Source organism: Bradyrhizobium sp. SZCCHNRI3052, from assembly GCF_032484895.1.
In the GTDB taxonomy this organism is placed as follows: Bacteria; Pseudomonadota; Alphaproteobacteria; order Rhizobiales; family Xanthobacteraceae; genus Bradyrhizobium.
In genome coordinates, this window is the sequence record NZ_JAUETW010000011.1 from 1 (window position 1) to 57,671 (window position 57,671).

The following is a 57,671-nucleotide window of genomic DNA, read 5'->3' on the forward strand; positions in this document are numbered from 1 at the left end:
ATCGCCAGCTGACAGGCCCGGCTCCAGCCGGCGAACGCGGTGGGCCGCCAGCTACACCACGCTTGGGGACACGATCCAATCCCCACGAATCATATGCATCTGCGTGATGTTCGAGAGCTGGTGAATTCCGAATTGTCGAGGCGATAAACATCCGGCCGCCCGAACAACTGACAATTTTGACAGCAAGGTGAAATCCGCACTCAAAACATCGCCGCGCAACGAGCAAGCCTACATAAGGACCCCCGTTGACACCGAAGCTGCGATGTCAGGCGATCATAGGCTCATGGCCAGTAGCTTTTGGACAGCGCAATCCCAGACCGATTCCAAAGGCACATCTCGCGATGCGCTAGAGATCTGTTAAGCATCTCAGCACGGTATCATGTTAAAATACACGTTGAGATTGCTCAGGCTCACGGTTTTTGCGTATGTAGGTACCGACCGAAATAATCTGAAACAGACTGACACGGGAGCGGACATCCATGTTGGAGCCCGCCACAGACACCCTATTGCCCGCATTCTTTCGTCGCCTCCGCTTCCTGATATCCGCAAGGACACAGATCGGGGAGATACACAGACCTAACGGCACGCAATCGCAGGATGGTAATTCGATCACTCCTGCTTCCCAGTCTTCGGGTCGCACGGCTTTCGCTTGGTCTTCGCAGGGAACGCATACGACCGGATATGTGGAAGCGAGCGTATGGGCCATTTGCTTTGTCGCGACCACGTTCGCGGCCTTCCTGACCCAGCGGTCGGCTATCATTGTTGATCTCGGCAGCCTCTTGGTTGCATTGACGATACTGGGCTTCCTCCTCACTGTTCACGTTGTCTATCGACGTTGGCGACCATCGCCGGTGCTCAGCAACTTGTGCGGAGCGCTCCTAGCAATGTTACTATCGGGCGCAGTGGCTGGAATCATCAGCCTTGTTGGGCTTCGGAATAACGCCCCATTCATCGATGCAGATCTTGCAAGATGGGATCGAGCGGCGGGTTTCGACTTGCCTGCTGTCATCGCTTGGGCAGCCGACAACCCCGCCTGGTCCCAGCTCCTGTCGGTCACGTACGACAGCTCATTCCCCCTGCTCTTCGGCCTTTCAGTGCTGCTCGCAATCGTTCGCCGTTTCGATCATTTATGGATACTGACGTTCGTATTCGCCACCACGATTGTCGCATGCGCGAGCATTTCCGTGATCTGGCCAGCGAAAGGTGCCTTCGCGTTCTTTGGGTACCCAGCCAGCTTGCTTGAGCATCTCCCGACAGGCGCGGGAACGTATCACTTGTCGAAGTTGGAATACTTCCGCAATTCGGCCTCGCCGTTGCTGTCATTCGCCAATCTGCAGGGAGTTGTGACATTTCCGTCGTTCCATTGCTGCCTGGCGCTGATGATCATATCCGCGTCCCGGCACCTCAGGTGGCTATTCCCGATTTCATTGATCTGGAATTCCCTCGTGATCGCATCGACCGTGCCGATCGGTGGACATTATGCGATCGATCTTCCATGCGGCGCGGTCGTGTGGCTGGTCGCAACCGGAACTGCTGTCGCCTTGATGTCATTGTCCTCGCGACGGGCGCAGGGATCATCTGGATTGCGAGCCGACGCTTCACACGACCGTCTCACGCACGGAATGTGCCAAATCATGACCAGAGCGCAAGTCAGCGAATCCTGACACCGGCCCTGTATGCCCGGTTCTGCGATTTCTCTTGATGGCGTATAGGCGTTCGTTCTGACACTAAAACGTACGGCCATTTGCGCCCCCACTAGATCACATGCGCTAAAGATATTTACTCTATCTAAAATTGTCTTATTCAGACTCATCTATTATAAGATGCCATAAGGTATCCTTTTGTGGCTTGAAGGTGCGCCGATCTGGCCAACAGCAAAGAGGGTGTAATGCGGGTCAAGATGATGAGGTTCCTGCGTGACGAATCGGGAGCCACTGCAATCGAGTACGGATTGATTGCCGCAGGAATTTCAATTGCGATCATCGCAGCAGTCAACGGTTTGGGCAGCAAGATCAACACCTCGTTCGTAGACATCAATTCCTCCATCAACTAGCTCTGCACAGTCTACACGTTGGCGTTCTCAGGAAGCCCGAACCAATGCGTTCGGGTTTCTTGCTTCAAAAACCGCAGCGCCGCGGAATACTGGCCTTTTAATGTCGTACAGTCTCATGGTGGACATCACCAATCTTCAAGTACCGGTCAGCCTGCTCGAGCATTTCACAAGTCGCGTGAGTTTAATATTTGTGGAGATAGAAGTATTTCCGCAGCCTAAGCGTCTGACGGAAGAGTTCCCTAGCCATTGGTGTTAGGATTGTGGCTGTCGAGTTCTACGTCTCCGATCATTCCCGTCGTGCCGCCCGCGCCCTGGAACGTTCCAGGCGCCGTATTCGCATCGCCGCTGCCGGCCATGCTCGATGGAGTCGATGCAACCGAAAGTGACAGACGGCGACTAACCGAACCGCAATTTCACCAAGCAGCTGTAGCCGAAAGCGCGTGCGGTTCGCGCAGACTTGGGCTCTATCAAAGCTCCCGCTGCTCCCCATCGTAACGCGAGCCGACAGCTCTTTTATCCTCGGGCAGCTCACGTTGTCGAGCGACGGGAGCGCCTCGCCAGATCTGGATTTAGGTGACTGTCAAATATACCCAGTTGTTTCGGGGCGCAGAACTGCACTGGCCGAGGGACTGCATCCTCGATCTCGCGAGCGACCCCTCTGGCGATCAGAGCGTCAGATTGAGCAGCTCGGCAGCCCCAGTTCTCGGTGCGGCGACTCTTGTTCTTGTCATCATTGGCGATCTGGCACCGCACTATCTCGTTCGGCGTTGGCTCCTCTTTTCGTCGGTCCCACGGCCGATTTGAGTCCCCACCACCTCACCGTCGTCGCGCCTCTCACTAAGAGCAAGGTCGAGGCACTGGAGAGAAAACTGCGCGCAATGGTCACCGGGGTCGGGCTCGTAGCCTATGATCCGCAAGATCTTAAGGCAGACCGCGACGATCAGCGTATCGCTCCTTGGAGAAGGCAATCTAGCGCGGCGCCGAGATCGCCTGCGGCGAACGCCTGGGATGCCTCCGGGCGGGGCTCGGCCGAGCGAAAAGAATCCTTCACTTTGCTCCGGCTAGAATTGGCCAGCGCCCTCGTCAGGAGGTCAATGACCCCGATGATCATTCCGAAAGCGTCGACATGGCCTAAGACCCAGAAACTCCTTGGATTGGAAGGGCTGCGCTTCCTCGCTACCGTCGCGGTGCTGCTGTGGCACTATCAGCACTTTGCCTTCGTCGGCGACGAGCCGGTCGGTCTCGTGAGGAGCGAGCTGCCGTTCTACCGCGTTCTGTTCCCGTTTTATGAGAAGGGCAAGAATGGGGTCGAGATATTCTGGTGCATCTCCGGTTTCATCTTCTTCTGGAAGTATAGCGCGGTCATCGCCGACCGCACGATCAGCGGATGGACCTTCTTCGTCTATCGGCTGGCGCGACTTTACCCGCTCCATCTCGCGACGTTGCCGTTGGTCATGATGCTCCAGCTGATGTATTTCGTTCAGCACAACTACTTCTTCGTCTTTCAGCAAAACGACATCCCTCAATTCGTCAAGCAGCTGTTCATGGCCAGCGACTGGCTTCCGCCGCACGGCGTCAGCTTCAACGCACCAATCTGGTCAGTCTCAATCGAGATCGTGGTCTATGCGGCGTTTTTCCTGTCGCTGCGCGTCGTGCGTCCGTCCCCGCTCTTCAATCTAGCGGTGATCGTGATCTCGATCGCGACCGGTACGCTGATGTCAAAATGCTTCGCTTTCTTCTACGCTGGCGGCCTTGCCGCGATGGCAAGACAGGCTGTCGCCGGGGCTCGGCATCGGCCGAAGTTGGAAGCCTTGGCTGCGTGTGCGAGCATCGCGATGCCCGCGGCATTTTGGATGTCCGGCATGGACCTTGAGGCGCTCACTGCACCGCTTCTGCTGATCTATACGCCGATCCTGTTGTTCTGCTGCTCGAAGCCCATAGTCTTGCCGCGGCGCCTGGAGACCCTGGTGGAGACAGCCGGCAATACAACCTATTCCTGCTATCTGCTGCACTTTCCAATTCAACTTGCGATCGCGCTTGCTTTTTCGTCGATGCAGCGGCCCATCCCCTACCTCGATCCTCTGTTCTCGGCGGCTTTCGTGCTGTCCACGCTCGTCACCGCGCGCCTCACCTATTGCTGGTTTGAAGCGCCTGCTCAGCGGCTAGTCCGGACCCTTCTGCTGCGAAGGCAAGAGACTCGGCAGGCGAGTCCGGTCCTGCTTCAATGAAGGCAATCATCATGAAAGCGGAGATCTCGATCTAGTGTGCCTTACCCAACGCCAGTGGCCAATTTGGAAAGTCACAGTGACCGCTTTATCAAGAGCGAACGGCTCGGAGCTGGAGTAAGGCGGCAACCAAATCGCAATTTGTATGCCGATTGATCAATAGGGCTGCTGTCGAAGCGGCAGCTATTGGCCAACGTGCGATTGTCGGACATAAACGACTATGCGTGTTGGCATCCTAGGGTTCATCTCGAACGCTTGTTTTCCCTTTGCGGCCCAAAGCTCACGTGCCCGTTTCGCCCTCACCGCTCTTAAGCTTGTCAACCATCCAAAGTAGCGCACCCAAGATCGCGGAACGGTCATCACCGGTCAGGTCCACGATACCGGATTTGACCACGAGGCCGCCGAGTTCGATGAGGTACCGGGTGCGCTTGCGGTGTTCGACCCGCCACGCGCGCATGTCACGTCGCGCTTTTGCGGCTTGATGCCGGTTGCGCGCCGCTCGGTTGCGTAGGAGCAACGTCAGCGTCGCGGTCAGTTGCTGGCGCAACTCGCCGCGACCGTCCTTGAAAGAACGCGACGCCGCGCTTGGACCATGCCTCCCTCTTTCCGGCCTCTTTCGTCTCGGCCAGCACGATCAGCGCGCCCGCGAGCTCGTCGGCGCTGAGCGCGTCAGCTCCCGTAGCGATAACGAGCTCGCCGAGCTGGCGTACCTTGCGGGTTTTCAGCTCGCGCGCCTTGTCGTCGAGTGCCTTCAGGTCAGCATCAAAGTTCCTGGGTTTGCGCATCGTCGTCTCCATGAGTGACAATGGAGAAATGATAGCTTGGCCACTGGCGCATTGCTGTAAGGTCATCAGGACGAGCTGAGACGGGATAGTCCCTCCCGAGATTTTTTCGAGGGAGGGCGCGCTTATACGTCGTGCCGACGTACGCTTTGCTGTGTAGATGCTCTGCTCGCGATGGCGATCTATCATCTTCACGTCAAGGTCATTGGCCGGAAGGCCGGGAGCAGTGCGGTGGCGTCGGCCGCCTACCGCTCGGCCTCGCGACTGCGTGACGAGCGGCTTGGCCGCGATCAGGATTTTTCCGCCAAGCGCGGCGTCGTCCATTCCGAGGTGATACTGCCGGAGAATGCGCCGGAGGCGTGGGGAGACCGCGAACGGCTTTGGAATAATGTCGAAGCACACGAAATCCGCAAGGACGCGCAGCTGGCCCGAGAGGTCGAGGTCGCCCTTCCGCGAGAACTGACTGAGGCGCAGGGCATCGAACTGGCTCGGGACTTCGTTCGCGGCGAGTTCGTGGGTCTCGGCATGATCGCCGATCTCAATGTGCATTGGGACAGGGCCGAAGACGGCATGCCCAAACCTCATGCCCATGTGATGCTGACAATGCGCGCGGTCGACGAGAACGGGTTCGGCCAAAAGGTGCGGGACTGGAATCGTACCGAGATGGTCGAGCGCTGGCGGAGGCGCTGGGCCGAGCTTGCCAACGAGCGCTTGGCCGAGCTCGACATCGACGCGCGGATCGACCATCGCAGCCTGGAGGCCCAGGGCATTGCTCTGGAGCCGCAAAGCCAGATCGGCGCGCCGGCAAAGCGAATCGAGGTCCGAGACATTGCGGGCGAAGGGTTTGAGGCCGACCGGGCCGAGATGCACCGGGAGATCGCGCGAAATAATGGCGTGCGGATCATCACGGATCCCTCACTTGGGCTGGATGCCATCACCCAGCAGCAATCGACCTTCACGCGGCGCGACATGGCAAAGTTCGCGCACCGGCATAGCGACGGACTCGACCAGTTCAACGAGGTCATGGGCGCGATGCAGGGAGCGCCGAATCTGGTCGAACTCGGCAAGGACGCCCGCGGCGAGGATCGGTTCACCACCCGCGGAATGATCGAAGCGGAACAGCGGCTGCACCGGGCTGCTAAACGGATGGCGGAACAGGCGCGCCATCAGGTACCCGACGCGGATCGCCAGGCCGCTTTGGCGGGAGCGGAAGCGCGCGGTCTGGTCCTCTCGTCCGAGCAGGCCGACGCGGTTGCGCATGCTACGGACGGACGCGATCTCAGCGTCGTGGTCGGCCATGCCGGGACGGGAAAGAGCGCAATGTTGGGGGTGGCGCGCGAGGCCTGGGAAGCGGCGGGCTTCGAGGTCCGGGGTGTTGCGCTGTCCGGTATTGCCGCCGAAAACCTCGAAGGCGGATCGGGCATTGCGTCGCGCACGATCGCCAGCCTGGAGCATGGCTGGAAACAAGGCCGTGATCTGCTCAGATCCAGTGATGTGCTGGTGATCGACGAGGCGGGGATGGTCGGCACGCGCCAGCTCGAGCGCGTGCTGTCGCATGCGGCCGAGGCTGGCGCAAAGGTGGTGCTGGTCGGCGATCCGCAGCAGCTGCAGGCCATCGAAGCGGGCGCCGCGTTCCGCTCCATCCATGAGCGTTACGGCGGCGCGGAGATCGGTGAAGTGCGCCGTCAGCAGGAAGACTGGCAGCGGGACGCCACACGCGATCTGGCAGCCGGCAAAGTGGGCCATGCGCTCGAAGCCTACCGCGCTCACGGCATGGTGCACGAGGCCCAGACCCGCGAGCAGGCGCGCAGCGATCTGATCGAGCGCTGGGACCGCGACCGGCAGGCGTCACCGGACCGGAGCCGGATTATCCTCACCCACACCAATGACGAGGTCCGCATCCTGAACGAGGAAGCGCGCGAACGGATGCGAGCCGCGGGCGATCTGGGCAATGAGGTGGGGGTGACGGTCGAGCGAGGTGCGAGAACCTTCGCCAGCGGGGATCGCGTCATGTTTCTGCAGAACGAGCGCGGCCTTGGCGTCAAGAACGGCACGCTCGGGACCGTTGAACAGGTCAGCGCGCAGGGCATGACGGTACAGGTCGACGATGGCCGATCTGTGCGCTTTGACCTCAAGGATTACAACCGCATCGACCATGGATATGCCGCGACGATCCACAAGGCGCAGGGCATGACGGTTGACCGCGTCCATGTGCTGGCGACGCCGGGCATGGACGCCCACAGCAGCTATGTCGCGCTGTCTCGGCACCGCGACGGGGTAGGCCTGCACTATGGCCGCGATGATTTTGCGGGTCAGGACCGGCTCACCCGTGCCCTGTCACGCGTTCGCGCCAAGGATATGGCCTCGGACTACGAGGCTGCCGATCCAGTACAGAATTACGCCGAACGGCGCGGGATCACCTTCCGCAAGCGCGTGGTCGAGATCGTGCGCAAGATTGTGCCCGAGAAGCTGCGCGACATGTTGGACGGCCTGCGGTCTCCGGCTGATGTGCCCAGACTGGATGGCGGACAGAGGCCGGAACGGGCGACGCCGGAAAGGGAAAGCAACGATCCCGCAGCCGACCGGCGTGGAGCCGAAGTGCCGGCCAGGAACGTGACGCAAGATCCCGAAGTGGAAGCGCGTCGCGTCCGGACCCGTGCTCTCGTGCGCCACGCCCGCGCGGTGGACGCGATCTTCGAGGCGCAGAAGACGGACGACAGGACCAGTCCCGAGCAGGTGAAAGAGCTGCAGAAGGCCCGCCAAGCCTTCAATGCGGTGCGCCCGTTTGGCTCGCACGATGCCGAAGCCGCCTACAAGAAGAACCCGGAGCTCGCCCGCGAAGCGGCGGACGGCCGGGTCAATCGCGCCATCCGCGCGCTCCAGCTCGAAACCGAACTCCGCAGCGATCCGGGCCGCCGCGCCGATCACTTCGTTGAGCGATGGCGGGAGCTCGACCAGACCAGCAGGCGCCTATATCAGGCGGGCGACTTGTCCGGCTACAAGGCCACGCGCTCGGCGATGGGCGACATGGCGAAGAGCCTCCAGCGCGACCCGCAACTGGAATCCATCCTTGCCGGCCGCAAGAACGATCTCGGCATTGCATTCGAATCGGGCCGCCGACTCGGCCAGGATCTGGCCTTCGTCCATGGCATCGATCTCGGCAGAGGCCGAGGCCTTGGAATTTGACCCATCCCGTTTGCCGCCGGCTCTACGCCACAGCTGGCAACGCGCGAACTCCTATTGTCCGCCTGCACCTGTTTGGCCTCTGGTCTCGCCGGACGTCAGGAGCAACCAGCGAGGGGCATCACGGCCATGCGCGAGCCAGACCGTATCATCAGGTTGAAAACCGTCCTTGCCAGGACCGGGCTGTCCCGATCCACCATCTACCGCAAGATCGCCGAAGGTACGTTCCCTACCCCACTCAAGATCAGCAGCAACGGAACTGGTTGGCATGAATCCGACATCAACCGGTGGATCGCAGATCCCGTAAGATGGCGTCCGCGGCGCGACCTCGATGAAATCTTGTAAGCTCTATGGCACAACGATCAGGGACGACGTTTCTGGAGGCGCTCTCCTGAACTATCCGACCCCATCCTTTTCTACGCCACGGCATCCCGCTTCAGGGACGGTCCCGCGAGATGCAGACGACGAGTTCGGACCAAGCTACATTGCAAATGCGCTTACGGCAGAGCGCGATGTCAACCGAAGGCGTTCCATGAGCCGGCGCTCCGCTCGATTTACCCAAGGCGAAGTGGCACGAGCGATCCGCGCTGCAAAAGCGGCCGGTGCTTCATCCATACGAATTAAGCCGGACGGCACGATCATCGTCGACCTGGTCAAATACAAGGAAGAGCGGGGCATCGATGAGACGGTTGAGCCCGAAGAGCATTTCGTGCTTTGATTCGCTTCATGCCCCGTCCTCGCAGGCCCTACCTTCACAAGGAAATCAACCGTCATGGCAGGACGGTCTGGTACGTTCGCAACAAGGACGTAGGCGGCAAACGCACTCGCATTCGCGGCGAGTACGGGTCCATAGAATTCAACCGCAACTACGACATCGCTGTAGCCGACATGTTCAATCGGCCACGCCTCGCAATCGATCCAAGCGAAGCCAGGGCGAAGGTCTTTGATGGTAGCCTCAAATGGCTATGGGAAGAATACAAGGCAAAAGCGCCTGATTGGCGCGAGATGAAGGCGAGCACTCACAAGCAGCGCAACAGCCTCATGATTCATGTTCTGGAGGCCAACGGCAACAAACGAGCCGCCGCCATCCAGAAGCAGCACATCCTGGACGGGCTTGGACGTCGCGCTCAGAACCCCTCCGCGGCCCGGCACTTTCTCACCACCATGAGGCGGATGTTCACCTGGGCGGTCGCGCAAAAGATCCTTGCGGCAGATCCAACCGAAGGGATCAAGACACCCAAGCCAGCGAAAACCGAAGGCTTTGTCACCTGGTCTGATGCCGACGTTCGGCGTTACTACAAGCGCTGGCCGCTCGGCACGCGAGAGCGCGTCATGATAGACGTCTACCTCTTCACCGGCTTTCGGCGGGGTGACGCAGCATCGTTCGGCCCTGCCGATGTGACCGAACAGGTGCAAGAGCGGATTGGGCCTGACGGAAAAATCGAGCAGATCTTCGTGCCGATCATCACGAAGCGCCTGGAAAAGGGGAGCGAGACCATTGAGGTCACCTTCCCGATGCTCGATGTCCTGCGCCGGACGTTGGAGGCAGGTCCGATCGGAACCGAGACCTACATCGCGACCCGGCAGGGCAAGCCGATGACCAAGGAGAGCTTAGGCAACGTGTTCAAGGAGAAGTGCGTCGCAGCTGGGTTGGCGAACCGATCAGCGCACGGCCTTCGCAAGGCGGCTGCAACCGTCGCCGCCGAAAACGGAGCAACGGAAGCCGAGCTGGATGCGATCTTCGGTTGGACCGATCGTCGGATGGCAAGCCATTACACGCGGAACGCCAATCGCAAGAAATTGGCGTATGGCGGCGTCGCCAAGCTCGAGCGAATGATCGGCTCCGTGGATCATAGAGCGAACGTCTATTCCCTCACCGACAAGCTAGGTGCGGGAAATCGAACAAAAAGCTCAATGAATTCAGCCGACGTCCGGAGGGGTGGTGGGCACGACAGGGATCGAACCTGTGACCCCTACCATGTCAAGGTAGTGCTCTCCCGCTGAGCTACGTGCCCTAATCCAATATCCGTTCGGGTGGGCGTCCCTATATCGGCTCCCACGCAGGCAGGCAAGGACGCAAAATGCCGAAATTGGGAATAATCCGCCAGTTCCGGAGTTGTGTCCCTGGCGGCTCAGGCCGCCAGCATCTTGTTGACCTCGCTGACGAGTTCGCGCAGGTGCACCGGCTTGGACAGCACCTTGGCATTCTTGGGCGCCTCCGAATCGGAGTTCAAGGCGACCGCGGCGAAGCCGGTGATGAACATGATCTTGATGTCCGGGTCGAGCTCGGAGGCGCGGCGCGCCAGCTCGATGCCGTCCATCTCCGGCATCACGATGTCGGTCAAGAGCATCTCGAACGGCTCCTCGCGCAGCCGCTGGTAAGCCGACATGCCGTTGTCGTGGGGCGAGACCTGGAACCCGGCATTTTCCAATGCCTTGACCAGGAAGCGGCGCATGTCGTTGTCGTCTTCGGCGAGCAGGATTTTGTGCATGGCGAGGGGTTGTCTGGTCCGGGTGAGAGGCGGAGCGTTGCCGCCACTAAGCCTGACGGGCGGTAAATTTCGGGTGAAAGATTGCGCCTTTTGATCCGACATCGGCAAGGCATTTTGAGGGCTGAAGGTGCGGTCTTCGACCGAAGCAGCACGCCAGCTCAGAGTTGTTCCAAACGCGAGATGAACTTTTTCATTGCTTTTCGCTTGGCAGACCGGCTCGGATTATCGAAGATGCGCGTTGGCAAGAGCAGTGCCTGCGTTGTCCAGAACGAATCGGCCGGAGGATACCGGCGCATCAACGGACGTGACATCGACGCACGTGACCAAGGGGACGGCGCCCAGAGATGACGGACTTTGATGGCGAATTGCCGCCGTTCGAGATCATGGAGCCGACCGAATGGCGCGCGCCCATCATCTTCAATTCCCCTCACTCCGGATCGGCCTACCCCGACGATTTCCTGAGGGCGTCGCGAATCGATCTGCCGGCGCTGCGGCGCTCCGAAGATTCGTTCATGGACGAATTGATCGCCGATCTCCTGTTGCGCGGCTTTCCGGTCGTTCGCGTGCATTTCCCGCGCTGCTATGTCGACGTCAATCGCGAGCCCTATGAGCTCGATCCGCGGATGTTCACCGGGCGGCTGCCGAGCTTTGCCAACACCCGCTCGATGCGGGTGGCCGGCGGCCTCGGCACGATCCCGCGCGTGGTCGGCGACGGCCAGGAGATCTATCGCGACCGGCTGAGCGTCGACGAGGCGCTGCACCGGATCGAGACGCTGTACAAGCCGTATCACCGCGCGCTGCGCCGGCTGATCAACCGCGTGCACCAGCAGTTCGGCACCGTGGTGCTGGTCGACTGCCATTCGATGCCGTCGGTCGGCGTCTCGCGCGACGAGCCGCGCCGGCCCGACATGGTGATCGGCGACCGCTACGGCACGAGCTGCGCGTCGCTGCTGCCGGACCTGGTCGAGGACGTGCTCGGCCGGCTCGGCTATTCGGTCGGCCGCAACAAGCCCTATGCCGGCGGCTTCATCACCGAGCATTACGGCAATCCGGCCACGGGCTTGCATGCGATCCAGATCGAGCTCAACCGCGCGATCTACATGGACGAGCGCCGCAGGGAGCGCGGACCGCGCTTCGCCCAGGTCGCCTCCGATCTCGCCGTGCTCGCCGAGGTGCTGGCGACGGTGCCGCTCGGCGACCTCGGGCCGTTCCAGGCGGCGGCGGAATAGAGGGCTGCGCGTTCGGTCCGGGCGGTTTCGGCCGGTGGCGTCGGCGCAAAAAAAAGGGCCGCTTGAATGACAAGCGGCCCAAGTCTAGGGAGGAAACGCCCAAGGAGGGCAGCGATAACGCGAAGCGCTACCGCACCGCAACAATATGCAATCGCGCTGCACAAAGCGCAAGAGTTTTTCCGCCTTTCTCCATGCAAAAAAACATAGGCCGGGTTGCGTTCAGCGCGAAACAGCCCTTCTTTTCATCATAGAAGTCAATGGCTTGATTGGAGAATCCAAACGATCGGAGAGGGACGCCGGTTTCGCTTTCACTTTCACATCAGGGGCCCGCGACGGCTCAACCGCGCCCGGCCAGCGCGGCCGGACACCAAACGGTATCCATGATGCCACGCTGGTGTGCCATATCCGGATGCGCCCCCGACCGCTTTGAGCTAGGCATAACCGGGCTTAGTGCCACCCGATTCCCTCACCCAAGGACGCGTTGTGACGGTCATTGATTTCTCCGCCTTCATCGGTCGTCTGGCGACCGCGTCGGGCGAAACCATCCTGCCGTTCTTCCGGACCTCGCTGCTGGTCGACAACAAGAGCAGCCGGCACGATTTCGATCCGGTGACCGAGGCCGACCGCGCCGCCGAGGCGGTGATGCGTCGCCTGATCAAGGCGAACTTTCCTCAGCACGGCATCGTCGGCGAGGAGTTCGGCAATGAGCGCGAGGACGCCGACTACGTCTGGGTGCTCGATCCGATCGACGGCACCAAGTCCTTCATTGCCGGTTTCCCGACCTGGGGCACGCTGATCGCGTTGCTGCACAAGGGCACGCCGGTGTTCGGCATGATGCACCAGCCTTTCATCGGCGAGCGCTTTGCCGGCGACAACGGCTCCGCCAATTACAAGAACGGCGGCGGCGAGCGCCGGCTCTCGGTCCGGCGCTGCGAGCGTCTCGGGGATGCGGTGTGCTATACGACGAGCCCGCTGCTGATGAACGAGGCTGATCGCGCCACCTTTGGCCGGGTCGAGGCCGAGACGCGGCTGTCGCGCTATGGCGGTGACTGCTACTCCTATTGCATGCTGGCCGCCGGCCATCTCGATCTCGTCATCGAGACCGAGCTCAAGCCCTATGACATCGCCGCCCTGATCCCGATCATCAACGGCGCCGGTGGCATCGTCACCGACTGGGAAGGCGGCCCGGCGCAGAACGGCGGCCGGATCGTCGCCGCCGGCGACAAGCGCGTCCACGAAGCGGCGCTGAAGCGGCTGGCAGCGGGCTGAGCCCGCCTCCACCGGCTTGGCTCCCCGCCTCTCGCGCGGAACGGAGACATCCGGCCGGTCGTCGGGCGCCTCACGCGGCGGCCTGGCGCAAATGCTCGACGAGCAGTTTCGCCGGACGCGGCAGCGCCTTGAAGCTGCGGGCGCAGATCACGAGCCGCCGATCGGCCCAGGCATCGCGCAGCGCGACGAGGCCGATCGGCATCGACCGCGCGCAACGTCGCGCCGCCGCTTCCGGCACGACGGCAATGCCGATCCCGGCCGCCACCATCTGGCAGATCGCGTCGAAATCGCGCAGCCTGGCCCGCACGTGCTGGCGGATGCCGAGCCGCGCGGCGTGCCGGCCGATATGGACGTTGAGCGCCGTCCCCTGCGTGAGGCCGATGAAATCCTCCCCCGCGGTCTCGCTGAAGTCGATCTGTCGGCGCGCTGCGAACGGGCTGCGCCGTCCGGCCACCAGAATCAGCCGGTCCTTGCCGAAAGCGAAGCGCTCGATCGTCTCGGGCAGCGCGTGCTCCGCCGCAAAACCGAGATCCGCTCTGCCGGACACGATCGCCTCGGCGATCTCGGTGCTCTCGCGCTCCTCGACATCGACGTTGATGTCGGGATGCTCGCGCAGGAAGGCCGCCAGCGCCTTCGGCAGATGCTCGGCGAGGCCGACCGTGTTGGCGAGCAGCTGCACGTTGGCGCGACGGCCGGATGCGAAGCCCGAGAGCTCGCCCTGCATGGCCTCGACATTGGCCATGATGATGCGGGCGTGATCGAGCAGGCTCTCGCCCGCCGCGGTCAGCTCCACGCCGCGCCGGCCGCGCTTGAACAGCTCGACGCCAAACGCGTCCTCCAGGCCCTTGATCCGCGCGCTCGCCGAGGCCAGCGCCAGATGCGCCCGGTCGGCGCCGCCAGTGATGCTGCGGGCCTCGGCCACGACAATGAACAGCCTGAGATCGACCAGATCGAAACGCATGGTCATTCTGCCTCAGTCTTGGACGAAGGCTTGCTCCGTAACCTCCACATTGTGTCGTCGGCGCAGTCTGGTCAATGTGCCGACCATGATCGACCCTATCCTCATCTTCATCGCCTTCGCGCTCACTTTGGCCGGCTTCGTCAAGGGCGCGCTCGGCCTCGGCCTGCCGACCATCTCGGTCGGACTGCTCGCGGTCGCCATGCCGCCGGGCCGGGCGCTCGCCATCGTCATCGTACCGGCCGTGATCACCAACATCTGGCAGACCTTCGCCGGCCCCTATCTGCGCGATATCGCCAGGCGCCTATGGCCGCTGATGCTGGGGACCGCGATCGGCATCTGCCTCAACGCCGGCGCGCTCAGCCATGCCTCGACCCGCTGGGGCAACGTCGCGCTCGGCGTCTTGCTGATGCTCTATGCCCTGCTCGGTCTCACCAAGCTCGCCTTCAAGGTCGCGCCCCCGCACGAGAAATGGGTCGGCGGCATCGTCGGCCTCGTCACCGGGCTGATCTCGGCCGCCACCGGCGTGCAGGTCGTACCTTCTGTGCCGTACATGCAGGCGATCGGGCTCGAGAAGGACGAGTTGGTCCAGGCCCTCGGCGTGTTCTTCACGGTCGCCACCGTCACGCTGGCCTTCAACTTGACGAGCTCCGGTCTGCTCAGCCCGGCCACCGCCCTGCCCGGCGCGGTCGCGATGGCCTGCGCCTTTGTCGGCATGTTCGCGGGCCAAGCGGCGCGATCCCGACTGCCGGCCGAGGCGTTCCGCCGTGTGTTCCTGATCGCCATGATCCTGCTCGGCCTGTATCTCGCCGGCACGGCGGTCGTCGAGCTGCTCCGGTAAGTCAGCGCGCCTCGAGCATCGCGATCCGGACGCCGAGATAGATCAGCAGCCCGCCGATCGTGCGGTTGAGCCAGAGCAGCGCGGCGGACGAGTCGCGCACGCGGCGCGCTGCACGGGCCGCGACGACGGCGACGCCGAGACACCAGATCGTGCTGTTGACGATGAAGATCGTGCCGAGCAGCAGGAAGGCGATCGCCTTGTGCGGCGCCTCGGCTGCGACGAATTGCGGCAGGAAGGCGAGGAAGAACATCGCGACCTTCGGATTGAGGATGTTGGTGAGCGCGCCCTGCCAGAACGCTTGGCGCAGCGTCACCACCGGCATCGACGTCGCATCACTGGCCCTGGCGGCGTCCGGCCGCCGCGCCAGAAGCTGCGTGATGCCGAGATAGACCAGATAGGCCGCACCGGCCCATTTCACCGTCGCGAAGGCCGTCGCGGAGGCCGTGAGCAGCGCCGACAGCCCGATCGCACTTCCGAACACGTGAACCAGGCAGCCCGTGCTGATGCCGAAGGCGGCAGCGGCCCCGCCGCGCCAGCCCATCTGCGCGCTGCGGCCAACGATGTAGGCGGTGTCGGGACCCGGCGTGATGTTGAGCAGCAGCCCGGAGACGAGAAACAAAGGCAGATCGTGAATGCCGAGCATGATTGAACATTTCCTAACAATAACGGTCTAACCATACCTGGCCTCGGCATTGCCGTCTCGCGCCGCAGAGGCCGGCGCGGGGCCGCATGGCGAGGTGCCGCGATGGGTTCTGGAAAAGCGTTGGATTTGGCCGCCTCGGCCGTGGTATGCGCGAGGCGGGAGCACGATGTGATGGAAAGACGCCTCGCTGCCATCCTTTGCGCCGACGTCGCCGGCTATTCACGCATGATGGGGATTGACGAGGACGGCACGCACGCCGCCTTCAAGGCTCATCGCGGCGCCATCCATCCGATCATCCTCAACCACGCCGGCCGCATCGTCAAACACACCGGCGACGGCTTTCTGCTGGAATTCGCCAACGCCGCCAGCGCCATCCAGTTCGGGATCGAGATGCAGTCCCTGATGGCGGAGCGCAACGCCGATCTGCCGTCCGACCGCAACATGCGCTTCCGGCTGGGAATCCATCAGGGTGAGTTTACGGTCGATGACGGCGAGGCCTTCGGCGACGGCATCAATGTCGCCGTCAATCTGGAATCGATCGCCGTCCCGGGCGGTGTTGCCGTCTCGGCCAAGGCTTATGAGGAGGCCGGCCTGCAACTCCCCGTCAAGCTGACCAGCGCCGGAAGCTTTCAGTTCAAGAACCTGCGGGAGCCGGTGCAGGCGTGGACATGGGAGCCGGGTAGCGAGGCGGCGATCCGGGCCGGGACGAGCGTCACCGGCCTGCCGCCGCAATATCGCACCGCGATCGTCGGCGTGCTGCCATTCGTCAACCTCTCCGACGACGCCGACGCCTATCTCGCCGACGGGCTCGCGGACGACCTGATCCATGCGCTGTCGCTGCAATCGTTCTTTCGTGTCCTGAGCCGCACCTCGACGTTTCGCTTCAGGGACCGCGGCCTCAATCCCCGCCTGGTCGCACGCGAGATCGATGCGACCTACCTGATTCAGGGAACGGTGCGGCGCTCTCGTCACAAGCTCCGCGTGACGGCGGAGCTGATCGCGCCCGAGACCGGCGCTCAATTGTGGACCGGTCGCTATGACGGCGATGTCGGTGATCTCTTCGCGATGCAGGACGAGATCACCACCAGCCTATGCGCGGCGCTGATGCCGGAGATCTATCGTGTCGAAGCCTCGATTCCAGTCCGCGCGCCGGCGACCGACCCGACCGGATGGGACCGCTTCCTGCGCGGTCTGTCGCACTACTACCGACCGACCAAGGCCGACTACGAGATCTCCATCTCGCTGTTTCGGCAAGCCATTGCGCTTGATCCCACGCTCGGTCTCGCGCACGCTTATCTCGCGACCATTCTGATGCAGGGCATCAATTTCGGCTGGATCAAGGGCTCGCGCGAGCTCTGGCAGGAGGCGAAGAATCTGGCCTTGGACAGCGTGCGGCTCGACGGGCGCTCCTCGTTCGCCTATGCGATCCTGGCCTTCGTGCAGGCCATGCAGGGCGACCATGACGACGGCATGAAGGCGGCGCGCAAGGCGACCGAGCTCAATGCCTACGACATGGGCGCACGCGGCGTGCTCGGGCTCTGCCATATGGTCAACGGCGAGCACCAGCAGGCGATCGATCTGTTCTCGATCGCGGCCCAGCGCGGCAACAGCGATCCGCGCTACCAATGGCCGGCGCTGAATGCCTACAGCCACTACCTGCTCGGCCGCTATGAGGCGGCGTTGTCCTGGGCCCGCGAGGAGCTGTTTCTCTACCCGAACCATCTGCAGGCGCTGACGATCCGCGCGGCGACCCTGGCGCAGCTTGGTGCGACCGACCAGGCGGGCGACGCCGTCGACGTGCTGCACGCGCAATACCCCTGGCTCACGCTCGACCGCCACATCAAGAACATCCGATGGAAACGCCGGGACGACATCGACCACTACCGCGACGGACTGATCAAGGCCGGGCTGACCTGAGCCAATCGGGTCCAATGTCGCCGGCCCGCCACATGGCCTACACATTGCTTCCGCAAATTGATTGGATTCGACCGCTGTTGCCGTGGTATCGCCCTGAGTAGGAGCAAAGACGGAATGGAGAGACGGCTGGCCGCGATTGTCTGTGCCGATGTGGTCGGTTACTCGCGGATGATGGGCGCCGACGAGGCGGGAACCCATGCCGCGTTCAAGGCCCATCGCGGCGCCATCCACCCGATCATCCTCAATCACGGCGGCCGCATCGTGAAATACACAGGGGACGGGTTTCTCCTGGAATTTCCGAGCGTCGTCGGCGCCATCGCGGCCTCCGTCGAGGTGCAGAAGCTGATGGCCGAGCGCAATGCTCATTTGCCGGCCGACCGGGTGATGCAGTTTCGCCTCGGCCTCAACATGGGCGACGTCATCTTCGATGAGGACGAGGTGTTCGGCGACGGCGTCAACACCGCGGTGCGGCTTGAAGCCGCAGCACCGCCCGGCGGAATTGCCGTCTCCCACAAGGCCTACCAGGAAGCCAGCAAGCACCTCACGGTCACCTTCGTCGACCGCGGGCCGTTCCGCTTCAAGAACATCGAAGACACCATCAACGTCTGGACCTGGGATCCGTCCTCGCCGGAGAAGAGCCGCGAGCAGCGGTCCGCCACGACCCTGCCGGCGCAATACCGCACCGCCATCGTCGGCGTGCTGCCATTCGCCAATCTCAGCGGCGAGACCGACGAATACTTCTCGGACGGCCTGGCCGAAGACCTCATCCATGCGCTGTCGCTGCAGTCGTTCTTCCGGGTGCTCAGCCGCAACTCCACCTTCGCCTTCAAGCATGCCGGCATGAGTGCCCGCCTGATCGCGCGCGAGATCGATGCGACCTATCTCATCCAGGGCTCGGTGCGGCGCTCCGGCGACAAGATCAGGGTTACCGCCGAGCTGGTCGCGCCGGAGAACGGCGAGCAGCTGTGGGCCGGCCGCTACGACCGCGACATCGGCGACCTGTTTGCAGTGCAGGATGACATCACCGCCAACCTCTGCACCGCGCTGATCCCCGAGATCTATCGCGCGGAGGCGGCGGTGCCGGTGCGGTCCAAGACCACGGACCTCACGGCGTGGGATCGCTTCCTGCGCGGGCTGTCGCACTACTACCAGCCGACCAAGGCCGACTACGAGAGCTCGATCGCGCTGTTCCGCGAGGCGATCAGGATCGACCCAGGTCTTGCGATCGCCCACACCTATCTCGGCACCATCCTGCTGCAGGGCATCCATTTCGGCTGGATCAGGAACTCACGGGAGCTGTGGGACGAGGCAATGGCGCTGGCCGAGGCCGGCGTCCGGCTCGATTCCCGCTCGTCCTTCTCCTATTCGCTGCTGGCCTATGTCCATGCCATGCAGGGCCGGGTCGAGGCCGGGATGGAGGCGGCGCGCAAGTCGCTGCAGCTCAATCCCTATGACATGGGCGCGCGCGGCGTGCTCGGCGTCTGCCATCTCGTCGCCGGCGAGCACCGCCAGGCGATCGAGCTGTTCTCGGTGGCGGCCCAGCGCGGCAACAGCGATCCGCGCTATCAATGGTCGGTGCTGAGCGCGTTCAGCCATTACATGCTCGGCCAGTACGACGCCTCGCTGTCCTGGGCGCGAGAGTCGCACTATCAGAACCCGAACCATCTGCAGTGCCTCGCCATCCGCGCCGCCGCGCTGGCGCAGCTCGGACGCTCGGTCGAAGCGGGCGAGGCCGTCGCGGCACTTTTGAGCCAGCATCCATGGATGACGATCGAGCGCCTCCTGAGCAACATCCGCTGGCGCAATCCCGCCGACATCGCGCATTATCGCGACGGCCTCACCAAGGCCGGCATCCCGTTGACCAAGCTCACTCTGGTGGACACCAAGGCCAAGTTCGCGGGCGAATAGCGCGATCGCGACTTGAGGTTGACACTTGGGCGGGTTGCGCCAATCATTCATGATTGCATTGTAGCGTTCAGACGGCGGCCGATCCGCCCGTTCCTCGGCGCAATTCGGCGTCGTCCTCGTTTGTTTGCGTGATTTCGTTTTCATCACTCAGGTGCTTTCCAAGGATGTTCTTCGATGCAAGAAGACAGCGCCCGTGACGCCCTGCCCGGACAGCTTCCGGTCTCGTCCGACAACCCGTGTCCCTTCCTGCGCGCGCTCGTCGCCGGCGGCTTCGTCGACGGCCACAGCGTCCCCCTGAAGACCATCGGCGACCGGGTCGAGGCGGCGAGCGGCGAGACCGGCTTCAAGAAGCGGCTCGTCGGCATCGAGACCTTTGGCGTTGCGCTGATCGCGAACGGCCTGTCGCCACTGCGGCTGCTGAAGAGCCTGTGGTCCGGCGCCGATCTCGACCAGTTGCGCAACGGCCCGCTCGACAAACATGGCGGCGGATCGCGCATTCTCGACGCCGAGGCCAAGGTTCATCCCGAGGAGATCGACCGGTTCGCGAGCTTCGGCAGCGACTATCCCGATCCCAACGGGGGCACCGAGCGCGGCCTCAACGAGGCGCAGATCCAGACTTTCATGAAGGCCAATCTGACGCGCGACGGCGACCGAGCGCGCTGGTACTTCCCCATTCTGATGCAGGGCGAATGGCCGGTGCTGCTCAACATCCTCGGCAAGGGCGAGGGTGACGGCCGCTATCTCTCCGTTGCCGAGGTCCGCACGCTGTTCGTCGACCGCCGCCTGCCGCAGCGTATCGCCGCGCGGCTGACAGCCAAGCCCAAGCCCGCGAACATCGTCTGGCGCATCGGCAAGGCGCTCGTCGGCACGGCAGTGCTGGCCGGCGCCGCCCTGTTGCTCGCCTGGGTGGCCGCGCCCGACGCCGTCAGCGACAAGCTCGGCAAGGTTCTGCCGAAGAAGGTCGCGGCGTTGATCCCGCCCGCTTTGCCCGAGACCGAGCCGACCAGGGCGGCCTATTGGCTCGATCAGGGCTGGACCACGCAGGACCGGCACTGGTTTCACCACGTGACGCAGGGCACCGCGACCTTCCCGATTCCCTACGCCTGGTTCATGGCGATGGAGCAGCCTTATCTGGCGCCGTTCGGCACGCCCGGCCTGATCTCCGACAGCGCCTATCTCGAACGTTTCGGCTTCATCCCGAGCCCGAAGAGCGTCGACGGCGACCCAAGCGTCCTCCGGCCGTTCGGCTACGCCGCGACGGCTGCCAAGACCGAGCCCGCAGCGCCACTGCCCGCCGGCCTCAAGCCGACCCCGGCCGGCAACGAAGGCGGCCTGCCGGTCGGCTTTGCCCGGCTCACCGGCGCGACCGATCCCGCCACCGGCGCCGCGCAGTCCGACAAGATCGGCCTGACCTGCGCGGCCTGTCACTCCGGCAGCATCCACTACAAGGGTGTCAGCGTACGCTTCGACGGCGGCCCCGGCATGGTCGACCTGCGCAAGCTTGAAGAGGCCATGGGCTTTGCGATGATATTCACGCAATACGTGCCCGGCCGCTTCACGCGCTTTGCCGATCGCGTGCTCGGACCGAATGCGTCCGACGCCGATCGCGCGAGCCTGAAGAAGGGCCTGAAGGCCGCGATCGATTTCGCGCTCAACATGCAGGCCAACAACTACAAGACCACGATCGAAGCCAAGGGCCAGACCGAGACGGAGGAAGGCTTCGGCCGGCTCGACGCGCTGAACCGCATCGGCAACCAGGTATTCTACCTCGACATGGCCTCGAGCGGTCTGCCCAACATGCTCGACAACCAGGAGGCCATCGACGCGCCGGTGTCCTACCCTCCGATCTGGACCGTGCCGTGGTTCTCCTGGGCGCAATATGACGGATCGATCGCGCAGCCCCTGATCCGCAATGCCGGCGAGGCGCTCGGCGTCTCCGCACAGATCAACTTCTCACCGAAGACCGCGAGCGACAGACTGTGGCGCTCGTCGATGGCGATCGATAACCTGCTCTACATCGAGAACATGCTGCGCGGTCCCGATCCGTTCGCGACCACGACGCCCGCGTTCGGCGGGCTGACCTCGCCGAAATGGCCGGAGAAGCTGTTCGCCGGCGACGACGCCTGGAAGATCGATCCGGCCCGCGTCGAACGCGGCCGTAAGCTCTATGCGGCTGTCTGTGTCGAGTGCCATCTCGGCCCGGTCGCCGACACCGTGTTCGACAAGACCTATCCGGACAAGAGCTTCTGGAAGATCAAGCCGGCCGATGACTGGGAGAGCAAGGGCTGGAACGCCAAGGGCCCGATCCTCGACCTCGTGCAGAAGCCCGTCGAGGCGATGCAGACCGACCCCGGACAGGCGAGCATTCTCGCCAACCGCAAGGTCAACGTGGCAGGCTTCCTCGAGGTCGATCCGGCCAAGGACCTGAAGGGCTGCAACCTGCCGCAGGGCTCGACCACGGAGATGCCCTATGCGCTGGCGCTGATGGCCGTCGTGCAGAAGGCCAGCGACAAATGGATGGAGGACCGCAAGATCTCCGAGGCGGAGCGGGCCGCATTGTGGGGCGATCGCAGGAACTGCCCCAACCCGGCCGGCAAGAGCTATCGCGCCCGCCCGCTCAACGGCGTGTGGGCGACCGCACCCTATCTGCACAACGGCTCGGTGCCGTCGCTGTACTGGCTGCTGACGCCGGCTGCCGAGCGGCCGACATCGTTCTGCCAGGGCGCGCGCGACTATGACCCGAAGCCGGTCGGCTTCGCCGTGCCGAAGGGCGGCGAGAGCACGTGCAAGGTCGGACAGACGCTGTTCGTGACCAGCGATTCCAGCGGCAAGCCGATCAAGGGCAACAGCACGCTCGGCCATTCCTTCGAAGGGCCGACCAAGCCCAACAAGGACTATCCGAACGGCATCATCGGCGGTGCCTTCTCGGAGGACGAGCGCTGGGACCTGATCGAGTACCTGAAGACGCTGTGAGGTCACGCGACGGTGCGGCCTGCTGATCATGGGGCGCACCGCCGGCTTCACGCCGCGGTCCAGACGCCCGGACGCACGCAACGCCGGATCGCTCCCTGCTCTCCGAGGGAATGCAGGATCACCCAGCCGTTGACGACGAGATCGCGCACGCCCTGGTGACGCTGCAGGACCTCGTCCATGGCGCTCTCCGGCGCGGCGATGAAGACGTTGAGCCTGATGGGTTCGTGGATGAAGCGCGTGCCGTCATGCACCGACTGCCAGGGCAGCCCGACACGCAAGTCGCCGGCGTTGCCCTCGAGCACGCCGAGCTGGCCGACGATGTTGTGCAACACCTTGTTGCCGCTGCCGAAGGCAGCGTTGTTCACGGTCGAGCCGTAATATTGCAGGTTGATCCAGCTCGCGACCACCATCGGCGCCGTCATGATCAGCTCGAGGGTGCGATAGCCGTCGTCACGGGCGGCCTCGTAGGAGTGCAGGAAGGCGCGGCCGCCGAGGTCGAGGCCGCGGGTGAAGGCGCGCGGCGCGGCGATGAAGGCGGCGTTGCCGGCGAGCCCCCATTCGGGCCGCACCTGCGACCAGTCGCGGCTCCGGGCGATCACCGCGTCATCGATGTCGGATACGTCCTTGATGCCGAGCAGCGCGCTGCGCTCCTGCCGCGCCAGCCGTGCAGCGTCCGCCAGCCGTGCCTTCAGCTGGGACAGATCCGGCGCGAGCACGGCCGGAACGTCGTCCTCGTCGAACAAGGTCACGGCATCGGTCGTGGTGTCGTGCAGCGCTCCGATGAACCAGCAATCGGCGGGGATGTCGATGCCCTTGGCGCGCAGACCTTCTCGCACACGCCAGTCGTTGAGAACGGCTGCGGCGACCCGCGCATTGGCCTCGCCGGTATGGCCCCCGCAGGCGCCGCAATCCAACCCCGACGCGTGCGGATTGTTGACGGTGGTGCTGCCGTGACCGGCCAGCAGCACGAGCCGCGCGAACGGCCCGGTCAGCGACATCGCCTTGAGCACCGCCTCGGCCATCGCGACGCGCTGCGGATCGGTGAAGCCGGTGGCCCGCCCGCCGAGCTCGCCCGGTGTCAGCCGCGGCTGGACGCGGGCCGCGATCTCGGGATCGAGACCATCAACGACGGGTGACGGCACGGGACGCGTGACACCTGCGCTGTCGGTTGCGATCTTGGCGGCGAAGCCGAGGCCGGCGGTCTCGACGAAGGAGAACGACGAGACGGCCGAGACCTTGAACGACTTCCACGCCTTGGCCGCCCGCCGCCGCAGCAGCCGCAGACCCAGCACCTCGGCCGCCTCGACGTCATCGGCATGCTTGACGGCCTCGCAAACGACAAAGGCGGGCTTGAGCAGCACCGGGCATTGCGCGCCGCCCCTGGTATGGCCGATCGGGACGTATTCGATCGGGAAGCCGAAGAATCCGGCGAAGCCGATCGTCTCGGCTTCCGGATAAGCGGTCTCCAGCGCGCGCCGGAAGATCTCCGAGCGCACGTCGATGCAGAACGCGGCCTGCAACGCCGGCCGCGCCGGCAGCCGCGGGATCGCCGCCTCTGCGCCATGCGCGGCAAGCTGCCCGACCAGCCGCGCCCGGAAGGCGATCTCATAGGCCTCGTGCAGCACGAGATCGATCGCAAGCTCCGGCGTCTCGTCGAGCCGCTGATCGGCCGGCAGCTTCGCCGCTTCCGCCATGGCCTCCGCCCAGGCCGCCTTGAAGGCGTCGTCGGTGCGCGCCTGATAGAGCGCATAACCCCAGGCGAGCCGGATCGCCAGCAGCTCCAGCAGGGTCTCGTCGCGCCGACCGTCGAGCTGCGCGTTCCAACCGATGTAGCGGGCATAGGCCGACCAGCCGCCGAGATCGAACAGCGCCCGCACCAGATAGTCCTCGACCGCGCGCGCGGGGATGCCGAGCCGGTCGACGATCAGACCGATCGCCTGCACCGGATCGGCCGGCAGCTCCGCGATCGCCTTGCGGAAGCCGGTGAGCCCCATCACCTCGGGATTGCGGTCATAGGCCGCGATCGTCCGCCACGCGGCATAGGGCTTCAGCTTGCGCACCGGGCTGGGCCAGCTCGCCTGGCCTTCGTCGAAATACGTGGCGCAGAACGCCGAGATCTCGTCGATCATGAAGGCGACCAGCGAGACGTACCGATCGCCTTGGGCGAGCCGATCCAGCACTTCCGCGACCGTCGCCACCACGGCGGGCGGCGACGACAGCCCGGCCTCGGCGCGCGCCTTCTGCTTGAGCGCGTCGACATCGAGCCCGGTCGAGGGATGCAGCGCGAGCGCCTGCGCCAGCGCTTCATCGTCGATCCGGCCGTCGTCGAGCGCCTGCCGGTAGTGGCCGCGCGGCATCAGCATCCGCGTCCGCACCACGCGCTCGAACGTCGCGGCGGTCGCGGCGAAGCTCTGCGAGGTGAAGCCGAGGAACGGATTGACGGCGACGAAGTGCTTCAGCGGCCACAACGGCGCGACCCGCTGGCAGGCGCTGTCGATGCGGGCCATCAGCCCGGCATCGGCGGTGGTGTCGATCGGGTCGGTCATGGACATGGCAAGGGCAGCCTGGGTCATCTTCATCTCCGGCTTACGGCTTGGACGGAAGGTGCGAGGTCGCGCTTCGCGGCCAAACCGTCAGCACGAGGCGGTTGGCGAGCGTGTTGAGATAGAGGCCGTTGCGCAGGTGGACGTAGGCCGCGATCCAGAACGGCGCGTCGGCGCGGCGCATCATCTGGTTCTGGAACACGGTCACCGCCGCGAACGAGACCACCACGGCCGCCGCGATCAGCATCGGCACGACACCATCGACCGGCCGCGATGCGGGAATGCTGCCGCCGACCAGCCAGGCCGTGCCGGCCTGCAGCGCGAAGTAGACGATCGCGACGCCCGCTGCGGTCACCGCGGCGCGGGCGATGACAAAGGCGTTCGGCCGCTCGTCGATCGCGTTGGCCATCAGGTGCACCAGCCCCATCAGCAGCACCGAGCCGAGCGCGATCTGCGCCGGGTTGCTGCGGAGCGTCATGCCGAAGGCGAGCCCCGTCAGCAGCGCGAGGCCGATCACCGCGACCAAGGCCAGGATCAGTCGTGCCGCATGCGGCTGGCCGCCGGGGCTCGGCGTCCATGACGCGCGGGCGAGATCGATGATGCTGCCCGACGACAGGAAGGCGTGCGCCTTGTAGAGCGAATGCGCCACGATGTGCAGCAGCGCGGCGGAGAAGGCGCCGAGCCCGCATTGCAGCAGCATGAAGCCCATCTGCGCCACCGTCGAATAAGCGAGCTGAACCTTGACCGAGGTCTGCGTCAGCATCACCAGCGAGCCGAACAGCGCGGTGGCGCCACCGACGACCGCGAGGACGTCGAGCGCGGGCGTGGCCAGCAGCAGCACGTCGCTGAGCCTGAGCACCAGGAAGCCACCGGCATTGATGATGCCGGCATGCAGCAGGGCCGACACCGGGGTCGGCGTCTCCATCACCTCGATAAGCCAGCCATGCAGCGGCAGCTGCGCGGATTTCAGCATCGCGGTCGCGACGATCAGCAGCGCGGCGATCGTGACAATCGCCGATCCCGCCCCTTCTCCGCCGCGGGCCTGCGCAGCGAGGCTGGCGAGCTCCAGCGTGCCGAAGCGGAGGTAGAGAAGCAGCGCCGCGACCGCGAGGAAGGCATCGCCGAGCCGGCTCGCCACGAACTTCTTGCGCGAGGCGCGGACCGCGGCCGGACGGGTGTCGTAGAACAGCAGCAGCTTGCCGAGCGCCAGGCTGGTGCCGATCCAGGCCGCCAGCAGCAGAACCAGGTTTCCGGAGATCAGCAAGGTCAGCACCGCGGCCAGGGTGAGCAGCAGCCAGCGCGTGAACCTGACCTGGCCGGGATCGCCGTCGAGATAGTTGCGGCTGTAGCGCACGACGACGAAGCCGATGAAGCTGACCAGCATGATGAGGATGGCGCCGAGCGTATCGAGCTGCAGCGACAGCCCTAGGCCGTAGCCGCCGAGCAGTGGCGTCCGCCCTGCCCCCATGACCGCTGCGCCGAGGCTCGCGAGAGTGGCAAGGGCGAATGCGAGCGCGGCGGTCGCGATCGCGTTACGTGCGACGGTTCTGGCGCTGCCGCCGGTGCCGGCGAGTGCGACGACCGCGAGCGTGAGCGGCGCAAGCGCCGCAAGACAGGGAAGGAGCTGGTTCATGGCGGCCCGGTCGTTTGATCACAAGGGGACGATCTCTCCCTCTTGCTTTACGGGCTGCAGTTCATTCCTAAAATTTCAATCATTGAACCCAATCGTTATAAAATATAGAATGATTGCGTGCCGCATCTGAATTACCACCACCTGCGCTACTTCTGGATCATCGCCAGCGAAGGCAGCATGAGCCGCGCCGCGCAGCGCCTCAACGTCTCGCCCTCCTCGCTGTCGGTGCAGGTGAAGGCGCTGGAGGAGCAGCTCGGGCAGAAGCTGTTCGAGCGCATTGGACGCACCCTACAGCTCACCGAGGCCGGGCGCATCGCGCTCGACTATGCCGGCAGCGTGTTCAAGTCCGGCCATGAGCTGATCGAGACCTTGTCGGGCCTGCGGCCGGGACGGCAGCTGCTGCGGGTCGGCGCCGCGGCGAACCTGTCGCGCAACTTCCAGATCGCGTTCCTGAAGCCCTTGATCGGGCGCGGCGACGTCGAGCTGATCATCCACACCGGTCAGTTCAGCGACCTGTTGGAGCAGCTCGACGCCCACAAGCTCGATCTCGTGCTCGCCAACCATCCGGCGGCGCCAGACATGCGCAGCAATTTCGACAACACGCTGATCGATGAGCAGCGCGTCAGCCTCGTTAGCCGCAAGCCGGCCAAGCCCGCGCGATTCCGATTCCCGCAGGACCTGGCAACGACGCCGGTGATCCTGCCCGGCCGAGGCAGCGCGCTGCGCTCGGCTTTCGATGCGCTGGTCGGATCCAGCGGGATCCGTCCGGTCATCGCCGCCGAGGTCGACGACATGGCGATGCTGCGCCTGATGGCCCGCGAGAGCGGCACCGTCACGTTGGTGCCGTCGATCGTCGTGATCGACGAGCTGCGTACCGGCGTGCTGGTTGAACGCGCCCGCCTGAGCGCGCTGAAGGAGCAGTTCTTCGCCGTGAGCCAGCAGCGCCGCTATCCCAATCCGCTCGTCGCCGAGCTGATCGGATCACGCGACAGGAAGAGCGGTTCACGGCCTGAATGACCTGTCCGTGGCACTTTGTCTTGAAATAGGTTGCAGGCAGCCCGCAAGACATCGGGACGGACCGGTCTTGCGGACCAACTCCCAGTTCGTTCCGAACTGGGGCAAGGTCAGCAGTCGTGAGCCGTCAGATCAGAACATCGCGGGCGGACTGACATTCACCCCGTGCTGGACCAGCACGAGAGAAGCGACCACGCCCGTCAATGAGAACATGGTCACCAGACCAAATCCGGAATTGAGCGCATGGGGACCAACCAGCTTCCGCACAATCATCATCATCAATGTCTCCTCCTGAATGTCGTTAGTGGACTTAACTAGAGGGACGGTGCGTTACCGGGGCGTTTCCAAATTTGGAGAGATCGGCGCGTGGTGAATGCATCCTTGAATGCACAGCATGCCCGGCATGAAGGCCGCTTAACACTGACGGCGGATTTGCAGTTGCATCGAGACGGGGGGAAGCGCCGACGCTCGAAAAAGTTGAATCTTCGTATTAGCTCGCCCTGAACGGAGCACGATGCCGACGACAAGGATGGACGACGGCCGCACGCGAGGCACGGTGGTTCGCGTCGCGCTGAGCGATCGCATCTATGCGCGGCGCGAGCAATTCGACGCTTCCCGTTTCCCAGCGGAAGTACATCGTCACCCCGAATGAAGGGGCCGCAGCCGTCAAGTGACCCTCGGTCATTCGGCTGGCGACATCCGGCTCGGAACGGATCACGAAGACGTTCGCGGTCTGCGTCCTGATATGATCCTACTTCGCCTCATTCATCGCCGTCGCTGCGAGCAGCGCCGCCTCGATCGTGTCCCGGGTCTTGTCGAGATGCGCCATCATGAGCGTCACCGCGCGCTCGGTGTCGCGCGCCAGCGCGGCCTCCATCAGTTCGCGGTGCTCACGCGCGGCATCGCGGTTGCCACGATCGGTCTGGCGGGCGAGATCGAGATAGCGCTCGTTGTGTGCAAACAGGAGATCACGCACCCGCATCATCCAGGCGCTGCCACAGGCCTGGGCCAAGGCGGCATGGAATTCGGCATGCGCCAGCATCCAGGCCGGCGAGAAGCTGCCGTCATGGGCCGCGATCGGCGTCGCGGCCAGACGGTGATGCGCGGCAACGACCGCGGTCTCCCAGGCGAGATCACCGTTGGCGATGGCGCGGCGCAGGCACTTGGTCTCGATCTCGACGCGCATGTCGGTCAGATCGCGCAGATCGGCCACCGAGACCGGCGCCACGCGGAAGCCGCGCTGCGGCGTCGCCGTCACCAGCCCTTCCGCCGTGAGCCGCGCCAGCGCCTCGCGGATCGCCCCGGTGCTGACCGAGAAGGCTGATCCGAGCTCGCTGATCTTCAGCTTCTCCTCCGGACGATAGAGCCCGGCGAGCAGGCTGGCACGCAACTGCTCGTAGACGGTCTGGGTGGCGCTGCCGGACATCGACTCACTCTCGCGGGACAATCAATTCACACTAGCAAAGCCTAAAAGTATATTTTCATCAAAAAATATATTTTAATTGCACGGCCTCCGCCATCCCCCTATGCTCAACGCCAAAACGCCGCCGGCAGCGCGGCCCATCAGGGAGGTATCCATGCGAAGCACCATCGCAGCGGCAGGATTGCTCGTCGTCGCGTCCGTCCTCGCCGTACCCGCTCGGGCGGAGGATCAGCCGGGCATCACCGCCAGCGAGATCCGCATTGGACAGACCATGCCCTATAGCGGGCCAGTGTCCGCCTTCGGCATCCTCGGCAAGGGCGAGGTGGCCTATTTCAAGATGGTCAACGACCGCGGCGGCATCAACGGCCGCAAGGTCAACCTGATCTCGCTGGACGACAGCTACGTGCCGCCCAAGACCGTGGAGCAGACGCGACGGCTGGTCGAGAGCGACGAGGTGTCGTTCATCTTCTCGACCATGGGCACCGCGCACAACACCGCGATCGCCAAGTATCTCCAGGGCAAGAAGGTGCCGCAGCTGTTCGTGGCCTCGGGCGCCTCGAAGTTCAGCGACCCTGCGCAATTTCCGCTGGCCTTGATGGGCGTGATGGCGCCGTTCCGCAACGAAGCGCGGATGTATGCGCGCTACGCGCTGCAGAAGAAGCCGGATTCGACCTTTGCCATTCTCGCGCAGAACGACGATTTCGGCCGCGACTATCTCGCCGGGCTGAAGGACGTGCTCGGCGAGCGCTTCGACAGCACGGTGACCGTCGCAAGCTACGAGTCGACCGAGCCGACCATCGACTCGCAGATCGTGAAGCTGAAATCGACCGGCGCCGATGCGCTGATCATCGCCGCGACGCCGAAATTCGCCGCGCAGGCGATCCGCAAGACCTTCGAGATCAACTGGCGGCCGCTGACGTTCCTGACCAACGTCTCGGTGTGGATGTCATCGGTCATGGAGCCGGCGGGACTGGAGGCCGGCACCGGCATCATCTCGACAGCCTACGTCAAGGATCCGTTGGATCCCGCCTGGGCCAACGATGCCGGCGTCAAGGGCTGGCGCGACTATATGGCGAAATACGTGCCCGACGGCGACATCCGCGATTCCAACTACGTCAACGGCTACAACAACGGCATGGTAATGGAGCAAGTGCTGAAGGCGGCCGGCAACGATCTGTCGCGCGAGAACATTTTGCGGCAGGCGCTGTCGATCAAGGATCTCGAACTGCCGATGCTGCTGCCGGGCATCAAGGTCAACACGTCAGAGACCGACCACCTCCCGGTCGAGCAGGTGCAGTTCATGCGTTTCACCGGCAAGCAGTGGGAGCGGTTCGGCGAGGTGCTGTCGACCAAGTAGCGGCGGCTGCTCCGTGGATCGTCGGCGCGGCTCCGCGCTGACGACAGGCGCACGCATGGGCTGGCACGGTATTGGAGGACGGCGCCTCTCTCTCGCCACGTAAACAAAATCGCAACAGTCGCCTGCGATGTTTCGTCGCAGGTCAACCGAAGTCGCAATCGGCGTCCGCATACATCCACATGTGGTCCCGCGCGCGACGGCGTGACCCTCTGCTCACGGCCGGGGGAGCGGGCGGAGGCGGGCTCCTGCCCGGTTCTCACCGCAGGTCTCCTTGAAGCAGTCGCGGAGATGATCGCCGCGGGGGAACCGCCAACAAGGAAACGAATACAGGTCCTCACCGCCCCAACGGGATCTTTTGAGGAAGAGCATGACGGATATCAGCCGACCAGCGAGCCGGGCGAGCGCCGCCATCGCGCGCTTCTCCCGCGACAGCAAGGCCAATATCGCGGTCACATTCGCGCTGGCGCTGTTGCCGATTCTCACGGCGATCGGATGCGCGACCGACTACTCCATGGCCATGCGCATGAAGATCAGGCTCCAGTCTGCGGCGGATGCCGCGAGCATCGCCTCGATCTCGGTCAACTCGGCAGGCTATACAGCGGCGATGGCGATGACGTCGGACGGAACCGTTACCGCCGGAGTCGCGGAGGCGGACAACATCTTCAAGGGCAACGCCTCTACCTTTCAAGGCTACACATTGACGTCCGAGACCAGCACCGTCACCAAGAGCGGGTCCACACTGACGTCGCAGGTGCAATTCACCGCCAACGTGCCGGCCACGTTCCTGACGGTGATCGGCTATCAGAATCTGACGGTCAGCGGCCAATCGTCCTCTTCCGTCACGTTGCCACTCTATCTCGACTTCTATTTGACGCTGGACGTCTCGGGCTCGATGGGCCTCCCGTCGACATCGTCCGAAGCACAGCGCATGCAGGCCATCAGCCCGGACAACTACAGGCAATACCCCACGGGATGCACGCTGGCGTGCCATTTTTCGCCGCAGAATAGCGCTTGCACCGATTCAGGGACCCAGGGATATCCCACAAACAACTATTGCCTGGGCTATGCGATCTCGCGCGTCAGCCAGAGCGGTTACAAGAACCTGCTGACCACCAACAAGAACTACCCCATGGGCGTTCAACTGCCGTCGTCGATCGTGTCCGGCCTGCCGAACTCACTGTACAAGAACCTGGCGACCGTTGCGAACTGCCCGACCGATGGGACAGATGCGTGCATCCAGCTGCGGCTGGATGCCGTGGGCTATGCCGTGAACCAGCTGTTTGTCACGGCGAACAACACCAAGAAGGTCAACAACCAGTTCCGGATCGGCCTCTACCCCTTCATCCGATATCTCTATTCCTACTTTCCGCTCACCAGCAGCATCAACGGCTCGACGACGGATTCGACCACCATCAACTATGCGGCGGCCAACCTTGCGACGCTGCTCGACACCAACACCAACGCATCTCTCGGCTCGGGCGGAACGCATATCGACACGGCCCTGTCCAGCGTCAACAACCTGATCGTCAATGTCGGAAACGGCAGCGCCTCGACCAATACCCTGCCCTACGTGTTCCTGGTCACCGACGGCGCGCAAGACCCGCAAGTGAAGGGCGTGCCCAATGGCTCATGGTCCGGCAGCAATCATGCCACCGTGATCGATCCGAACACCTCCTGCACACCGCTGAAGAACCGCGGCATCATCATCTCAGTTCTCTACATTCCCTATCAGGTGATCAATCCGGTGAACGCATCCTTCGCCGGTGACGAAGACGACTATGCCAACAGCAACATTCCTTCGATTCCGCCGAGCCTGAAGGCCTGCGCCTCGCCGGGATTCTTCTATACGGCGAACACGCCCGCCGACATCACGTCGGCGCTGAACGCGATGTTCAATCATGCGGTGTCCGAGGCGCATCTGACGAGATAGAGCAGAGACAAGCCCAGGCTCGGCCGTTGGACTTTCGGCGCCGAAGGCGTAGACCTCTACCGTCGACCACGAAAGAGCCGCGGCGCCCATGTCCGAGACTGATCCGCTCACGCTGAAATTTCGCTGTCCGAAGGAGCTGGAAGGCCTCATTCCGCAGCCGGTGCCGGCGCCGATGGGCGTTCCCGACTGGGTCAAGACGATGCCGGCCACCGCGTTCAGCGCGCTCAACCAGGCCGAGGAGCAGACCGTCAAGCGCTGCCCGCCCTTCATCGACGCGATGACGACGGGCTTCCTCATTCCGCTGATCTGCGATCTCACGGTCGAGGATGGCGGGATCAGCTGGGACAACGAGCTGCCGCCGGGCGGCGCGATCGATTTTCCGCGCTCGCCGATCAGCTTCCACGACGCCGCGCAGGTCACGGGCTCGCCGCTGTTCGAGGCCGACCGCTTCCTGCTCAAGTTTCACAATCTCTGGACGATCGAGGCGCCGGAGGGCTGGGCATTGCTGTTCACGCATCCCGTCAACCGCTTCGACCTGCCCTTCACCACCGTGACCGGCCTCGTCGACAGCGACCGCTTTCACGATAGCTTCGTGCATTTTCCGGCGCATTGGCACGACACGTCGTTCCGCGGCGTGCTGCCAAAGGGTACGCCGGTCGCGCAATGCATTCCGGTGAAGCGGCAGGCCTGGACGATGCAGATCTCGGCCTTCACCGAAGAGGAAATCGCGGAGATTCACGAGGTGCGCGAGGCGCTGAAGCGCGAGACCGGCGTCTATCGCAAGCGGTTCAGGGCTTGAGGGCGGCCGCGCCGTCGACCTGAAGGAACTTCGCCGCATCGCTCGGCCGGAAAAAGAAGCGGCCATGCGAGCTGACGACCATCGTATAGGCCGCGCGGCTCAACAGATGCGGCCGGCCGCGCACCACCGTGCGCAGCGCCGCCTCGGCCCCGGCGCGGTCGCCCATCTCCATCAGGCACATCGCGAGGTTGGCGCGGGTCTGGGTGTCCTCGGGCCGCAGGCCGAGCGCATGGCGGTAGGTGCCTGCGGCCTCGGCATAGTCGCCGTCGAGGAACTGCACCCAGGCGAGCTCGATCAGGATGTCGGGCCGTCCCGGCGCGGCCTCGCGCGCCGCCAACAGGTGCGTGCGGGCACGAACGCGGTCATTGGCCTGGAGAGAGAGGCGTCCGAGATCGAGCTGGAGGTCGACGCTGTCGGGTGACAGCGTCAGCGCCTCCTCGATCACGGCGATGGCGTCACCGAGCTGTCCCGACTTGGCAAGCCGCCCCGCCAGCTCCTGGAACGCCGGCAGAAAAGGCGGCCGCCGCGCCGCGGTCTTGCGCAGTAGGGCGATGCCATCAGCGGCGCGTCTGGACTCGCACAAAGCGGCGCCGAGCAGCGTCTGGAGTTCCGGATCGCTGCCGCGCAACGCCGCCTTCTCGAGCGGCGCGATCGCTTCGTTCGCGCGCTGCTGGCCGAGCAGTGCATGGGCCTGGACGAGCAGCGCGGCGCGGTCGGTCCTGGCCGTGCGCAGAATCGAGGCGGCGATCTGCTCGGCGCGCGCGAACTGCCGCGCGCGCAGCGCGTGGATCGCTTCCTGCAGCGCCTGCGCCTGCTGATTTTTCCGCCGTTCACTCACGTCTGCAGCCAAGCTCCGAGGAAGAGGTCGAGTCTAGCTAGCTCGCCGTCCCCGGGAGTGTCCAGCAGCACACTCACCCGAACAGCGGCGTGCCCGGCACGAAGGCATCGAACGCGGCCCAGAACTGCGAGCGGTAGCGGTCCTGCTCCTGCAGGATCTCGTGCTTGGCACCGGCGATGACGAGATGCGAGCCGGCGCGCAGATGATAGGCGAACTCCTCGATCGCAGCCGTCGACACCACGGTGTCGCTGGAGGCCGCCAGCATCAGGATCGGCTGGCGGATCTGGGAGGGATAGGTCATGCCGCGGAAGGTCATCATCGCCGAGAACGCCGCGTCGGCCCAGGCGACCGTGGGCGAGGCGATGCCGAGCGTCGGATCTTCTTCGAGGATCGCGGCGTTGCGGGCATAGCGGACCGGATCGGACGTCAGAGGATTGTTGACGAACGGCGCCAGCCCGCTGATCTCGTCGTTGCCGCCCGGCACGTAGCGGCCGCCCTGTCCGGCGATGCGCATCGCCCGCAGCAACAGCCGCGCCGGCAGCGCGGTGCGGCTGTCCGGAAGGTCGATCATCGGCGCCGACAGCACGACGCGATCGAACCAGCGCTTGCCGGCATGCGCGAGCCGCAGCAGCACCGTGCCGCCCATCGAATGCGCCAGCGCGAAATAAGGCGGCGGACAATCCGGCAGCACGACTTGCGTGACGAAGGTCTCCACGTCGGTCTCGTAGTCGGAGAACGAGCGCACATAGCCCTTGCGGGAATCGCGCAGGCGCCGCGACGAATGGCCCTGGCCGCGCCAGTCGATGATGGCGACCGCAAAGCCGCGATCGCGCAGATCGCGCACCGTCTCGAAATACTTCTCGATCATCTCGCTGCGGCCGGTGAACACGCACACCGTGCCCTTGCGCCCGGCCGGCGGCGCCCAGCGCGCAAAGCGCAGCTCGGCGCCATCAGGGGTCTTGATGGTGCCGGCAGTGACGTTTTCGGGAACGGGATTGGCGGGAATCGAGACGAGCGTCATGAGGCGCCCATCGAATAGGTGAAAGGCAGCGGGAATCAAGGGGTGGAACGGCAAAAAGAGCAGGTCTTGGGCGCCCTTGAAGGTCGAAACGTCCGGCCCATATCGAGATCGTGCAGGCCGCGTCAGGCTGCACGACAGCCCGGCCCGATGGCGGGCGGGTTAGCCAACAGTCGCTCAATGGAGGACTTTGACCATGCGTACCTACGACCTCACCCCCTTCTATCGTTCCACCGTCGGTTTCGACCGTCTGTTCTCGCTGCTCGACCAGGCCACCGCCGAGCCCACCCCCGGCTATCCGCCCTACAACATCGAGCGCACCGGTGAGAACGCTTACCGCATCACCGTCGCCGTCTCCGGCTTTGGCAAGGATGAGCTCTCCCTCGTCGCGAAGGAAAACACGCTGACGATCAAGGGCGAGAAGGCCGCCAACGAGAACGGCAAAAAGGCCGAGGTGCTGTATCGCGGCATCGCCGCCCGGGCCTTCGAGCGCTCGTTCCAGCTCGCTGACCACGTGGTGGTGAAGAACGCCAGCCTCGAAAACGGCCTGCTCCACGTCGACCTCGTACGCGAGATTCCGGAAGCGAAGAAGCCCCGCTCGATTCCGATCTCGACCGGCGCGCAGGCCGCCGAGCAGCCGGTGATCGAAGGCTCGGCCGAGAAGGCCGCCGCCTAACAGCACATCCTCATTCTGGAATAGGAGCGCCCCGGGCAACCGGGGCGTTTTTTCATGCCTTGCTGCAGTGCAGTCAAACGATCGTGACCACTGGTAACGGCCTGCTCTCAGCTCGCGAAGACGCCAATGATCGTCGTCAACCGGGCTTGGAGCCGTGACATGAACCTTCTTCGGACCCTCACCTGCGCCGCCGCGCTGCTGATCTCCGCAGGCGCCGCCCTCGCCGAGCCCGCGCAGCCGCCCAAGGTCCACAACGTCGTGCTGGTGCACGGCGCCTGGGCCGATGGCTCGAGCTGGGCCAAGGTCATCCCCTATCTGCAGGCGGCCGGCCTCAAGGTCACGGCCGTGCAGAATCCGCTGACCTCGCTGGCGGATTCTGCGGCCGCCACCCGCCGCGCCCTGGCCGAGCAGGATGGGCCGGCCGTGCTGGTCGGCCATTCCTGGGGTGGCACGGTCGTGAGCGAGGTCGGCACCGATCCAAAGGTCAGCGCGCTGGTCTATGTCGCGGCCCGGGCCCCCGATGCGGGCGAGGATTTCGTCAAGCTCGCCGGGCAATATCCGACACCGCCGGCACGCGCCGGCATCGTCGACCACGACGGCGAGACCAAGCTCAACGAGGACGCCTTCCTGAAGGACTTCGCCAATGGTGTCGATGCAACGACGGCGAAGGAGCTCTATGCGGTGCAATGGCCGACCGCGGCGACGATCTTCGGCAACCGCACCTCCCAGGCGGCGTGGCACGACAAGCCGTCATTCTATGCGGTGTCGAAGCAGGACAAGACGATCGATCCGGATTTCGAGCGCTTCCTGGCCCACCGCATGAAGGCGACCACGATCGAGCTCGACGCCGGGCACCTGTCGCTGGTGTCGCATCCGAAGGAGATCGCTGATCTGATCCTGAAGGCCGCCGGTCAGCACGAGTAGTGCGACCGATCGCGCTGGGATCTCATCGGCTGCTCCAAACGACCTGTCGTGCCCGCGAAAGCGGGCATCCAGGTCGCCGCGGCAGTCGTGACTGACCGAGATGCCGGTGTTTACGAAATCGCCCGGTCGAGGCCGGGCGATGACAGCTTTGGTGGTGGCAAGCGGCCGGGCAGACCGTCTGACTGCCTCTATTCCAAACCCTGTACAGCCGGCATCTTTGCCGTCGGCAGGATCTGGGGCACCGGCTTCGCCGTGGGCGCTGCGACGGAGCCCGTCGTCTGCGGCGCGGCCGCGGCCGATTGCACCGGCTTCGGCTCAGAGGGTTTTGCGTCTGAAGCCTTTGCGTCTGAAGCCTTGGCTTCTGAAGCCTTGGCTTCTGAAGGCTTGGCCTCTGAAGCCTTGGCCTCGGCCGGCTTGATGTCCGCGGGGCTGGGCGCGACCGGCTTGACCGCCTCGGCCGGCTTCGGATTGAGCGCGGCGGTCTGCGGTGCCGGAGCACTCGGCCGTGCGGCAGGCGTCGGCACCTTCGGCTGGACCGGCACCGCGGTGGCAACGCGCGGCGCAGCCGGCATCGGCGGCACCAGGCGCGGATCGGCCCGGATCACGCTCGGCGGCGACAGGCGGTCGAGGCCGCCGCGCGGGCTCGGCTCATAGCGCATCCGCTCGTACTCCTCGCCCCATTGGAACGCCGGCACGAAGCGGAGGATGCGGCCGGAGCGCGCATCGACCACGAGCTTGCCGTCCTCGCCCTGCCGATCGAGCACCGCCACGACCCAGACATTGCCGCGCTGGCGCGGTGCGCCGAGCGGCGAGAAACCGTTGTCGCGCAGAATCGCATAGACCTCATGCACCGGCAGGAACGCCGGTGCATAGCCATACTCCTGCTGGTAACCGTCCTGACGGTAGACCGGCGCCGGCGGCACATAGCGCTCGTCGCGGTAGCCGTAGTCAGGGCCCGGCCGATAGCCGTAACGCGGCGGCGGTGCGGGCACGACGGCCGGCGGCGGCAGGTCCGAATAAGGCGTATCGAAATCGGAGACCACCGTGTAGGGCGCACGGACGCCCTGTGGCGGCAACGGCTCGGCCTGCGCGGCAAACGGCGCGATCAACGCGGCCGAGACGACTCCAACTAGCAACTTCATGGCTCAAAGCTCCTGCATGCCCCCGCACGTGAAGCTGTTCGCTTCTTCTCAAGTGCCGCGGAAGTTCTGCCGTGATTCCGGCGGTCCTGGGTCGGCGAGAGGGCGGGATCGGGGCGTTAGGTTTCAAAATCGAGCGCGGCGCGTGATCGCCGGCCCGGCCGGATCGATCGGTCAGTGGCAGAAGCGGAAGATTTGCCGGGGAATGAGCGTGTGCGGCGCCCGGACCTCAGGACTCCGCAGTGCTTGTGTGATAGGTTAAAGTTTGGCATCTTGCGGTTTAGGACAGAAATGCTGTCTAAAATTTCGTTGCAAAGGTGACCGAGACTTTGCAATGATGTTACGGCGCCTGAGGGCGCTGCGACATGAACAGGCCGCGGTCGTCCAGCGGGGACATGGTCCCCCGGACACTGGCCTGAATTCTGCAAATGCGGCTCGCTGAGAAGGACGAGCGTTGGCTCCGGAGAGGGGCCCGCGCAGCGCCCGGGGTGCGCCGGACGGACTGTACCGGACTGTGGTGAAGGCCCTGACCAATAATTTATGGGGACGGATATGAGCGGATCGAAGGTCGAGCACGGAATTTTGGGCGGCGCGGTGCTGGCTGTGGATTCGCATGAGAAACCGGCCGAAATCACCCGCGAGCTGCATACGTGGCGTCCTGAAGCCGAAGGTCTGTACGACCCGAGCCAGGAGAAGGATTCCTGCGGCGTCGGCTTCATCGCCAACATCAAGGGCCAGAAGTCGCATCAGATCGTCGCGGACGCGCTCAGCATCCTCTGCAATCTGGAGCACCGCGGCGCCGTCGGCGCCGACCCGCGCTTCGGCGACGGCGCCGGCATCCTGGTGCAGATCCCGCACGCCTTCTTCTCGCGCAAGGCGAAGGAGCTCGGCTTCACGCTGCCGGCTCCGGGCGAATACGCCATCGGCGCGCTGTTCATGCCGCGCGACGAAGCGTGGCGGAACGTCATCAAGAGCATCATCGCCGACCAGATCGAGGACGAAGGCCTGGTGCTGCTCGGCTGGCGCGACGTGCCGACCGACAACTCCTCGCTGGGGGTGACCGTCAAGCCGACCGAGCCGCGCAGCATGCAGGTGTTCATCGGCCGCAACGGCGCCGCCAAGACCGAGGACGAGTTCGAGCGCAAGCTCTACATCCTCCGCAAGTCGATCTCGCAGGCGATCTATCAGCGCCGTGACCGCGGCATGTCGGGCTATTACCCCTGCTCGATGTCGTGCCGGACCGTGATCTACAAGGGCATGTTCCTGGCCGACCAGCTCGGCAAGTACTACGCCGACCTGCACGAGCCGGACTTCGAGAGCGCGCTGGCGCTGGTGCATCAGCGCTTCTCGACCAACACCTTCCCGACCTGGTCGCTGGCTCACCCGTACCGGATGATCGCGCATAATGGCGAGATCAACACGCTGCGCGGCAACGTCAACTGGATGGCGGCGCGGCAGGCGTCGGTGTCTTCGGAGCTGTTCGGCAAGGACATCAGCCGGCTCTGGCCGATCTCCTATGAAGGCCAGTCCGACACCGCCTGCTTCGACAACGCGCTGGAGTTCCTGGTGCAGGGCGGCTACTCGCTGCCGCACGCGGTCATGATGATGATCCCGGAAGCCTGGGCCGGCAATCCGTTGATGAGCGAGGAGCGCCGCTCGTTCTACGAATATCACGCCGCGCTGATGGAGCCGTGGGACGGCCCGGCCGCGATCGCCTTCACCGACGGCCGCCAGATCGGCGCCACGCTCGACCGCAACGGCCTGCGGCCGGCGCGCTACCTCGTCACCAAGGACGACCGCATCGTGATGGCGTCCGAAATGGGCGTCTTGAAGATTCCGGAGGAGCAGATCGTCACCAAGTGGCGGCTGCAACCGGGCAAGATGCTGCTCGTCGATCTCGAGGAGGGTCGCCTGATCCCGGACGACGAGATCAAGGCGCAGCTCGCCGCCAGCCATCCCTACACCGAGTGGCTCGCGCGCACACAGATCCAGGTCGAGAAGCTGCCGGATGCGCCGACCACGGGCGCGCGCACCAACCTGCCGCTCTTGGACCGGCAGCAGGCGTTCGGCTACAGCCAGGAAGACATCGCGATCCTGATGACGCCGATGGCGGCGACCGGCGAGGAGGCCACGGGCTCGATGGGCAACGACACGCCGATCTCGGCGCTGTCGGACAAGCCGAAGCTGCTTTTCACCTACTTCAAGCAGAACTTCGCCCAGGTCACCAACCCGCCGATCGACCCGATCCGCGAGGAGCTGGTGATGAGCCTGGTCTCGATCATCGGTCCGCGGCCGAACCTGTTCGACCTTGAAGGCGTCGCTTCGACCAAGCGGCTCGAGGTGCATCAGCCGATCCTGACCGATGCGGACCTCGAGAAGATCCGCTCGATCTCGCAAGTGTCCGACAGCCACTTCGTCTCGCGCACGCTCGACACCACCTTCGATGCGAGCCTGGGCGCGGCCGGCTTCGAGCAGGTGCTCGACGATCTCTGCGGCCGCGCCGAAGCCGCGGTGCGCGAGGGCGTCAACATCATCATCCTGTCCGACCGCATGGTCTCGGCCGACCGGATTCCGATCCCGTCGCTGCTCGCCTGCGCCGCCGTGCATCATCACCTGATCCGCACCGGCCTGCGCACGTCGGTCGGTCTCGTGGTGGAGTCGGGCGAGCCGCGCGAGGTGCATCACTTCGCCTGCCTGGCCGGCTACGGCGCAGAAGCGATCAATCCTTATCTCGCCTTCGAGACCATCATCGCGCTCAAGGACAAGCTGCCGGGCGCGCTGAGCGACTACGAGGTCGTCAAGCGCTACATCAAGTCGATCGGCAAGGGCCTGCTCAAGGTCATGTCCAAGATGGGCATCTCGACCTACCAATCCTATTGCGGCGCGCAGATATTCGATGCGGTCGGCCTGAAGGCCGAGTTCGTGCAGAAGTTCTTCTACGGCACCCACACCCGCATCGAAGGCGTCGGCCTCGCCGAGATCGCCGAGGAGACGACGCGCCGCCACCGCGACGCGTTCGGCGACGCGCTGGTCTACAAGACCGCGCTCGACGTCGGCGGCGAATATGCCTTCCGCACCCGCGGCGAGGACCATGCGTGGACCGCGGAATCGGTCGCGACGCTCCAGCACGCGGTGCGCGGCAATTCCAGGGAGCGCTACCAGGCGTTCGCCAGGCTGCTCAACGAGCAGTCCGAGCGGCTTCTGACCCTGCGCGGTCTGTTCCGGATCAAGTCGGCCGAGGACGACAAGCGCAAGCCGGTCCCGCTCGACGAGGTCGAGCCGGCGAAGGAGATCGTCAAGCGCTTCGCCACGGGTGCGATGTCGTTCGGCTCGATCTCGCGCGAGGCGCACACCACGCTCGCGATCGCCATGAACCGGATCGGCGGCAAGTCGAACACCGGCGAGGGCGGCGAGGAAGCCGACCGCTTCAAGCCGCTGCCCAACGGCGATTCCATGCGCTCGGCGATCAAGCAGGTCGCCTCGGGCCGGTTCGGCGTGACGACGGAATATCTCGTCAACTCCGACATGATGCAGATCAAGATGGCGCAGGGTGCCAAGCCCGGCGAAGGCGGCCAGCTGCCCGGCCACAAGGTCGACGCCACCATCGCCAAGGTGCGCCACTCGACGCCGGGTGTCGGCCTGATCTCGCCGCCGCCGCATCACGACATCTACTCGATCGAGGATCTCGCGCAGCTGATCTACGACCTGAAGAACGTCAATCCCGACGGCCAGGTCTCGGTGAAGCTCGTCTCCGAGGTCGGCGTCGGCACGGTTGCCGCCGGCGTTGCCAAGGCGCGCGCCGACCATGTGACGATCGCGGGCTTCGAGGGCGGCACCGGTGCCTCTCCCCTCACCTCGATCAAGCATGCGGGCTCGCCGTGGGAGATCGGCCTTGCCGAAACGCACCAGACTTTGGTGCGCGAGCGGCTGCGCAGCCGCATCGTGGTCCAGGTCGATGGCGGCTTCCGCACCGGACGTGACGTCGTCATCGGCGCCCTGCTCGGCGCCGACGAATTCGGCTTCGCCACCGCCCCCTTGATCGCCGCCGGCTGCATCATGATGCGCAAGTGCCATCTCAACACCTGTCCGGTCGGCGTCGCCACCCAGGACCCGGTGCTGCGCAAGCGCTTCACCGGCCAGCCCGAGCACGTGATCAACTTCTTCTTCTTCGTCGCCGAGGAAGTCCGCGAGATCATGGCGAGCCTCGGCTACCGTTCGTTCAACGAGATGGTCGGCCAGACCCAGATGCTCGACCAGTCCCGCCTGGTGGCGCATTGGAAAGCCAAGGGCCTCGACTTCTCCAAGCTGTTCGTCAAGCAGAAGGAGGCGCCGGGCCAGAAGATCCATCACGCCGAGGCGCAGGACCATCACCTCGAGGCCGTGCTCGACCGCAAGCTGATCGAGCAGGCCAAGCCCGCGCTCGACCGCGGCGCGCCTGTCAAGATCGAGGCCGAGATCAACAACACCGACCGTTCGGCGGGCGCGATGCTGTCCGGCGCGGTGGCCAAGATCTACGGCCATGCCGGCCTGCCGCAGGACACCATCCATGTCAGCCTGAAGGGCACCGCCGGTCAGGCCTTCGGTGCCTGGCTCGCCAACGGCGTCACCTTCGAGCTCGAAGGCGAAGGCAACGACTACGTCGGCAAAGGCCTGTCGGGCGGCCGCATCATCGTCAAGCCGCCACGCAACTCCGGCATCGTGCCGGAGGAATCGATCATCGTCGGCAACACCGTGATGTACGGCGCGATCTCCGGCGAGTGCTTCTTCCGCGGCATCGCCGGCGAGCGCTTCGCGGTGCGTAACTCGGGCGCGGTCGCCGTGGTCGAGGGCGCGGGAGATCATTGCTGCGAATACATGACCGGCGGCATCGTCGTCGTGCTCGGCAAGACCGGGCGCAACTTCGCGGCCGGCATGTCGGGCGGCGTCGCCTATGTACTCGACGAGGCCGGCGACTTCGACAAGCACTGCAACATGGCGATGGTCGAGCTCGAACCGGTGCTGTCCGAGGAGATGATCGCAGAGGACACCTATCACCAGATGGGCGACCTCGAGGCGCATGGCCGGGTCGACGTGTTCAAGAACCTGCTGGCGTCCGACGTCGAGCGGCTGCACGTGCTGATCTCGCGCCACGCCAAGGCGACCGGCTCCAAGCGCGCCGCCGACATCCTGGCGAACTGGAAGGACTTCGCGCCGAAGTTCCGCAAGGTGATGCCGGTCGAATACCGCCGTGCCCTGAAGGAGCTCGCCGCCAACGCCGACGCCGAGCCCAAGATCGCGATCGGGGCCTGAGGCGCAGGCCACAACCAAGGCGTCATTGCGAGCGCAGCGACTTGTCCGCCGAAGCCCCTTGGGGCGTAGGCGGAAGCAATCCAGGGCCCAGGAGAAAGTCTGGATTGCTTCGTCGCTGACACTCCTCGCAATGACGGAGCGAATGAGAGACGGCGTCATTCCGGGGCGCGCGAAGCGCGAACCCGGAATCTCGCCCCACAACTTCGAGATTCCGGGTCCGGCGCTAACGCGCCGTCCCGGAATGACGGAAACGATGACAAGGGACGTCGTAGGTCATGGGCAAGGTCACAGGTTTTCTCGAAATCGAGCGGCACGATCGCAAGTACGCGCCGGTTGCCGAGCGTCTGAAGAACTTCAACGAGTTCGTGGTACCGCTCTCCGAGAAGGAGCTGCGCGACCAGGCGGCGCGCTGCATGAATTGCGGCATTCCCTATTGCCACGGCACCGGCTCGGCCGCGCCGGGCACCACCGGCTGTCCAGTCAACAACCAGATCCCGGACTGGAACGACCTCGTCTACAACGGCAATTGGGAAGAGGCGTCGCGAAATCTGCACTCGACCAACAACTTCCCCGAGTTCACGGGCCGCATCTGCCCGGCCCCGTGCGAGGCGTCGTGCACGCTGAACATCGACGACAATCCGGTGACCATCAAGACGATCGAATGCGCCATCGTCGACAAGGCCTGGGAGAACGGCTGGCTGAAGCCGGAGCCGGCCGCTGTGAAAACCGGCAAGAAGATTGCGGTCGTCGGCGCCGGCCCCGCCGGCATGGCCTGCGCCCAGCAACTGGCGCGCGCCGGTCACGACGTCCATGTCTTTGAGAAGCACGCCAAGGCCGGCGGCCTGCTGCGCTATGGCATTCCCGACTTCAAGATGGAGAAGGGCATCATCGACCGCCGCATCACCCAGATGGAAGGCGAAGGCGTTACCTTCCACTATGGCGTCAATGTCGGCGGCAAGGACGGCCTCGATGCGACGTCGCTGCTGAAGGATTACGACGCGGTGGCGCTGACCGGCGGCGCGGAAGCCCCGCGCGACCTGCCGATTCCCGGCCGCGATCTCACCGGTATCCATTACGCGATGGACTTCCTGCCGCAGCAGAACCGCCGAGTCGGCAACGAGCCCGTGAACGCGACCGACATCCTGGCCGGCGGCAAGCATGTCGTCGTGATCGGCGGCGGCGACACCGGCAGCGACTGCATCGGCACCTCGCTGCGCCAGGGCGCGCTGTCGGTGACCCAGCTCGAGATCATGCCGGCGCCGCCGGAGCGTGAGAACAAGGCGCTGACCTGGCCGAACTGGCCGCTGAAGATGCGGACGTCGTCGAGCCAGGCCGAAGGCGCGGCGCGCGAGTTCGCGGTGCTGACCCAGAAGTTCGAAGGCGAGAACGGCGCGGTCAAGAAGCTGCATTGCGTCCGCGTCGACGCGCAGTTCAAGCCGATTCCCGGCACCGAGTTCGTGCTCGCGGCCGATCTGGTGCTGCTGGCGATGGGCTTCGTCCATCCGGTGCATGAGGGCCTGCTCAAGAGCCTCGGCGTCGATCTCGACCCGCGCGGCAACGTCAAGGCCAACCTGACGGACTACCAGACCTCGCTGCCGAAGGTCTTCTCCGCCGGCGACATGCGCCGCGGCCAGTCCCTGGTGGTATGGGCGATCCGCGAGGGCCGCCTGTGCGCCCAGGCCGTCGACAAGTTCCTGATGGGCAAGACCGAGCTGCCGCGCTGAGCCGTGGCGTGAACACCCTGTTTCGCTAACTGGACGGGCTTGCACCGACTGTTGGGTCAAGATCGCATCCAGTCAGCAGAACGTGAAACAAAAAAGGGGTGGGGGCTTCCTCGACATGAATCTCCGCACGGCCTGAAGTGGCAGGTCAGGTCGACGGTCCATGATCGATCGGATGAGCGTCGAAGCGTCAGGGTCGACGTGTCACCGTGAAGCCCCCACCCGTTCTGGCCATCGGGCCAGCTCGGATGAGCCGCGCCTCGCGCGGCTCCGATGTCAGGCGGGATGAGGCCGCGTGCAGCGACAGCGGCCCGGCTCGGCAGCGGGCGTGCCTTCGAGGATTGCGCGCACCGCGAGCATCACGATGTCAGCCATGTGGACGGTCCCCACTGTTCGACGGCAGGACGCCGCGAGCCCCCTTGGTTCCCGCAACCTAAAGCTGCGACTCTTAAGATAAGCACAATGGCCGCGCCGGCATTCCATTCAAATGCAGTTCGCGCGTGATCATGTCCGCGCTGATCACGCGAATACGCGTTTTGACTCGCGTCATCGGAGAGTGATCAGGCCTTGGTCCTTGCCCAGATGTCTTCGACCGGCACCGGCGGCGTCACCCGGAAGATCTCGTCGATGACGCGGCCGAGTTCGGCAGCGCTCTCGATCAAACGCTCCTCGACGACTTCGCCATCGCGCGCCTGCCGCTGATAGCGGCGGGTGACCAGCTTGTGACGTATGCCGGGCTCGACACGCTCCATCATCAGCGTATGCGTGGCCGGCACGTTCGGGCTGGTCGAGGTGTACCAGCTGCCGAGCACATAATCGGCATGGATCTGCGGCGCGAGGTCGAACGCATACATCATGCGCCAGCCCGTCGGCTGCTTCGCGCTGACCGTATAGAGCCCGTCCCACGTGCCGACGCGGAACGTTCCCATCGGCGTCTGCTGCTCGGGTCCGAGCTCGAGACGAATGGGCGCATCCATCATGCAGATGCCGAAGCCGACATCGACGAGATACGGGCGGCCATCGACCTCGACCAGCAGCATCATGTGCTGGCGCGGCCCGAGCGGATCTGATGGCGCCGAGCGCCAGCGCACGCGACCCGTCAGGCCGGTGACCTCGAAGCCGACCGCTTCCAACACGGCCTGGAACAGCACGTTCTGCTCGAAGCAGTAGCCGCCGCGGCGGCCGAGCACGAGCTTCTGTTGCACGGATGGCAGGTCGACATGGACGGGACGGCCCATCAGCGGATCGAGCGCCTCGAACGGCAGCGCGTCGACATGCGCGGCCTGCAGCGCTGCGAGCGTCGACAGGTCGGGCGCGAGCGGCCCGCGATAGTCGATGCGGGCGAGATAGGAATCCAGCTGAAGCTCGCAGGCCATCGCAACGCTTTCCCGTCAGCTCTCGATGCGCTTCCAGATCACATCGACGGGCACCGGCAGCGTGAGCCCGAACACCTCCTCGATGACGCTGCGCAGCGTCTCGGGCGTTTCGATGATCCGTTCGCTCCTCACCTCGCCATCGCGCGCTTCGATGACCAGGCGGCGATTGACCAGCTTGTAGCGCGCCTCACGCGTCAACCGCTCCAGGATCAGCATCGAGGTGAACGGCGTCAACGGGCTGGTCGAGGTGAACCAGTTGCCGAGCACATAGTCGGCATGAATCTGCGGCACCAGATCAAACACATACATCGTGCGCCAGCCGGCCGGCTGCTTCGCCGCGAGCCAATACAGCCCATCAGACAGCGTCAGACGGAACGTACCCATCGCGGTCGGCTGCTCGATGTCGGCAACCATCTGCAGCGGCGTATCGAGCAGGCAGGAGCCGAAACCGACATCGGCGAGATGAGGCCCCTCCGGCAGGTCCACCTTCAGCATCATGTGCGTGCGCGGCGTCAGCGGCGCATCGGCATCGAGCCGCCAGCGCACCCGCGCCGAGAGCGGCGTCACCGCAAAGCCGATCGCCTGCAGCGCCGCTTTCAGCAGCGCATTCTGCTCGAAGCAATAGCCGCCGCGGCGGCCGTCGACGATCTTGGCCTGGACCGAGGCGAGATCGATGTTCACGGGCCGGCCGAGCAGCGGATCGATGCCTTCGAAGGCGATCGCATCGACATGGGCGGCCTGCAATCCGGCCAGCGTCTCGAGCGTCGGCGCCAGCGGCCCGCGATAGCCGATGCGCACGAGATATTTATCCAGATCGAATGCGCCCGGCATCGGCTCTGCTCCCTGTCTCGGACGAGCCCATAGCACGACGCCGCCGTGCCCGGCCAGAACGGGACCGCGCACGTGCCCAAGCTCGGCTCATCCCGTCTGCCGGCTCCAGCGCTCGGCAAAGCGATGCAGCGGCAGGAAGGTCTCCAACAGCTCGCGCCCCAATGGCGTCAGCTCGTAGCCGCTGTCGCCCAGCACGATGAAGCCCGCCTCGCGCAGCTCGTCCAGCCGCGCCTGCAACACGGTCGGCGAGGCCTCGTCGCAGGCCGCGCGCAGCGCCCGGGAGGTCAGGGCGTCGTCGCGCAGCTCCCAGACGATGCGCAGGCACCAGCGCCGGCCCAACAGATCGAGCAGCGCCATGACCGGCCGGCCCGAGCGCGAGCCGCGCACCCGGCGCGGTTGAACGTCTTTCGGCACGAAAACTCTCCAACAGCTTGCCAAGCGCTACGGAAAGCGTAGCATACCGCTACAGTAAATGTAGCACCGCACAGGAGGAACCGCCATGCCCCGGATCGCCCCGCTGCAGCCGCCCTACCCGGCCGACATCCAGGCGCAATTCGACCAGATCATGCGCGGGGCGCCGCCCTTGATGCTGTTCCGGGTGATGGCCGGCCATGCGCGCGCCTGGACCAAATTTCGCGGCGGCAGCCTGCTCGACCGCGGCCCGCTGTCCCTGCGTCAGCGCGAGATCGTCATCGATCGGACCTGCGCGCTGAATGCGTGCGAGTACGAATGGGGCGTGCACGTCCGCATCTTCGGCTCAGACGCCGGCCTGACGGCGCAGCAGATCGACGCCACCGTGAATGCACCGGCCGACGCGGCGTGCTGGTCGGCCCCCGAACGGGCCCTGATCGCTGCGGTCGATGCCTTGCACCAACGGTCGACCTTGAGCGACGACGAATTCGCCCGCCTCCGCCTGCATCATGATGAGGATCAGGTGCTGGAAATCATCCTGCTGTGCGGCTTCTATCGCACCGTGTCGTATGTCGCGAACGCACTGCAGCTGCCGCTGGAGGCCGATGCGGCACGATTCAACGCAGGCTGACCGGTCTTCCCAAGCGCGCGGCAGCCGGGCGCCCGCAAACGACGCTTCGAGCTAGGCCACCCCGGCCCGCAACAGATCGTGCATGTGCAGGATGCCGACTGGCTTCAAGCCATCCGTCACGATGAGCGTCGTGATCTTGGCGGAGTTCAGGATCTCCAGCGCCTCGGAGGCCAGCGCCTCGCGGCGCACGGTGCGCGGGTTCGCCGTCATGATCTCCTCGACCGATGCGGACAACAGATCGGCGCGCATCTTCCGGCGGAGGTCGCCGTCGGTGATGATGCCGGCGACGTGACCACGAGCATCGACGATGACCACGCAGCCGAGCCCCTTGGCCGACATCTCGGCCAGCGCATCCGGCATGCCGGTGCCGAGCGGCTTCAGCGGCACCGCGTCGCCCGAGCGCATCAGGTCCGAGATGTGCTTGAGCATGGCGCCGAGCTTGCCGCCCGGATGGAAATTGGCGAATTCCAGCGCGGTGAAGCCGCGGCCTTCGAGCAGCGCGATCGCGAGCGCATCGCCGATCGCGGCCTGCATCAGGGTCGAGGTGGTCGGCGCCAGATTGTGGGGGCAGGCCTCGCGCGCCTTCGGCAGCTCCAGCACGATGCGCGCCGCCTGCCCCAGCGACGATTGCGCATTCGAGGTGACCGCGATCAGCGGGATGGCGAAGCGCTTGGTATAGTTGACCAGCGTCTTCATCTCCGGCTGCTCGCCGGACCACGACAGCGCGATGACGACGTCGTCGGAGGTGATCATGCCGAGATCGCCATGGCCGGCCTCGGCGGAATGCACGAAGAACGCGGGCGTGCCGGTCGAGGCGAGCGTGGCGGCCATCTTGCGGGCGACGTGGCCGGACTTGCCGAGACCGGTGAGGATCGCCCGGCCCTTCGCCTGGCGGATCAGTTCGACGGCGGCGGCGAAGGCCGCTCCCAGAGGTCCCGACAGCGCCGCGGAGATCGCGGCAATGCCGTTGCTGCCGGCATCGAGCGTGCGCAGTGCCGACTGGATATCTGCGTTGGCGGGAGCGGTGTCGGGCAACGGCTTCGATCTCGGCATGCGGACTTCCAAGGCTGAACAGTCAGGCGCCGCTCTTTAGCATGGGTAAGGCAGCAAGGCGCCATCAACAGCCCATTAACCATATTTGTTTTTACTCCCTTAACGACGCGGTTTGCCGGGCGGCGCGGGTGTCCCGACGACGCAATTGATTTTGTTGGAGTATTTTCATCGTGGGGTGGAGGCCTGACAGCGGCCGCGCGAGGCGCGCGCGAAGGCGCGCGGTGTGGCGCGGCGCCTCCGCCGCATGCCTGCTGCTCGGCGCGCTCGGCCCCGATGCGGCGCACTCGCAGACCATCGACGTGTTCCGGCCGGTGCGCGACGGCTTCCTGGCTCCGCAGGACTCCCCGTTGCGGCGGACCGTGGTCAGCGGCCTGACCGATGCCGTCCCGACGCCAGGGCTGCCCGCGACGCCTGCGCCGACCAGCTCGGCCGCACGACGAAATCTGGTCCCCCTGCCCGGTGTACCCGCGGCCAGCGGCGCATCCGATGTCGGCTATGATTCGCTGAATCGCACCCGCAAGAAGCCGAGATACTATCCCGCCCAGGCGCGGCCCAAGCCGGCGCCGGGCCCCGGCACGCGGCCGTCCGGCGAGCTCACCGGCCAGTTGCGCCCGACCCTGCCGCCCTCGGCCTCCGCCAACCGGCAGCCGCTCCCGCCTGCCATGGCCGGCACCGTGCCCGGCCAGCCGCCGCGCAAGCGCCTCAGAATCGACGACGACCCGTTCGGCGCGGTCGGCGACTACGCCGGGCCGTTCCTGATCAAGGGCGCGGTGGAGCTCTCGGCCGGCTATGACAGCAACCCGGCCCGCCTCGCCAAGCCGCGCGGCATGCCGGCCTGGGTGATCGCGCCGGAATTCCTGGCGGTGTCGAACTGGGAGCGTCACGCCCTCGTCGCCGACCTGCGGGGCTCCTTCACCGGCTATGGCAGCACCCTGCCGGCTATCATGGATGGCGGCATCAATTCGGCGCCGACCACGCTCGACCGCCCCGACTTCACCGGCCATGTCGACGGCCGCCTCGACGTCAGCCGCGACACCTCGGTCGGCGCCCAGCTCCGGCTGCGTGCCGCGACCGACAATCCCGGCAGTCCCAGCGTGCAAGCTGGATTGGCGCGCTATCCGGTCTACACCACGCTCGGCACCACCGTCGGCATCGACCAGCGCTTCAACCGGCTGCAGGTCTCGGCGGGCGCCACCGCCGATCGCACCAGCTATCAGCAGAGCAAGCTGACCGACGGCACGATGACGTCGAACGACGACCGCAACTACAACCAGTTCGGCGGCATCGGCCGGGTGTCCTACGAGGTCATGCCCGGCCTGAAGCCGTTCGCCGAGATCCAGGGCGACAGCCGCGTGCACGACCAGCGGGTCGATCGCTCGGGCTATCAGCGCGACTCCTCGGGCGGCTATGCCAAGGCCGGCACCTCGTTCGAGTTCACCCGGCTCCTGACCGGCGAGGTCTCGATGGGCTATGCCACGCGCAGCTATGTCGACCCGCGGCTCAACCGGCTGCAGGGCTTCCTCACCACGGCCTCGCTGGTGTGGTCGGCGACGCCGCTGACCACCGCGCGGTTTCTCTCCGACACCCAGCTCGCAGAAACGACGGTGGCCGGCGCCTCCGGCGTGCTGGTGCGCACCTACACGGTGCAGGTCGACCACGATTTCCGCCGCTGGCTGACCGGCATCGGCAAGTTCAGCTTCGGCACGCTCGACTATCAGGGCTACGGCCGCAGCGACCGCACCTATTCGGCCGAAGGCAACCTCGTCTACAAGATGTCGCGGAACGTCTGGGTCAAGGGCACGCTGCGCTACGACAAGCTGGATTCGAACATCACCGGCGCCGGTTCTTCCGGCACGGTGGTGATGGTCGGCGTGAGGCTGCAGAATTGAACCCAGCTCTCGCCCCGTCATTGCGAGGAGCGCAGCGACGAAGCAATCCAGGGTTTTGGAAACGACTCTGGATTGCTTCGCTGCGCTCGCAATGACGCGGTGGGGCTGTCGCTCAAAGCGGTCAACTCGCCCGCAGGACTACGCGGCGGCCACCGTGAGCTGCGCGCCGTCCGCCTGCACGATGCGGACGCGGCTGCCGGCCGGCGTGTCCGGGCCCGCCACGCGCCACACCGTGTCGTCGATACGCACGGTGCCGTTGCCACCGACGATCGGCTTCTCCAGGGTGAACTCGCGACCGACCAGGGCCGCCGAGCGGCGGTTGAGGAATGGATTGTCCTGCGACGGCGCCGCGCTCGCCCGCGCGAGGCGCCGCCACAGCGGCACGGCGGCGAGCGCGAACAGCGCGAACAGCAGGATCTGCAGTTGCCATCCCGGCGCAAACGCAAACGACAGCAGCCCGACCAGCAGCGCCGCGAGGCCCAGCCAGAACAGGAAGATGCCCGGCGCGAGCAGCTCCAGCGCCATCAGGATGATGCCGAAGATCAGCCAGTTCCAGGTGCCGAGCGTCACGAACATGTCGCTCATCAGTGTCCTCCCCTGCGTCAAGCCTGCGGCGGCGTCGGCGGTTTCGGCGCCGTCCCCGCTGACGGCACCGAGCCGCCGCGGCGCGCGGCTGCCACGGCCGAAGCCGCGCTCTCGCCGAACGTCGCCTTGGCGATCTCGCCGATGCCGGCGAGCGAGGCCAGCATGCCCGTCGCCTCCAGCGGCAGCATGATCACCTTCTGGTTCGGCGAGTCGGCGAGCTGGCCGAACGCCTTGATGTACTTGTCGGCGATGAAGTAGTTGAGCGCGGCGACGTCGCCCTTGGAGATCGCGTCCGACACCATCTGCGTCGCCTTGGCCTCGGCCTCCGCGGCGCGCTCGCGCGCCTGGGCATCGAGAAAGGCCGATTCGCGGCGGCCCTCGGCCTGCAGGATCTGGCTCTGCTTGGCGCCTTCCGCGCGCAGGATCTCCGACTGCCGCTGGCCCTCGGCCTGCAGGATGTCGGCGCGCTTGACGCGCTCGGCCTTCATCTGCCGGCCCATCGCCTCGACCAGATCGGCTGGCGGCACGATGTCCTTGATCTCGATGCGGTTGACCTTGAGGCCCCATGGCGACACCGCGGCGTCGACGACGCGCAGCAGCCGCTCGTTGATCTCGTCGCGATGCGACAGCACCTGGTCGAGATCCATCGCGCCCATCACCGAGCGGATGTTGGTCATGGTCAGCGTGACGATCGCCTGGTTGAGGTTCGACACCTCGTAGCTCGCCTTGGCGGCGTCGAACACCTGGTAGAAGGCGACGCCGTCGACCGTCACGGTGGCGTTGTCCTTGGTGATGACCTCCTGCTCGGGGATGTCGATCACCTGCTCCATCATGTTGATCTTGCGCCCGATGCGATCGAAGAAGGGCACGATGATGTTGAGGCCCGGCGACAAGGTGCGGGTGTATTTGCCGAACCGTTCGACGGTCCAGTCGAACCCCTGTGGCACGGTCTTCACGCCGGAATACAGCGTGAAGATGACCAGCAGCACCAGCGCTATGGCGAAAATGTCGAAACCGCTCATGGATCCTCCAAGGGAGGAGACGATCGTCCCCTCACCAGCCTCTGCAGCCATCACAATCTAGGGATTACTGCATGATTTGGTCGGGGGTCCGCTAGGCGCGGTTCAGGAAAGTATTTTCGACGGGCGGCCGGCCGTCCGCCTTGCGCCGGCGGGCGGCTCACCTAGCGGGCCGGCAATACCGCCGACGGCTCAGAGCCAGCCGTTTACAACCAGCCCTGCAGCTCGCGCAGCACGAGCTGCCGCAGCACCTCCATGCCGGGCGCGCTGTCGTTCAGGCACGGTACGGCGGAGAATTCCTCGCCGCCATTGTGCTTGAAGATCTCGCAATTCTCACCGGAGATCTCCTCCAGCGTCTCCAGGCAGTCGGCGGCAAAGCCCGGCATCACCACGGCGATGCGCTTGACGCCGTCCTTGGCGAGCTTCTCGATGGTCTTGTCGGTATAGGGCTGCAGCCACTCCGAGAAGCCGAAGCGCGACTGGAAGGTCAGCAGCAGCTTGGTGTCGTCCATGCCGAGCCGCTTGCGCAGCAGCTCGGTGGTGGCGACGCACTGCTCGCGATAGGGATCGCCCTTGTCGACATATTCCTTGGGCATGCCGTGGAACGAGGCCACGATCAGCTCGGGCTTGTACGCCAGCGTCTTCAGATGATCCTCGATCGAAACGGCCAGCGCCTCGATGTAGAAGTCGTCGTTGTAATAAGGCGGCGTCACCCGCAGCGTCGGCTGCGCGCGCAGCTCGGTCAGCACGCGGAACGCCTCGTCGCACACGGTCGCCGAGGTCGCGGCTGAATATTGCGGATAGAGCGGCACCACCAGGATGCGGTCGCAGCCCTGGGCCATGAGACCATCGACGCCAGCCTTGATCGACGGATTGCCGTAGCGCATCGCCCAGTCGACGATGACGTGGCTGCGGTCGGCCAGGCTCGCGGCCAGCTTCTCGCTCTGCGCGCGGGTGATCGTCTTCAGCGGCGATTCGTTCTTCTCGGTGTTCCAGATCGACTGGTAGTCTTTCGCCTTCTTGCGCGGCCGGACATTGAGGATGATCCCGTTGAGGATGATCTTCCACAACAGGCCCTGGTCCTCGATGACGCGGCGGTCGGACAGGAACTCCTTCAGATACACCCGCACGCCGGCGGCGTCGGCCGTATCCGGCGTCCCGAGATTGACCAGCAGCACGCCGACGCGGGACGTGCTCGCGGCCGGCAACGGCCTGACGTCGACAGGCCTGGCATTGTCCAGAGAGATGGCGGCGGTCATGATGCCCGTGACTGCTGAAGGGCGTGGCTTGGCGGCTTGTTTCGACATTGTCAAGATAAGGGCCATTTCACTGTTGTCATCGGGCTGGAGGAGCCATGACGATTGCCGAATTGTGCATTTTCGCCAGCGTAATGCTCTATCTCTTAACGATCGTGCCGGCGAAATGGATCAGCGTCGACGGTGGCGGGCGCTATGACAACGCCCGGCCGCGAGATCCCGCCTTCTACGCCGGCGGCATCCGCGAGCGGGCGCTGGGCGCCCATCAGAACGGCATCGAGGCGTTCCCGTTCTTTGCCGCGGCGGTGCTGCTGGCCGAGTTCCGCGGCGCGCCGCAGAACCTGATCAACGAGCTGTCGGTGCTGTTCGTGATCGTGCGCACCGCCTATGTGCTGACCTACGTCGGCAACCGGCCGTCGCTGCGCTCGATCCTGTGGGCGATCGGGTTCCTGATCACCGTCGCGATCTTCTTCCTGCCCCTGCTGCGCCAATACCTGCCGGTTTGAGTGGGCCCAGTTTCCGGGCGTGAGAAGCGTCACATCTCCATGCCCATCCGGATGCTAACCAAAACGGCCATGCGGCCTCCGTCTGTACGCCATTCGTTTCTCCTTTGATCCGGTCTGCTGCGGCCAGTTGATTGGATTTGACGGCGAAATTCCCTATAGGCGGAGTGAATTGGACTGCCGCAGCGGCACTGTGAGGCCGCCAGAGGGATCGTGATGACTTTGACCAGCTCGGCCCCCGCGCGCGCGCCGCGCGACCCGGGAAATTACCAGACCGCCCTGCAATCGACGGTGCGGGCGGCCGCGGACTGGCTGATCGCCAACCAGAAGCCCGACGGTCATTGGGTCGGCCGCGCCGAATCCAACGCCTGCATGGAGGCGCAATGGTGCCTGGCGCTGTGGTTCATGGGGCTCGAGGAGCATCCGCTGCGCAAGCGCCTGGGCCAGTCGCTGCTCGACAGCCAGCGCCCGGACGGCGCCTGGCAGGTCTATTTCGGCGCCCCCAATGGCGACATCAACGCGACCGTCGAGGCCTATGCCGCGCTGCGCTCGCTCGGCTTCCGCGACGACGAGCCGCCGGTGCGCCGCGCCCGCGAATGGATCGAAGCCAAGGGGGGCCTGCGCAACATTCGCGTGTTCACGCGCTATTGGCTGGCGCTGATCGGCGAATGGCCGTGGGAGAAGACCCCCAACATCCCGCCCGAGGTGATCTGGTTTCCGCTCTGGTTTCCGTTCTCGATCTACAATTTCGCGCAATGGGCACGCGCAACCCTGATGCCGATCGCGGTGCTGTCGGCGCGGCGGCCGAGCCGGCCGCTGCCGCCCGAGAACCGGCTGGACGCGTTGTTTCCGCATGGGCGCAACGCGTTCGACTACGAGCTGCCGGTCAAGGCCAATGCCGGCGGCTGGGACAAGTTCTTCCGCGGCGCCGACAAGGTGCTGCATGCCCTGCAGAACCTCGGCAACAAGCTCAATCTCGGCCTGTTCCGCCCGGCGGCGACCAGCCGCGTGCTGGAATGGATGATCCGCCACCAGGATTTCGACGGCGCCTGGGGCGGCATCCAGCCGCCCTGGATCTACGGCCTGATGGCGCTCTACGCCGAGGGCTATCCGCTCAATCATCCCGTTCTCGCCAAGGGCCTCGATGCCCTGAACGATCCCGGCTGGCGAGTCGATGTCGGCGACGCCACCTACATCCAGGCGACCAACAGTCCAGTGTGGGACACGATCCTGACGCTGCTCGCCTTCGACGATGCCGGTGTGCTCGGCGATTACCCCGAGGCCGTCGACAAGGCGGTCGACTGGGTGCTCGACCGCCAGGTCCGCGTGCCCGGCGACTGGTCGATGAAGCTGCCGCACGTCAAGCCCGGCGGCTGGGCGTTCGAATACGCCAACAACTATTATCCCGACACGGACGACACCGCCGTGGCGCTGATCGCGCTGGCGCCGCTGCGCCGTGATCCGAAGTGGCAGGCCAAGGGCATCGACGAGGCGATTCAGCTCGGCGTCGACTGGCTGATCGGCATGCAGAGCGAGGGCGGCGGCTGGGGCGCGTTCGACAAGGACAACAACCAGAAGATCCTGACCAGGATCCCGTTCTGCGACTACGGCGAGGCGCTCGATCCGCCGTCGGTCGACGTCACCGCCCACATCGTCGAGGCGTTCGGCAAGCTTGGCATCTCGCGCAATCATCCCGCCATGGTGCGCGCGCTCGACTACATCCGACGGGAGCAGGAGCCGAGCGGCCCGTGGTTCGGCCGCTGGGGCGTCAACTACGTCTACGGCACCGGCGCGGTGCTGCCGGCGCTGGCCGCGATCGGCGAGGACATGACGCAACCCTATATCGGCCGCGCCTGCGACTGGCTCGTCGCGCATCAGCAGCCGGACGGCGGCTGGGGCGAGAGCTGCGCCTCCTACATGGATGTCAGCGCGGTCGGCCGCGGCACCACCACGGCGTCACAGACGGCGTGGGCGCTGATGGCCCTGCTCGCCGCCAACCGTCCGCAGGACAAGGAGGCGATCGAGCGCGGCTGCATGTGGCTGGTCGAGCGCCAGTCGGCCGGCACCTGGGACGAGCCGGAATTCACCGGCACCGGCTTCCCCGGCTATGGCGTCGGCCAGACCATCAAGCTGACCGATCCCTCTTTGCAGGAGCGGCTGATGCAGGGCCCGGAGCTGTCCCGCGCCTTCATGCTCCGCTACGGCATGTACCGCCACTACTTCCCGCTGATGGCCTTGGGCCGCGCGCTGCGGCCGCAGGGGCACTAACAACTCATCGCCTCCGCGCGTGCCCGTGAATGCGCCCTCCCCCCTTGTGGGCGAGGGCATGTAGGACAGCGCGCTGCAGGGACTGGCCGCGGCATAGGGTAAACATAGGGGACGGAAGCCAACAGCTCAGCCGCGCCCGCTCAGAAGCAGGTCGTGCGTTCCGCCGCGATGTAGCCCAGCAACAAGCCCGCGCCGAACAGCAGCACCAGACCGGCGGCGCCGAATTCCAGGCCGCGCATGATCAGGGCGCCGCCGCCCTCGCGGCCGGCGCTGAGCCGGCGGGCGACGTCCTTGGCGGCGACGGCGAGCACCGCGATGGTCGCGACGGTCACCGCCGTGCCCATGCCCATCACGAAGGTCGCGGCGACGCCGGCCCAGAACATGCCCTGGGCCAAGGCGAACACCAGCACGAGGATTGCGCCCGAGCACGGGCGGATGCCGGCGGCGAAGATCGCCTGAAAGCCGCGCTGCCAGCCGCCGGGACCGGCGAGCTCGCTCGGCGCGGGCCCGTGGGAATGGCCGCAACCGCAATCATCGCCGTGAACGTGATCGTGGTGGACGTGATCGTGAGCGGCGGAACCATGCGCCGCCGCAGCATGGGCGTGCGCATGATCGTGGTGATGATGATCGTGGCCGTGGTGGTCGTGACCATGATGGTCATGACCGTGATGATCATGATGAGGCGCGCGATGCTGGTGATCATGCGCATGGCTATGATCATGGGTCGACGGCGCCACCGCGGCCGCGGGCGCACCGGCCAGCGCCAATGCCGGCGCCGCCGGCTGCCAGGTGCGCAGGAACGCCGCGCCCTTGACCCAGACCAGGCGCGCGCCGAGCAGCGCGATCAGCCCGTAGCTCGCGATCTCCACCACCTTCTCGGCGCTGCACATCGTGGCCGCGGTGGCATTGAGCACCACGGCGCCGATGCCGACGATGACGACCGCGACCAGCGCCTGCATCAGGCCCGAGGCGAACGACAGCACGATGCCGCGCTTCGCCGTCTCCTGGTTGGCGACGAGATAGGACGCGATCACCGCCTTGCCGTGGCCGGGGCCCGCAGCATGAAAGATGC

43 protein-coding genes, 1 tRNA gene and 2 pseudogenes (1 of these 46 running past the window's edge) are annotated in these 57,671 nt (G+C 65.2%); 25 read left to right on the forward strand and 21 right to left on the reverse strand.

Going from position 1 to position 57,671, the window contains the following annotated elements; genetic code table 11:
* The first annotated feature begins 479 nt into the window (after window positions 1-479).
* The 3 genes from QW887_RS25520 (at window position 480) to QW887_RS25530 (ending at window position 4,281) form a co-directional block, all read left to right on the forward strand.
* Complete coding sequence (locus tag QW887_RS25520; protein ID WP_315810643.1) at window positions 480-1,664, forward strand: phosphatase PAP2 family protein; 1,185 nt, start codon at window positions 480-482, stop codon at window positions 1,662-1,664.
* Window positions 1,665-1,888: 224 nt separating this feature from the next.
* Entirely contained in the window at window positions 1,889-2,053 is a 165-nt protein-coding gene (locus QW887_RS25525; protein WP_315716581.1) for a Flp family type IVb pilin, read from the forward strand.
* Between the two features lie 1,094 nt (window positions 2,054-3,147).
* Window positions 3,148-4,281 (forward strand): acyltransferase, encoded by a 1,134-nt coding sequence (locus QW887_RS25530; RefSeq protein WP_315716580.1) that lies wholly within the window; start codon window positions 3,148-3,150, stop codon window positions 4,279-4,281.
* 180 nt (window positions 4,282-4,461) lie between these two features.
* Here QW887_RS25530 and QW887_RS25535 read toward each other — a convergent pair.
* Window positions 4,462-4,735, reverse strand: a pseudogene (locus tag QW887_RS25535) (conjugal transfer protein TraD).
* Between the two features lies 1 nt (window position 4,736).
* Window positions 4,737-5,063, reverse strand: coding sequence for a conjugal transfer protein TraD (locus QW887_RS25540; protein ID WP_315716579.1), 327 nt, complete (start codon window positions 5,061-5,063; stop codon window positions 4,737-4,739).
* A 171-nt stretch (window positions 5,064-5,234) separates the two neighbouring features.
* Here QW887_RS25540 and traA point away from each other — a divergent pair, with 171 nt between their 5' ends.
* The 4 genes and pseudogenes from traA to QW887_RS34960 all read left to right on the forward strand — a co-directional run.
* Window positions 5,235-8,246: a Ti-type conjugative transfer relaxase TraA gene (traA, locus tag QW887_RS25545; RefSeq protein ID WP_316172818.1), complete on the forward strand. Its 3,012-nt coding sequence runs from the start codon at window positions 5,235-5,237 to the stop codon at window positions 8,244-8,246.
* A gap of 126 nt (window positions 8,247-8,372) precedes the next feature.
* Window positions 8,373-8,588 (forward strand): AlpA family transcriptional regulator, encoded by a 216-nt coding sequence (locus QW887_RS25550; protein ID WP_315716577.1) that lies wholly within the window; start codon window positions 8,373-8,375, stop codon window positions 8,586-8,588.
* Window positions 8,589-8,775: 187 nt separating this feature from the next.
* Window positions 8,776-8,961 (forward strand): hypothetical protein, encoded by a 186-nt coding sequence (locus QW887_RS25555; protein WP_315716576.1) that lies wholly within the window; start codon window positions 8,776-8,778, stop codon window positions 8,959-8,961.
* Between the two features lie 287 nt (window positions 8,962-9,248).
* A pseudogene (locus tag QW887_RS34960) lies at window positions 9,249-9,974 on the forward strand (tyrosine-type recombinase/integrase); the annotation flags it as partial.
* A gap of 209 nt (window positions 9,975-10,183) precedes the next feature.
* Here the strand turns inward: QW887_RS34960 and QW887_RS25565 are convergent.
* Window positions 10,184-10,258 (reverse strand) — tRNA-Val (locus QW887_RS25565).
* Window positions 10,259-10,375: 117 nt separating this feature from the next.
* Window positions 10,376-10,735, reverse strand: a complete 360-nt coding sequence (gene cpdR / locus QW887_RS25570; protein ID WP_006610087.1) for a cell cycle two-component system response regulator CpdR — start codon at window positions 10,733-10,735, stop codon at window positions 10,376-10,378.
* Between the two features lie 344 nt (window positions 10,736-11,079).
* On the opposite strand from cpdR, the gene QW887_RS25575 reads away from it, so the two are divergent.
* The gene (locus QW887_RS25575; RefSeq protein ID WP_315716574.1) at window positions 11,080-11,964 is read left to right on the forward strand and encodes an N-formylglutamate amidohydrolase; all 885 of its coding nucleotides are present in this window, start codon (window positions 11,080-11,082) and stop codon (window positions 11,962-11,964) included.
* A 483-nt stretch (window positions 11,965-12,447) separates the two neighbouring features.
* Window positions 12,448-13,233, forward strand: coding sequence for a histidinol-phosphatase (gene hisN, locus QW887_RS25580; protein WP_315716573.1), 786 nt, complete (start codon window positions 12,448-12,450; stop codon window positions 13,231-13,233).
* A gap of 70 nt (window positions 13,234-13,303) precedes the next feature.
* On the opposite strand, the gene QW887_RS25585 is transcribed toward hisN, so the two are convergent.
* Window positions 13,304-14,194 carry a LysR substrate-binding domain-containing protein gene (locus QW887_RS25585; RefSeq protein WP_316175104.1) on the reverse strand — a complete coding sequence of 297 codons (891 nt, stop codon included), beginning with the start codon at window positions 14,192-14,194 and terminating at the stop codon, window positions 13,304-13,306.
* A gap of 85 nt (window positions 14,195-14,279) precedes the next feature.
* Between QW887_RS25585 and QW887_RS25590 the strand changes: the two genes are divergently transcribed.
* Window positions 14,280-15,032, forward strand: coding sequence for a sulfite exporter TauE/SafE family protein (locus QW887_RS25590; RefSeq protein WP_316174967.1), 753 nt, complete (start codon window positions 14,280-14,282; stop codon window positions 15,030-15,032).
* Window position 15,033: 1 nt separating this feature from the next.
* On the opposite strand, the gene QW887_RS25595 is transcribed toward QW887_RS25590, so the two are convergent.
* Entirely contained in the window at window positions 15,034-15,675 is a 642-nt protein-coding gene (locus QW887_RS25595; RefSeq protein WP_316167848.1) for a LysE family translocator, read from the reverse strand.
* Between the two features lie 171 nt (window positions 15,676-15,846).
* Here QW887_RS25595 and QW887_RS25600 point away from each other — a divergent pair, with 171 nt between their 5' ends.
* From QW887_RS25600 to QW887_RS25610, 3 genes are all read left to right on the forward strand, one after another.
* Window positions 15,847-17,592 carry an adenylate/guanylate cyclase domain-containing protein gene (locus QW887_RS25600; protein WP_315716570.1) on the forward strand — a complete coding sequence of 582 codons (1,746 nt, stop codon included), beginning with the start codon at window positions 15,847-15,849 and terminating at the stop codon, window positions 17,590-17,592.
* 114 nt (window positions 17,593-17,706) lie between these two features.
* Window positions 17,707-19,500, forward strand: a complete 1,794-nt coding sequence (locus QW887_RS25605) for an adenylate/guanylate cyclase domain-containing protein (RefSeq protein ID WP_315716569.1) — start codon at window positions 17,707-17,709, stop codon at window positions 19,498-19,500.
* A gap of 174 nt (window positions 19,501-19,674) precedes the next feature.
* Window positions 19,675-22,473, forward strand: coding sequence for a di-heme-cytochrome C peroxidase (locus QW887_RS25610; RefSeq protein WP_316195276.1), 2,799 nt, complete (start codon window positions 19,675-19,677; stop codon window positions 22,471-22,473).
* Between the two features lie 47 nt (window positions 22,474-22,520).
* On the opposite strand, the gene QW887_RS25615 is transcribed toward QW887_RS25610, so the two are convergent.
* Together QW887_RS25615 and QW887_RS25620 are read right to left on the reverse strand one after the other, a co-directional pair.
* Window positions 22,521-25,046, reverse strand: coding sequence for a DUF2309 domain-containing protein (locus QW887_RS25615; protein ID WP_316195278.1), 2,526 nt, complete (start codon window positions 25,044-25,046; stop codon window positions 22,521-22,523).
* A gap of 13 nt (window positions 25,047-25,059) precedes the next feature.
* On the reverse strand, window positions 25,060-26,649 hold the full coding sequence (locus tag QW887_RS25620; RefSeq protein WP_315716566.1) for an NADH-quinone oxidoreductase subunit L: 1,590 nt from the start codon (window positions 26,647-26,649) through the stop codon (window positions 25,060-25,062).
* 117 nt (window positions 26,650-26,766) lie between these two features.
* Between QW887_RS25620 and QW887_RS25625 the strand changes: the two genes are divergently transcribed.
* Entirely contained in the window at window positions 26,767-27,666 is a 900-nt protein-coding gene (locus QW887_RS25625; protein ID WP_315716565.1) for a LysR family transcriptional regulator, read from the forward strand.
* A 129-nt stretch (window positions 27,667-27,795) separates the two neighbouring features.
* Here the strand turns inward: QW887_RS25625 and QW887_RS25630 are convergent, their stop codons facing one another.
* Both QW887_RS25630 and QW887_RS25635 read right to left on the reverse strand, forming a co-directional pair.
* Window positions 27,796-27,942: a hypothetical protein gene (locus tag QW887_RS25630; RefSeq protein WP_315716719.1), complete on the reverse strand. Its 147-nt coding sequence runs from the start codon at window positions 27,940-27,942 to the stop codon at window positions 27,796-27,798.
* A gap of 472 nt (window positions 27,943-28,414) precedes the next feature.
* Window positions 28,415-29,089, reverse strand: coding sequence for a GntR family transcriptional regulator (locus tag QW887_RS25635; protein ID WP_316167857.1), 675 nt, complete (start codon window positions 29,087-29,089; stop codon window positions 28,415-28,417).
* Window positions 29,090-29,240: 151 nt separating this feature from the next.
* On the opposite strand from QW887_RS25635, the gene QW887_RS25640 reads away from it, so the two are divergent.
* From QW887_RS25640 to QW887_RS25650, 3 genes are all read left to right on the forward strand, one after another.
* On the forward strand, window positions 29,241-30,443 hold the full coding sequence (locus QW887_RS25640; protein WP_316195281.1) for an ABC transporter substrate-binding protein: 1,203 nt from the start codon (window positions 29,241-29,243) through the stop codon (window positions 30,441-30,443).
* A gap of 367 nt (window positions 30,444-30,810) precedes the next feature.
* Entirely contained in the window at window positions 30,811-32,373 is a 1,563-nt protein-coding gene (locus QW887_RS25645) for a TadE/TadG family type IV pilus assembly protein (protein WP_316174975.1), read from the forward strand.
* 88 nt (window positions 32,374-32,461) lie between these two features.
* Window positions 32,462-33,172 carry a hypothetical protein gene (locus QW887_RS25650; RefSeq protein ID WP_316186095.1) on the forward strand — a complete coding sequence of 237 codons (711 nt, stop codon included), beginning with the start codon at window positions 32,462-32,464 and terminating at the stop codon, window positions 33,170-33,172.
* Here QW887_RS25650 and QW887_RS25655 read toward each other — a convergent pair.
* Together QW887_RS25655 and QW887_RS25660 are read right to left on the reverse strand one after the other, a co-directional pair.
* Window positions 33,162-34,010, reverse strand: coding sequence for a tetratricopeptide repeat protein (locus QW887_RS25655; RefSeq protein ID WP_316195283.1), 849 nt, complete (start codon window positions 34,008-34,010; stop codon window positions 33,162-33,164). The two genes, QW887_RS25650 and QW887_RS25655, sit on opposite strands and share 11 nt — an antisense overlap.
* A gap of 73 nt (window positions 34,011-34,083) precedes the next feature.
* Window positions 34,084-35,031, reverse strand: a complete 948-nt coding sequence (locus QW887_RS25660) for an alpha/beta hydrolase (protein WP_315769296.1) — start codon at window positions 35,029-35,031, stop codon at window positions 34,084-34,086.
* A 193-nt stretch (window positions 35,032-35,224) separates the two neighbouring features.
* Here QW887_RS25660 and QW887_RS25665 point away from each other — a divergent pair, with 193 nt between their 5' ends.
* Window positions 35,225-35,704, forward strand: a complete 480-nt coding sequence (locus QW887_RS25665; RefSeq protein WP_315716558.1) for an Hsp20 family protein — start codon at window positions 35,225-35,227, stop codon at window positions 35,702-35,704.
* A gap of 159 nt (window positions 35,705-35,863) precedes the next feature.
* Window positions 35,864-36,628 (forward strand): alpha/beta hydrolase, encoded by a 765-nt coding sequence (locus QW887_RS25670; RefSeq protein ID WP_316186093.1) that lies wholly within the window; start codon window positions 35,864-35,866, stop codon window positions 36,626-36,628.
* Between the two features lie 188 nt (window positions 36,629-36,816).
* Here the strand turns inward: QW887_RS25670 and QW887_RS25675 are convergent, their stop codons facing one another.
* Window positions 36,817-37,770, reverse strand: coding sequence for a hypothetical protein (locus QW887_RS25675; RefSeq protein WP_316186092.1), 954 nt, complete (start codon window positions 37,768-37,770; stop codon window positions 36,817-36,819).
* A 549-nt stretch (window positions 37,771-38,319) separates the two neighbouring features.
* Between QW887_RS25675 and gltB the strand changes: the two genes are divergently transcribed.
* The gene (gene gltB / locus QW887_RS25680) at window positions 38,320-43,056 is read left to right on the forward strand and encodes a glutamate synthase large subunit (protein ID WP_316186091.1); all 4,737 of its coding nucleotides are present in this window, start codon (window positions 38,320-38,322) and stop codon (window positions 43,054-43,056) included.
* Window positions 43,057-43,331: 275 nt separating this feature from the next.
* Complete coding sequence (locus tag QW887_RS25685; protein WP_315716554.1) at window positions 43,332-44,780, forward strand: glutamate synthase subunit beta; 1,449 nt, start codon at window positions 43,332-43,334, stop codon at window positions 44,778-44,780.
* A 557-nt stretch (window positions 44,781-45,337) separates the two neighbouring features.
* Here QW887_RS25685 and QW887_RS25690 read toward each other — a convergent pair.
* The 3 genes from QW887_RS25690 to QW887_RS25700 form a co-directional block, all read right to left on the reverse strand.
* Complete coding sequence (locus QW887_RS25690) at window positions 45,338-46,153, reverse strand: arylamine N-acetyltransferase (protein ID WP_316186090.1); 816 nt, start codon at window positions 46,151-46,153, stop codon at window positions 45,338-45,340.
* Between the two features lie 15 nt (window positions 46,154-46,168).
* Window positions 46,169-46,984 carry an arylamine N-acetyltransferase gene (locus tag QW887_RS25695; protein WP_316186089.1) on the reverse strand — a complete coding sequence of 272 codons (816 nt, stop codon included), beginning with the start codon at window positions 46,982-46,984 and terminating at the stop codon, window positions 46,169-46,171.
* Window positions 46,985-47,071: 87 nt separating this feature from the next.
* On the reverse strand, window positions 47,072-47,341 hold the full coding sequence (locus QW887_RS25700) for a winged helix-turn-helix transcriptional regulator (protein ID WP_315716709.1): 270 nt from the start codon (window positions 47,339-47,341) through the stop codon (window positions 47,072-47,074).
* Between the two features lie 142 nt (window positions 47,342-47,483).
* Between QW887_RS25700 and QW887_RS25705 the strand changes: the two genes are divergently transcribed.
* Window positions 47,484-48,026, forward strand: coding sequence for a carboxymuconolactone decarboxylase family protein (locus QW887_RS25705; protein WP_316186088.1), 543 nt, complete (start codon window positions 47,484-47,486; stop codon window positions 48,024-48,026).
* A 51-nt stretch (window positions 48,027-48,077) separates the two neighbouring features.
* Here the strand turns inward: QW887_RS25705 and QW887_RS25710 are convergent, their stop codons facing one another.
* A complete protein-coding gene (locus QW887_RS25710; RefSeq protein WP_315716550.1) occupies window positions 48,078-49,079 on the reverse strand; it encodes a KpsF/GutQ family sugar-phosphate isomerase in 1,002 nt (333 codons plus the stop codon).
* Window positions 49,080-49,249: 170 nt separating this feature from the next.
* Here QW887_RS25710 and QW887_RS25715 point away from each other — a divergent pair, with 170 nt between their 5' ends.
* A complete protein-coding gene (locus QW887_RS25715; protein WP_316186087.1) occupies window positions 49,250-50,968 on the forward strand; it encodes an outer membrane beta-barrel protein in 1,719 nt (572 codons plus the stop codon).
* A gap of 138 nt (window positions 50,969-51,106) precedes the next feature.
* Here the strand turns inward: QW887_RS25715 and QW887_RS25720 are convergent, their stop codons facing one another.
* The 3 genes from QW887_RS25720 to hemH all read right to left on the reverse strand — a co-directional run bounded on the left by QW887_RS25720 (window position 51,107) and on the right by hemH (window position 53,831).
* Window positions 51,107-51,553 carry an NfeD family protein gene (locus tag QW887_RS25720; RefSeq protein WP_315716548.1) on the reverse strand — a complete coding sequence of 149 codons (447 nt, stop codon included), beginning with the start codon at window positions 51,551-51,553 and terminating at the stop codon, window positions 51,107-51,109.
* 17 nt (window positions 51,554-51,570) lie between these two features.
* Window positions 51,571-52,575 carry an SPFH domain-containing protein gene (locus QW887_RS25725; protein ID WP_315716547.1) on the reverse strand — a complete coding sequence of 335 codons (1,005 nt, stop codon included), beginning with the start codon at window positions 52,573-52,575 and terminating at the stop codon, window positions 51,571-51,573.
* A 203-nt stretch (window positions 52,576-52,778) separates the two neighbouring features.
* Window positions 52,779-53,831: a ferrochelatase gene (hemH, locus tag QW887_RS25730; RefSeq protein ID WP_316171310.1), complete on the reverse strand. Its 1,053-nt coding sequence runs from the start codon at window positions 53,829-53,831 to the stop codon at window positions 52,779-52,781.
* 95 nt (window positions 53,832-53,926) lie between these two features.
* Here hemH and QW887_RS25735 point away from each other — a divergent pair, with 95 nt between their 5' ends.
* Together QW887_RS25735 and shc are read left to right on the forward strand one after the other, a co-directional pair.
* The gene (locus QW887_RS25735) at window positions 53,927-54,334 is read left to right on the forward strand and encodes an MAPEG family protein (protein WP_315716545.1); all 408 of its coding nucleotides are present in this window, start codon (window positions 53,927-53,929) and stop codon (window positions 54,332-54,334) included.
* Window positions 54,335-54,547: 213 nt separating this feature from the next.
* Complete coding sequence (gene shc, locus QW887_RS25740) at window positions 54,548-56,599, forward strand: squalene--hopene cyclase (RefSeq protein ID WP_316195285.1); 2,052 nt, start codon at window positions 54,548-54,550, stop codon at window positions 56,597-56,599.
* Between the two features lie 140 nt (window positions 56,600-56,739).
* Here shc and QW887_RS25745 read toward each other — a convergent pair whose 3' ends face one another.
* Window positions 56,740-57,671, reverse strand: the 3' portion of a protein-coding gene (locus QW887_RS25745) for a nickel/cobalt transporter (RefSeq protein ID WP_316195287.1). The gene runs 262 nt beyond the window's last position; the window shows 932 of its 1,194 coding nt (coding positions 263-1,194); the start codon falls outside the window, past its right edge — the gene reads right to left on this strand; it ends in the stop codon at window positions 56,740-56,742.

What these genes read in the sequence shown, in the direction of transcription:
- QW887_RS25520 (WP_315810643.1), top strand. Translation starts at nt 480, where the DNA reads ATGTTGGAGCCCGCCACAGACACCCTATTGCCCGCATTCTTTCGTCGC.
- QW887_RS25525 (WP_315716581.1), top strand. Translation starts at nt 1,889, where the DNA reads ATGCGGGTCAAGATGATGAGGTTCCTGCGTGACGAATCGGGAGCCACT.
- QW887_RS25530 (WP_315716580.1), top strand. Translation starts at nt 3,148, where the DNA reads ATGACCCCGATGATCATTCCGAAAGCGTCGACATGGCCTAAGACCCAG.
- QW887_RS25540 (WP_315716579.1), bottom strand. Translation starts at nt 5,063, where the DNA reads ATGCGCAAACCCAGGAACTTTGATGCTGACCTGAAGGCACTCGACGAC.
- traA (WP_316172818.1), top strand. Translation starts at nt 5,235, where the DNA reads ATGGCGATCTATCATCTTCACGTCAAGGTCATTGGCCGGAAGGCCGGG.
- QW887_RS25550 (WP_315716577.1), top strand. Translation starts at nt 8,373, where the DNA reads ATGCGCGAGCCAGACCGTATCATCAGGTTGAAAACCGTCCTTGCCAGG.
- QW887_RS25555 (WP_315716576.1), top strand. Translation starts at nt 8,776, where the DNA reads ATGAGCCGGCGCTCCGCTCGATTTACCCAAGGCGAAGTGGCACGAGCG.
- cpdR (WP_006610087.1), bottom strand. Translation starts at nt 10,735, where the DNA reads ATGCACAAAATCCTGCTCGCCGAAGACGACAACGACATGCGCCGCTTC.
- QW887_RS25575 (WP_315716574.1), top strand. Translation starts at nt 11,080, where the DNA reads ATGACGGACTTTGATGGCGAATTGCCGCCGTTCGAGATCATGGAGCCG.
- QW887_RS25585 (WP_316175104.1), bottom strand. Translation starts at nt 14,194, where the DNA reads ATGCGTTTCGATCTGGTCGATCTCAGGCTGTTCATTGTCGTGGCCGAG.
- QW887_RS25590 (WP_316174967.1), top strand. Translation starts at nt 14,280, where the DNA reads ATGATCGACCCTATCCTCATCTTCATCGCCTTCGCGCTCACTTTGGCC.
- QW887_RS25595 (WP_316167848.1), bottom strand. Translation starts at nt 15,675, where the DNA reads ATGCTCGGCATTCACGATCTGCCTTTGTTTCTCGTCTCCGGGCTGCTG.
- QW887_RS25600 (WP_315716570.1), top strand. Translation starts at nt 15,847, where the DNA reads ATGGAAAGACGCCTCGCTGCCATCCTTTGCGCCGACGTCGCCGGCTAT.
- QW887_RS25605 (WP_315716569.1), top strand. Translation starts at nt 17,707, where the DNA reads ATGGAGAGACGGCTGGCCGCGATTGTCTGTGCCGATGTGGTCGGTTAC.
- QW887_RS25610 (WP_316195276.1), top strand. Translation starts at nt 19,675, where the DNA reads ATGCAAGAAGACAGCGCCCGTGACGCCCTGCCCGGACAGCTTCCGGTC.
- QW887_RS25615 (WP_316195278.1), bottom strand. Translation starts at nt 25,046, where the DNA reads ATGACCCAGGCTGCCCTTGCCATGTCCATGACCGACCCGATCGACACC.
- QW887_RS25620 (WP_315716566.1), bottom strand. Translation starts at nt 26,649, where the DNA reads ATGAACCAGCTCCTTCCCTGTCTTGCGGCGCTTGCGCCGCTCACGCTC.
- QW887_RS25630 (WP_315716719.1), bottom strand. Translation starts at nt 27,942, where the DNA reads ATGATGATGATTGTGCGGAAGCTGGTTGGTCCCCATGCGCTCAATTCC.
- QW887_RS25635 (WP_316167857.1), bottom strand. Translation starts at nt 29,089, where the DNA reads ATGTCCGGCAGCGCCACCCAGACCGTCTACGAGCAGTTGCGTGCCAGC.
- QW887_RS25640 (WP_316195281.1), top strand. Translation starts at nt 29,241, where the DNA reads ATGCGAAGCACCATCGCAGCGGCAGGATTGCTCGTCGTCGCGTCCGTC.
- QW887_RS25645 (WP_316174975.1), top strand. Translation starts at nt 30,811, where the DNA reads ATGACGGATATCAGCCGACCAGCGAGCCGGGCGAGCGCCGCCATCGCG.
- QW887_RS25650 (WP_316186095.1), top strand. Translation starts at nt 32,462, where the DNA reads ATGTCCGAGACTGATCCGCTCACGCTGAAATTTCGCTGTCCGAAGGAG.
- QW887_RS25660 (WP_315769296.1), bottom strand. Translation starts at nt 35,031, where the DNA reads ATGACGCTCGTCTCGATTCCCGCCAATCCCGTTCCCGAAAACGTCACT.
- QW887_RS25665 (WP_315716558.1), top strand. Translation starts at nt 35,225, where the DNA reads ATGCGTACCTACGACCTCACCCCCTTCTATCGTTCCACCGTCGGTTTC.
- QW887_RS25670 (WP_316186093.1), top strand. Translation starts at nt 35,864, where the DNA reads ATGAACCTTCTTCGGACCCTCACCTGCGCCGCCGCGCTGCTGATCTCC.
- QW887_RS25675 (WP_316186092.1), bottom strand. Translation starts at nt 37,770, where the DNA reads ATGAAGTTGCTAGTTGGAGTCGTCTCGGCCGCGTTGATCGCGCCGTTT.
- gltB (WP_316186091.1), top strand. Translation starts at nt 38,320, where the DNA reads ATGAGCGGATCGAAGGTCGAGCACGGAATTTTGGGCGGCGCGGTGCTG.
- QW887_RS25685 (WP_315716554.1), top strand. Translation starts at nt 43,332, where the DNA reads ATGGGCAAGGTCACAGGTTTTCTCGAAATCGAGCGGCACGATCGCAAG.
- QW887_RS25690 (WP_316186090.1), bottom strand. Translation starts at nt 46,153, where the DNA reads ATGGCCTGCGAGCTTCAGCTGGATTCCTATCTCGCCCGCATCGACTAT.
- QW887_RS25695 (WP_316186089.1), bottom strand. Translation starts at nt 46,984, where the DNA reads ATGCCGGGCGCATTCGATCTGGATAAATATCTCGTGCGCATCGGCTAT.
- QW887_RS25700 (WP_315716709.1), bottom strand. Translation starts at nt 47,341, where the DNA reads ATGGCGCTGCTCGATCTGTTGGGCCGGCGCTGGTGCCTGCGCATCGTC.
- QW887_RS25705 (WP_316186088.1), top strand. Translation starts at nt 47,484, where the DNA reads ATGCCCCGGATCGCCCCGCTGCAGCCGCCCTACCCGGCCGACATCCAG.
- QW887_RS25710 (WP_315716550.1), bottom strand. Translation starts at nt 49,079, where the DNA reads ATGCCGAGATCGAAGCCGTTGCCCGACACCGCTCCCGCCAACGCAGAT.
- QW887_RS25720 (WP_315716548.1), bottom strand. Translation starts at nt 51,553, where the DNA reads ATGAGCGACATGTTCGTGACGCTCGGCACCTGGAACTGGCTGATCTTC.
- QW887_RS25725 (WP_315716547.1), bottom strand. Translation starts at nt 52,575, where the DNA reads ATGAGCGGTTTCGACATTTTCGCCATAGCGCTGGTGCTGCTGGTCATC.
- hemH (WP_316171310.1), bottom strand. Translation starts at nt 53,831, where the DNA reads ATGACCGCCGCCATCTCTCTGGACAATGCCAGGCCTGTCGACGTCAGG.
- QW887_RS25735 (WP_315716545.1), top strand. Translation starts at nt 53,927, where the DNA reads ATGACGATTGCCGAATTGTGCATTTTCGCCAGCGTAATGCTCTATCTC.
- shc (WP_316195285.1), top strand. Translation starts at nt 54,548, where the DNA reads ATGACTTTGACCAGCTCGGCCCCCGCGCGCGCGCCGCGCGACCCGGGA.